The organism is Paenarthrobacter sp. FR1 (assembly GCF_051106045.1).
GTDB classification, from domain to species: Bacteria; Actinomycetota; Actinomycetes; order Actinomycetales; family Micrococcaceae; genus Arthrobacter; species Arthrobacter nitroguajacolicus_A.
In genome coordinates this window covers 970,965-1,018,001 of sequence record NZ_JBPFSF010000001.1, presented here as the reverse complement: position 1 = coordinate 1,018,001, position 47,037 = coordinate 970,965, and the positions used below count along the sequence as shown (strand labels likewise).

At 63.4% G+C, this 47,037-nt stretch carries 40 protein-coding genes and 1 tRNA gene (1 of these 41 cut by a window edge); 20 read left to right on the top strand and 21 right to left on the bottom strand.

Features of this window, described 5'->3' with window-relative positions; genetic code table 11:
• Nucleotides 1-407: 407 nt before the first annotated feature.
• The 5 genes from ACR30Z_RS04700 (at nt 408) to ACR30Z_RS04680 (ending at nt 6,361) form a co-directional block, all read left to right on the top strand.
• On the top strand, nt 408-1,973 hold the full coding sequence (locus tag ACR30Z_RS04700) for an NCS1 family nucleobase:cation symporter-1 (protein WP_144653266.1): 1,566 nt from the start codon (nt 408-410) through the stop codon (nt 1,971-1,973).
• A 32-nt stretch (nt 1,974-2,005) separates the two neighbouring features.
• The gene (locus tag ACR30Z_RS04695) at nt 2,006-2,752 is read left to right on the top strand and encodes an aspartate/glutamate racemase family protein (protein WP_434371369.1); all 747 of its coding nucleotides are present in this window, start codon (nt 2,006-2,008) and stop codon (nt 2,750-2,752) included.
• Nucleotides 2,753-2,788: 36 nt separating this feature from the next.
• Nucleotides 2,789-3,556 carry an SDR family oxidoreductase gene (locus tag ACR30Z_RS04690; RefSeq protein ID WP_434371368.1) on the top strand — a complete coding sequence of 256 codons (768 nt, stop codon included), beginning with the start codon at nt 2,789-2,791 and terminating at the stop codon, nt 3,554-3,556.
• A gap of 137 nt (nt 3,557-3,693) precedes the next feature.
• A complete protein-coding gene (locus ACR30Z_RS04685; protein ID WP_434371367.1) occupies nt 3,694-4,695 on the top strand; it encodes an endonuclease domain-containing protein in 1,002 nt (333 codons plus the stop codon).
• A 178-nt stretch (nt 4,696-4,873) separates the two neighbouring features.
• Nucleotides 4,874-6,361: a cation:dicarboxylate symporter family transporter gene (locus ACR30Z_RS04680; RefSeq protein WP_144653263.1), complete on the top strand. Its 1,488-nt coding sequence runs from the start codon at nt 4,874-4,876 to the stop codon at nt 6,359-6,361.
• Nucleotides 6,362-6,432: 71 nt separating this feature from the next.
• Here ACR30Z_RS04680 and ACR30Z_RS04675 read toward each other — a convergent pair whose 3' ends face one another.
• Nucleotides 6,433-6,843 carry a sterol carrier family protein gene (locus ACR30Z_RS04675; protein ID WP_144653262.1) on the bottom strand — a complete coding sequence of 137 codons (411 nt, stop codon included), beginning with the start codon at nt 6,841-6,843 and terminating at the stop codon, nt 6,433-6,435.
• 36 nt (nt 6,844-6,879) lie between these two features.
• Nucleotides 6,880-7,896, bottom strand: a complete 1,017-nt coding sequence (locus ACR30Z_RS04670) for an asparaginase (RefSeq protein ID WP_144653261.1) — start codon at nt 7,894-7,896, stop codon at nt 6,880-6,882.
• A gap of 105 nt (nt 7,897-8,001) precedes the next feature.
• Between ACR30Z_RS04670 and purD the strand changes: the two genes are divergently transcribed.
• The gene (purD, locus tag ACR30Z_RS04665) at nt 8,002-9,312 is read left to right on the top strand and encodes a phosphoribosylamine--glycine ligase (protein ID WP_434371394.1); all 1,311 of its coding nucleotides are present in this window, start codon (nt 8,002-8,004) and stop codon (nt 9,310-9,312) included.
• Nucleotides 9,313-9,314: 2 nt separating this feature from the next.
• Nucleotides 9,315-10,253: a phosphoribosylaminoimidazolesuccinocarboxamide synthase gene (locus ACR30Z_RS04660; protein ID WP_144653260.1), complete on the top strand. Its 939-nt coding sequence runs from the start codon at nt 9,315-9,317 to the stop codon at nt 10,251-10,253.
• 76 nt (nt 10,254-10,329) lie between these two features.
• On the opposite strand, the gene ACR30Z_RS04655 is transcribed toward ACR30Z_RS04660, so the two are convergent.
• Nucleotides 10,330-11,595: a helix-turn-helix domain-containing protein gene (locus ACR30Z_RS04655; RefSeq protein ID WP_144653259.1), complete on the bottom strand. Its 1,266-nt coding sequence runs from the start codon at nt 11,593-11,595 to the stop codon at nt 10,330-10,332.
• Nucleotides 11,596-11,721: 126 nt separating this feature from the next.
• On the opposite strand from ACR30Z_RS04655, the gene ACR30Z_RS04650 reads away from it, so the two are divergent.
• On the top strand, nt 11,722-11,946 hold the full coding sequence (locus ACR30Z_RS04650; protein ID WP_144653258.1) for a hypothetical protein: 225 nt from the start codon (nt 11,722-11,724) through the stop codon (nt 11,944-11,946).
• Nucleotides 11,947-12,162: 216 nt separating this feature from the next.
• On the opposite strand, the gene ACR30Z_RS04645 is transcribed toward ACR30Z_RS04650, so the two are convergent.
• The 5 genes from ACR30Z_RS04645 to ACR30Z_RS04625 all read right to left on the bottom strand — a co-directional run bounded on the left by ACR30Z_RS04645 (nt 12,163) and on the right by ACR30Z_RS04625 (nt 19,397).
• Nucleotides 12,163-12,239 (bottom strand) — tRNA-Pro (locus ACR30Z_RS04645).
• A 75-nt stretch (nt 12,240-12,314) separates the two neighbouring features.
• Nucleotides 12,315-14,147, bottom strand: a complete 1,833-nt coding sequence (locus tag ACR30Z_RS04640; protein ID WP_434371366.1) for an ABC transporter ATP-binding protein — start codon at nt 14,145-14,147, stop codon at nt 12,315-12,317.
• Nucleotides 14,144-15,943 carry an ABC transporter ATP-binding protein gene (locus tag ACR30Z_RS04635; RefSeq protein ID WP_144653256.1) on the bottom strand — a complete coding sequence of 600 codons (1,800 nt, stop codon included), beginning with the start codon at nt 15,941-15,943 and terminating at the stop codon, nt 14,144-14,146. Before ACR30Z_RS04635 ends, ACR30Z_RS04640 begins: the two co-directional genes overlap by 4 nt.
• Before the next feature lie 167 nt (nt 15,944-16,110).
• A complete protein-coding gene (locus tag ACR30Z_RS04630) occupies nt 16,111-17,058 on the bottom strand; it encodes a metallophosphoesterase (RefSeq protein ID WP_434371365.1) in 948 nt (315 codons plus the stop codon).
• Between the two features lie 2 nt (nt 17,059-17,060).
• Nucleotides 17,061-19,397 (bottom strand): transglycosylase domain-containing protein, encoded by a 2,337-nt coding sequence (locus ACR30Z_RS04625; protein ID WP_434371364.1) that lies wholly within the window; start codon nt 19,395-19,397, stop codon nt 17,061-17,063.
• Between ACR30Z_RS04625 and ACR30Z_RS04620 the strand changes: the two genes are divergently transcribed.
• From ACR30Z_RS04620 to ACR30Z_RS04610, 3 genes are read left to right on the top strand one after another with little or no spacing between them, the layout of a single operon-like run.
• Nucleotides 19,396-19,551 (top strand): DUF4177 domain-containing protein, encoded by a 156-nt coding sequence (locus tag ACR30Z_RS04620; RefSeq protein WP_011775990.1) that lies wholly within the window; start codon nt 19,396-19,398, stop codon nt 19,549-19,551. The genes ACR30Z_RS04625 and ACR30Z_RS04620 overlap by 2 nt on opposite strands.
• 2 nt (nt 19,552-19,553) lie before the next feature.
• On the top strand, nt 19,554-20,090 hold the full coding sequence (locus ACR30Z_RS04615) for a RidA family protein (protein ID WP_144653253.1): 537 nt from the start codon (nt 19,554-19,556) through the stop codon (nt 20,088-20,090).
• 17 nt (nt 20,091-20,107) lie between these two features.
• Nucleotides 20,108-21,019 (top strand): NUDIX hydrolase, encoded by a 912-nt coding sequence (locus ACR30Z_RS04610; protein ID WP_434371363.1) that lies wholly within the window; start codon nt 20,108-20,110, stop codon nt 21,017-21,019.
• A 57-nt stretch (nt 21,020-21,076) separates the two neighbouring features.
• On the opposite strand, the gene ACR30Z_RS04605 is transcribed toward ACR30Z_RS04610, so the two are convergent.
• On the bottom strand, nt 21,077-22,054 hold the full coding sequence (locus ACR30Z_RS04605; RefSeq protein ID WP_144653251.1) for a helix-turn-helix transcriptional regulator: 978 nt from the start codon (nt 22,052-22,054) through the stop codon (nt 21,077-21,079).
• 66 nt (nt 22,055-22,120) lie between these two features.
• Here ACR30Z_RS04605 and ACR30Z_RS04600 point away from each other — a divergent pair, with 66 nt between their 5' ends.
• On the top strand, nt 22,121-23,269 hold the full coding sequence (locus tag ACR30Z_RS04600) for an epoxide hydrolase family protein (protein ID WP_434371393.1): 1,149 nt from the start codon (nt 22,121-22,123) through the stop codon (nt 23,267-23,269).
• Nucleotides 23,270-23,354: 85 nt separating this feature from the next.
• Here ACR30Z_RS04600 and ACR30Z_RS04595 read toward each other — a convergent pair whose 3' ends face one another.
• Nucleotides 23,355-24,032 (bottom strand): Crp/Fnr family transcriptional regulator, encoded by a 678-nt coding sequence (locus ACR30Z_RS04595; protein ID WP_011775987.1) that lies wholly within the window; start codon nt 24,030-24,032, stop codon nt 23,355-23,357.
• Between the two features lie 234 nt (nt 24,033-24,266).
• Between ACR30Z_RS04595 and ACR30Z_RS04590 the strand changes: the two genes are divergently transcribed.
• Together ACR30Z_RS04590 and aroQ are read left to right on the top strand one after the other, a co-directional pair.
• Nucleotides 24,267-25,451, top strand: coding sequence for a MarP family serine protease (locus ACR30Z_RS04590; protein WP_434371362.1), 1,185 nt, complete (start codon nt 24,267-24,269; stop codon nt 25,449-25,451).
• Nucleotides 25,452-25,548: 97 nt separating this feature from the next.
• A complete protein-coding gene (gene aroQ / locus ACR30Z_RS04585; RefSeq protein ID WP_144653248.1) occupies nt 25,549-26,013 on the top strand; it encodes a type II 3-dehydroquinate dehydratase in 465 nt (154 codons plus the stop codon).
• 77 nt (nt 26,014-26,090) lie between these two features.
• On the opposite strand, the gene ACR30Z_RS04580 is transcribed toward aroQ, so the two are convergent.
• From ACR30Z_RS04580 to ACR30Z_RS04565, 4 genes are all read right to left on the bottom strand, one after another.
• Nucleotides 26,091-28,250, bottom strand: a complete 2,160-nt coding sequence (locus ACR30Z_RS04580) for an alpha-galactosidase (RefSeq protein ID WP_434371361.1) — start codon at nt 28,248-28,250, stop codon at nt 26,091-26,093.
• Between the two features lie 124 nt (nt 28,251-28,374).
• Nucleotides 28,375-29,739: an ABC transporter substrate-binding protein gene (locus ACR30Z_RS04575; RefSeq protein ID WP_434371360.1), complete on the bottom strand. Its 1,365-nt coding sequence runs from the start codon at nt 29,737-29,739 to the stop codon at nt 28,375-28,377.
• Nucleotides 29,740-29,812: 73 nt separating this feature from the next.
• Nucleotides 29,813-30,739, bottom strand: coding sequence for a carbohydrate ABC transporter permease (locus ACR30Z_RS04570; RefSeq protein WP_434371359.1), 927 nt, complete (start codon nt 30,737-30,739; stop codon nt 29,813-29,815).
• Nucleotides 30,740-30,748: 9 nt separating this feature from the next.
• A complete protein-coding gene (locus ACR30Z_RS04565) occupies nt 30,749-31,708 on the bottom strand; it encodes a carbohydrate ABC transporter permease (RefSeq protein WP_434371358.1) in 960 nt (319 codons plus the stop codon).
• A 212-nt stretch (nt 31,709-31,920) separates the two neighbouring features.
• On the opposite strand from ACR30Z_RS04565, the gene ACR30Z_RS04560 reads away from it, so the two are divergent.
• Both ACR30Z_RS04560 and ACR30Z_RS04555 read left to right on the top strand, forming a co-directional pair.
• Nucleotides 31,921-33,120, top strand: coding sequence for a Gfo/Idh/MocA family protein (locus tag ACR30Z_RS04560; RefSeq protein WP_434371357.1), 1,200 nt, complete (start codon nt 31,921-31,923; stop codon nt 33,118-33,120).
• A 14-nt stretch (nt 33,121-33,134) separates the two neighbouring features.
• Entirely contained in the window at nt 33,135-34,154 is a 1,020-nt protein-coding gene (locus tag ACR30Z_RS04555) for a LacI family DNA-binding transcriptional regulator (RefSeq protein ID WP_434371356.1), read from the top strand.
• Nucleotides 34,155-34,252: 98 nt separating this feature from the next.
• Here the strand turns inward: ACR30Z_RS04555 and ACR30Z_RS04550 are convergent, their stop codons facing one another.
• The 5 genes from ACR30Z_RS04550 to ACR30Z_RS04530 form a co-directional block, all read right to left on the bottom strand.
• Nucleotides 34,253-35,608, bottom strand: a complete 1,356-nt coding sequence (locus ACR30Z_RS04550; protein ID WP_434371392.1) for an FtsX-like permease family protein — start codon at nt 35,606-35,608, stop codon at nt 34,253-34,255.
• 7 nt (nt 35,609-35,615) lie between these two features.
• Nucleotides 35,616-36,365, bottom strand: a complete 750-nt coding sequence (locus tag ACR30Z_RS04545; protein ID WP_144653026.1) for an ABC transporter ATP-binding protein — start codon at nt 36,363-36,365, stop codon at nt 35,616-35,618.
• A gap of 87 nt (nt 36,366-36,452) precedes the next feature.
• Nucleotides 36,453-37,241, bottom strand: a complete 789-nt coding sequence (locus ACR30Z_RS04540; protein WP_144653025.1) for a DeoR/GlpR family DNA-binding transcription regulator — start codon at nt 37,239-37,241, stop codon at nt 36,453-36,455.
• 165 nt (nt 37,242-37,406) lie between these two features.
• On the bottom strand, nt 37,407-39,452 hold the full coding sequence (acs, locus tag ACR30Z_RS04535; RefSeq protein ID WP_434371391.1) for an acetate--CoA ligase: 2,046 nt from the start codon (nt 39,450-39,452) through the stop codon (nt 37,407-37,409).
• Between the two features lie 1,044 nt (nt 39,453-40,496).
• Nucleotides 40,497-40,835 (bottom strand): pentapeptide repeat-containing protein, encoded by a 339-nt coding sequence (locus tag ACR30Z_RS04530; RefSeq protein WP_434371390.1) that lies wholly within the window; start codon nt 40,833-40,835, stop codon nt 40,497-40,499.
• 568 nt (nt 40,836-41,403) lie between these two features.
• Between ACR30Z_RS04530 and nth the strand changes: the two genes are divergently transcribed.
• Together nth and ACR30Z_RS04520 are read left to right on the top strand one after the other, a co-directional pair.
• Nucleotides 41,404-42,198 carry an endonuclease III gene (nth, locus tag ACR30Z_RS04525; RefSeq protein WP_144653023.1) on the top strand — a complete coding sequence of 265 codons (795 nt, stop codon included), beginning with the start codon at nt 41,404-41,406 and terminating at the stop codon, nt 42,196-42,198.
• On the top strand, nt 42,195-42,872 hold the full coding sequence (locus tag ACR30Z_RS04520) for an NUDIX hydrolase (protein WP_144653022.1): 678 nt from the start codon (nt 42,195-42,197) through the stop codon (nt 42,870-42,872). The genes nth and ACR30Z_RS04520 overlap by 4 nt, the downstream gene beginning before the upstream one ends.
• A gap of 33 nt (nt 42,873-42,905) precedes the next feature.
• On the opposite strand, the gene ACR30Z_RS04515 is transcribed toward ACR30Z_RS04520, so the two are convergent.
• Nucleotides 42,906-43,106 (bottom strand): YegP family protein, encoded by a 201-nt coding sequence (locus ACR30Z_RS04515; RefSeq protein ID WP_144653021.1) that lies wholly within the window; start codon nt 43,104-43,106, stop codon nt 42,906-42,908.
• Nucleotides 43,107-43,283: 177 nt separating this feature from the next.
• Entirely contained in the window at nt 43,284-44,975 is a 1,692-nt protein-coding gene (locus ACR30Z_RS04510) for a bifunctional 3'-5' exonuclease/DNA polymerase (RefSeq protein ID WP_434371355.1), read from the bottom strand.
• A 275-nt stretch (nt 44,976-45,250) separates the two neighbouring features.
• Here ACR30Z_RS04510 and ssd point away from each other — a divergent pair, with 275 nt between their 5' ends.
• Entirely contained in the window at nt 45,251-46,297 is a 1,047-nt protein-coding gene (gene ssd, locus ACR30Z_RS04505) for a septum site-determining protein Ssd (protein ID WP_434371354.1), read from the top strand.
• Nucleotides 46,294-47,037 carry the 5' portion of a TadA family conjugal transfer-associated ATPase gene (locus ACR30Z_RS04500; RefSeq protein ID WP_434371353.1) on the top strand. Its footprint extends 519 nt past the window's final position, so only the first 744 of its 1,263 coding nucleotides appear in the window; the start codon lies at nt 46,294-46,296; its stop codon lies beyond the right edge, outside the window. The genes ssd and ACR30Z_RS04500 overlap by 4 nt, the downstream gene beginning before the upstream one ends.

The following is a 47,037-nucleotide window of genomic DNA, read 5'->3' as shown; positions in this document are numbered from 1 at the left end:
TCCGCGATCAACGCATCAAGGGACTCAATCCACTCCGCGGTCTCTTCCGGATCACGATCAGGCAGCTGGGCAGTCAACCCGCTGAGGATGTGTGAGGTCTCTTCTCCTGCAGCCACGTCCAACCTCTCTTCATTGAATGTCTGGGCGCTTGCTCTGTGGGGGCGCTCAAGGAATTTCGTATTGTGAGAATAAAATTCTGCAATTCGAGATTACGTCTGCAGGTCGGCATCGTCAACACGGATTGCGTAACCAAAACAGTCAACTGGGAAACCGCTGCCCAAGCAACCAAATGTGACCCTGCATACACCTATGAGGTCTTGACCGAGCGTGACCTGCGTCATAGAGTACTTTCACTATTCAATAACTTGATTCCGCAATGTGGAATCAGTACGAAGTGGAGATCCACGATGCAGACGACTTCATCAGTCGGCGTCAATGAGACTCCGGAAGACGCAAAGACGGGTGCCCCCAACCACCCGGTCGTGGGAAACACGGATCTTTGCGCGATTGCTTCCGAAGCCGCAGGCCGTACCATCAGTCCCAGTCTTTACAACATCGACCTCGCCCCCACCAAGGCCAAGGGCCGCAAGTGGACGAGCTACAGCATCTTTACCCTCTGGGCCAACGACGTCCACAGCCTGGGTAACTATGCGTTTGCCATCGGCCTGTTCTCCCTCGGGTTGGGTGGCTGGCAGATCCTGGTGGCACTCGGAATCGGCGCCATCCTTCTCTTCGCCCTGTTGAACTTCTCCGGGTTCATGGGCGAGAAGACCGGCGTGCCGTTCCCGGTGATGAGCCGTATCAGTTTCGGTATCCGCGGCGCCCAAATCGCCAGCCTGGTCCGCGGCGCCGTTGCCGTGGCGTGGTTCGGCATCCAGACATACCTGGCATCGGTGGTCCTCCGCGTCATGTTGGTTGCCATGGCTCCCGGCCTCAAGGACTTGGACAACAATTCCATCCTTGGTCTTTCAACCTTGGGCTGGCTGTCCTTCGTGGCTCTTTGGATCGTGCAGCTGGTCATCGTCAGCTTCGGCATGGAAATGATCCGTAAATACGAGGCCTTCGCCGGGCCGGTCATCCTGGTGACCATGGCCGCGATTGCCGTGTGGGTCTTCATTGAAGCCGGTGGCGCCATCCAGTGGAGCGGCATCAAGGGCCTTGAAGGTACCGAAATGTGGCTCACCATCTTTGCCGGCGGCGCGCTCTGGGTCTCCATTTACGGAACCTTCGTGCTGAACTTCTGCGACTTTACGCGGTCCTCCACCTCCAAGAAGTCCATCGTCAAGGGCAACTTCTGGGGCATTCCCATCAACATGCTGGTCTTTGGCGCCATCGTCGTCGTCATGGCCGGCGGCCAGTACAAGATCAACGGCACTGTCATTGAAAGCCCCTCCGACATTGTGGAGAGCATCCCCAACACGCTCTTGCTGGTCCTGGCTTGCCTTGCCTTGCTGATCCTGACCATCGCCGTGAACCTGATGGCCAACTTCGTGGCTCCTGTCTACGCACTGACCAACCTCTTCCCGCGGCACCTGAACTTCCGCAAAGCGGCGTGGGTCAGTGGCACCATCGGCCTGATCATCCTGCCGTGGAACCTTTACAACAACCCGATCGTCATCGTGTACTTCCTCGGTGGCCTGGGTGCCCTGCTCGGCCCGCTGTTCGGCGTTGTCATGGCCGACTACTGGCTGGTCCGTCGCGGCAAGGTCAACGTCCCTGAGCTCTACACCGAGGATCCCAAGGGTGCCTACTTCTACAAGCGCGGCGTGAATCCGAAGGCCATCATCGCGATGATCCCGGCAGCCGGCCTGGCGATCGCCATCGCCTTCATCCCAGGCCTGGCAGCAGCTGCGCCGTTCGCTTGGTTCATCGGCGCCGGCGTCGCAGCGCTCACGTACTTCGCCGTAGCGGACAAGAAGCAGGTCCACGAGGACGTCTCCGGCGAGCCAATCGCCGTCGCCAGTACCCACTAGGCGCCGTCAACCCAAGATATAAAGGACATTCCATGCGCATCCTTGTCGCAAACGTCAACACCACCCAGTCCATGACGGACTCCATTGCAGCCCAGGCACGTGCGGCGGCTGCACCGGGCACTGAAATCATCGGGATAACGCCCCGCTTTGGTGCCGATTCCTGCGAGGGCAACTTCGAAAGCTACCTCGCGGCCGTCGCCGTCATGGACGCCGTGGTCAATTACCCCGAGCCGTTCGACGCCGTCATCCAGGCCGGCTACGGCGAGCACGGCCGTGAAGGTCTCCAGGAGCTTTTGGACGTGCCCGTTGTGGACATCACCGAGGCTGCGGCCAGCACCGCGATGTTCCTGGGCCACAAGTATTCGGTGGTCACCACGCTTGACCGTGCAGTTCCGCTCATTGAGGACCGCCTGAAGCTCGCAGGGCTGGAAGCACGTTGCGCGTCCGTCCGTGCCAGTGGCATGGCTGTCCTTGAGCTCGAGGAGTACCCGGAGCGCGCAGTGGAGGCGATTGTGGGACAGGCTGAACAAGCTGTCAGCAATGACAAAGCCGAGGTCATTGTCCTTGGCTGCGGCGGCATGGCGGGACTCGACGAGCAGATCCGCCAGCGCACCGGGGTGCCCGTGGTGGATGGAGTTGCCGCTGCGGTCACCATCGCTGAGTCATTGGTCCGGCTCGGGCTGTCCACGTCCAAAGTCCGAACCTATGCCACGCCTCGCCCCAAGACTGTCATAGGCTGGCCGATAACTGCAGTCCAGCCGGCCGAAGCCGCCCGCTGACCCAAGCGCTGAACGCACCACCCGAAAGGCAACCACATGACTGACTCCAGCCCGCCCGCAGACGCAAGGGTCGCCGTCGTCACCGGTGCAGGTTCGGGTATTGGGCGGGCAGTTGCCCGGCTGATGCTCGCTGAGGGGTACCGCGTTGCCTTGGCGGGGCGCCGCGAGGCGCAGCTGCTCGAAACCGCGGACGGGCACCCGGACGCGCTGGCGGTTCCGTGCGATGTGACAGTGCCCGACGACGTCGCTCGCCTTTTCGCGGAGGTTCGCCAACGCTGGGGTCGGGTGGACGTGCTGTTCAACAACGCCGGCATCTTCGGTCCCGCCGGGGATGTGGGGGAGATCGGCGTTGACGAATGGGAAGCAACCCTGCGCGTCAACGTCACAGGGTCCATGGTGTGCGCGGCGGAGGCTGTCCGGACCATGAAGGACCAGCAACCGCAGGGTGGGCGCATTATCAACAATGGCTCCATCTCGGCCCATTCGCCCAGGCCCAGGTCTGTGGCGTACACGGTCACCAAGCATGCGATGACGGGCCTGACCAAGAGCATCGAGCTTGATGGCCGGGAGTTCGGGATTACGTGTGGGCAGATCGATATCGGCAATACCCGCACGGAGATCATGGACACCATCGGCGTGGGATCCGGAGCCCTCCAGGCCGACGGCAGCCGCAAAGTGGAACCCATGTTTCCGGTGGAAGATGCTGCCCGCGCCGTGCTGATGATGGCCAACATGCCGGCCACGGCCAGTGTTGGATCATTGGTAGTCACTGCTGCCGGCATGCCATTCGTGGGCCGCGGCTAGCGAGTTTTTGTACACTTACCGCCCTTAAATCGGGCCCTTAAGGCCATCTGCTGTACAAAAACTCGCGGCCAAGCGGGCGGGCCTGTGGATAACGTCCCGCCGGCTCCTTCGCTGTGACTCAATAGGGCATGCGTCCTTTGTCGCCTCTTCCCTCTGCCCTCTCGAATCGCGCCTTCACCATCAAGGAGGCCGCGGAATATGGCGTCGCTCCCAAGCGACTCCGGGCAACGGACCTGGTGGTGCCCAGCCGCGGACTCCGCATTCCTCAGAAGCCGCAGACGCTACTGGACGTCGCCCGGCCCCACCTTGAACTTCGTCAGGGCGATTTCCTCAGCCACATCAGTGCCGCTGAGGTACTGGGACTGCCGTTGCCTCCTTGGGCGCATTTCAAACCCGACGACGGCGGGCCGGTGACCGCAGTTGCGGAACCTGTTCCTTGGGGTCCCAAGAGCGGCCCCCACTTTCGCGAACCGGGGAGATTTATCCACCTGTCACGGTCACGGGGTGGTTCTTTGCCGCGGCGAAGAGGGGTGGCCGGTCACCGGCTGACGTTGCGGGACGGCGACCTCGCTGACCTGGACGGCGTTGTGCTCACGTCCGTGGCGCGTACATGGGTGGACCTGGCAACGATGCTGCCGATTGAAGACTTGGTCGTTGCCGGCGACGCCATTGTCAGCGAACATACCCGCACGTTCGGTCCGGCAAGGGTGGCGATGGTCTCCTTGTCCGAACTACGCGCGTTCGTTGCGCGGGCCAACGGTGTCCATGGTGTTCGCAAAGCCCGCCTGGCACTCGACGACTTGAGGGTGGGCGTCGACTCCCCGCCGGAAACCAAGCTGAGACTCATGCTGGAGGACGCCCGCTTGCCGACTTTTATCCCTAACTGTCCAGTGATGGATGCTTTGGGGCGGCCTGTGTGGACGGACTTGGGGTGCCCTGAGTATCGCACTTGCCTGGAGTATGAAGGCCTTCACCATCTGTCTCCCGAACAGCAGGCGCTGGACGCCTATCGGGACCAGCGGGTTGCAGACGCCGGTTGGCGACAGGTCAAGATCAACAGGATCGACATGCGGCAGGGGCAGAGGTGGGTGGTTGCCCGGGTGGCGCAGGCCCTCCGCAAGCAGGGCTGGGCAGCGTAGTTTTTGTACAGCTCCCGCCCCTAAACGCCCCTCATGCGGGCATCACCTGTACAAAAAACCAATTATGACTTCCACAATATGGAAAACGAATTTCCCCTTGCGGAATGGTGTGAGCAGGATTACATTTGAAAAATCCCCTCAAAATGTGGGGCTGTTCCCAAATGATTGGTTCAGATCAATGAAGATCCCAGACCCCGCGGCGCTGAAGGCGAGTTCGGCCCCGCAGAAGAAAAAGCGGCTGTACCAGTCGCTCTTTTTTCAAATCCTGATCGCCGTCGTCGCAGGTGTACTCATCGGTCATTTTTGGCCGACCATTGGGTCCGCCCTCCGGCCACTGGGTGATGGATTCATTCAACTCATCAAGATGATCATCGCCCCGCTGATCTTCCTGGTGATCGTCACAGGCATCTCAGCTGTTGGCGACGTCAAGGCAGTCGGAAGGGTTGGGGTCAAGGCACTCCTGTACTTCACCGGAGCCACCCTCTTCGCCCTCGTCTTCGGGCTCATCGTCGGAAATATCGTCCAGCCTGGTGCTGGCCTTAACATCGACCCCGCTTCGCTTTCGCAGGATGCACTCAACGCCAAGACCGGCAACGCGCCTCCCAAGGACGCCGCCGCGTTCATCCTGGATGTCATTCCCGTCAGCGTGATTGGTGCTTTCGCCAACAACAGCCTGCTTCAGGTGCTGTTCTTCTCGGTATTCTTCGGTGCCGCCATCGTGGTCATCGGCCGCGAGCGTTGCCTCCCTGTCATCAGCCTCATGGAGACTGTCCTGGAGCTGATCTTCAAGATCATGTCCTGGATCATGAAGGTGGCCCCCATTGGTGCATTCGGTGCCATGGCGTTCATCATCGGCCAGTACGGGCTTGGCACGCTGAGCACCTACGCACTCCTTATAGCCGCCTGCTACGGCGCGGCCATTGTCTTCATCGCCCTGTTGTTCCTGGTGGCATGGAGCTTCGCCCGGGTTCCGCTGTGGCAGTTCCTCAAGTACACCCGCGAAGAATTCCTGCTGGCACTCGGCACGGCCTCCACGGAAGCGGTCATGCCGCGCATCATGACCAAACTGACCAACGCCGGCTGCTCACGAGCCACCACCGGTTTGGTTGTTCCCACGGGCTACTCCTTCAACCTGGACGGCGCTGCGATTTACCTGTCCATCTCGCTGCTGTTCCTTGCGCAGGCCTTCGGCCACAACCTTGACCTCGGCCAGCAGTTGGCGGCCCTCGGCGTCCTGCTCCTGACCTCCAAGGGCATGGCCGGAGTGCCGGGTTCGTCCTTCCTGGCGCTCTCCGCCACGGCAGCAGCCCTGGGGATCTTCCCGGTAGCCGGCGTTGCACTCCTCCTCGGAGCCGACCGCCTCATGGACTCCATGCGCGTCGTGGTCAACCTGCTCGGTAACTGTGTAGCTACCTTCGTGGTGGCCAAGTGGGAAGGCCAGTTCGACCGCAGCGTCATGGTCCGCGCCTTCAACGGAGAGATCACCAATCACGACTCCGCCGTGATGCTCGGCAAGGAAGAAGTCTTTGAGGAACAGGAACTCCAGCGCATCAGTGAGGGCCAGGAGCCTTCACCCAAGTTCCGCGGTGGTCCAGCCGCGGACGACATTCCGCAGTTCGAGATGAGCAAACGGGGCCAGTCATCAGCCCCGGTCTGCCCGGACTGACCTGGCGAGTTTTTGTACAGCTGACGCCCCTGAGACGTGGTCTTAGGGGCATCAGCTGTACAAAAACTTGTTTACAGGGGCAGTAGTTCCGAGAGGTCGGCGCGCAACCCGGATGCGGTCACCTTGTGGGCTGAAACGGCGTCCGCCCACGAAATCCGGCCGGTGACCAGCGACAGCCAGGTGGCGGCGTCGCACTCAATCACATTCGGGGGAGTGCCGCGCGTGTGGCGGGGCCCCTCAACGCATTGCGTGACGCCGAACGGCGGCACCCGGACCTCCACCGAATTGCCGGGCGCGCGGGCGGTGACTTCCTCCAGCGAGTAGCGGACCGCCGTCGCAATCAAGGAGCGCGACGGCGGTGCCCCGGCAGAGGCGCCCGGCTCACCTGCGGCTTCGGTTTCGGCAGGCTCGACGGCGGCCTGCCACGCTGCCAGCGCAGCGCGCCCTTCGGAAACATCGACGCGGCGTCGGGCAACAGCCATGGTTCTTCCTTAAGTACGTGTTAGTCGAGCAACGTGTTAATCGAGCAAAGCGGAGACGGCGTGGCCAAGTCGGATCCGGCCCACGGCACGGCCGCCGCCCAGTACGGGTTCCACCACGCGTTCCAGGACGCTGGAGACAGCTGGGATGTCCACGGCGCCGCTGACGGCAAGGAGGGTCAGGCCCACCAGTGATGTTGCGCGGAGGTTGCCGTCGAGTACCTTGACTGCCACCGTGGCGCCGGTGGGAGTGGCCAGGACCAGGACACCCTCGGCACCGATCTTGGCCAGGACCTCCAGCTCTTCCATGACCACGGTGTTCGACTCACCTTTGCCCTGGACGGCCCACGGGTAATCCAGCATGGATGTGGCGATGGTGGCTGCGCGTGCGTTGGAAGATTTATCGCCCGGGGACTTGGCCAGGCGGGAGTACGCGCGGGCCAGTCCGGTCAGCGAGAGTGCGGCCACGGGAGCCCCGCAACCGTCGATCCCCAGGTGCGAGATGGTTTCGCCGCTGTACTCCTCGATCACGGATCGCACTCGTTGCTGGAGCGGGTGGTTCGGTTCAAGGTAGCTGCGGAGGTCCCAGCCATTCTCCGTGCAGGCCCACAGGAAGGCTGCGTGTTTGCCGGAGCAATTGAAGGCCAGCCTGGACTGGCCGCGCTCGGACCGGACCAGCCAGTTGCGGGCCGTTTCATCCTGCGGCCATGCCGTGGGGCACTGCAGGTCTTCTTCACGGACGCCGGCGGCTTTGAGCATGCCTTCCACCACGTCCATGTGGTCCAGGGAACCGGTGTGGCTTCCGCAGGCGACCGCTACCTGGGCGCCCCGAAGCGGCACGCCCGACTGCATGGAAGCCAGGGCCTGGAAGGGCTTGAGGGTGGAGCGGGCGTAAATGGGAGCGTCGATGTCACCAAGCCGGGTGACCACCGAGCCGTCACCGGCAAGAACGACGGCCGCGCCGATATGCCGGGACTCAATGAAGCCACTGCGTTCGATCACTGCCAGTTCGACGGCGGACTCTACGTTGAACGTTTCATGCGAACTCATGGGCATGAAGCAAGTCTATGGCGCGGCGGGGTGGTTCCCTGGCCAGGTGGTGTGGTCCGGTGCGTGACACAGCTTAGGCCGAGCGCGCTGCACAAAGTACCCTTGAAGACTGTGAAGGTACTCGTCATTGGCCCAGGCGGCCGCGAACACGCCATTGTCCGCTCTCTGCTTGAAGATCCCAACGTTTCCGAGGTCCACGCGGCTCCGGGCAACGCGGGCATCAGCAAACTCGTTCCCACCCACGCGATCGACGGGAACAACCCGGAGGCCGTGTCCGCCCTCGCCACCAAGCTGGGTGTGGACCTCGTCGTGGTCGGTCCCGAGGCGCCGCTGGCTGCCGGTGTGTCCGACGCCGTCCGTGAAGCCGGCATTCCGGTGTTCGGTCCCAGCAAGGAAGCAGCCCAGCTGGAGGCTTCCAAGGCCTTCGCCAAGCAGATCATGGCCGAAGCGGGCGTTCCCACGGCCATGTCCCGGGTTGCCACCAACGCCGAGGAAGCAGCCGATGCGCTGGATACCTTTGGCGCCCCGCACGTCGTCAAGGACGACGGACTGGCAGCCGGCAAGGGTGTCGTTGTCACCAAGGACCGCGAGGAGGCCCTGGCACACGCCCAGGCGTGCTTCGACGCCGGTGGAACCGTGGTCATCGAGGAATTCCTGGACGGCCCCGAGGTTTCCCTGTTTGTCCTGTGTGATGGCCGCACCACCGTCCCGCTGTCCCCGGCGCAGGACTTCAAGCGGATCTTCGACAACGACGAAGGCCCCAACACCGGCGGCATGGGCGCCTACACCCCTCTCGAGTGGGCTCCCGAGGGCCTGGTCCAGGAAGTCATCGACCGCGTGGCCCAGCCCACCGTGGACGAGATGGCTCGCCGCGGCACCCCCTTCATCGGCGTGCTGTACTGCGGACTGGCGCTCACGTCGCGCGGCACGCGCGTCATCGAATTCAACGTCCGCTTCGGAGATCCCGAGACCCAGGCTGTCCTGGCTCGTCTCAAGACCCCGCTCGGTGCTCTGCTGCTGGCAGCTGCCAAGGGCGAACTGGACACCGCGGAAGAGCTGCGCTGGTCCAAGGACACCGCAGTCGCCGTCGTGGTTGCAGCCGAAAACTACCCGGACGCGCCCCGCACCGGCGACCGCATCCGCGGCCTGAAGAAGGTCGACGAGCTGGACGGCGTCCACGTGGTCCACGCCGGCACCAAGCTGGACGACGAAGGCAAGGTTGTCTCCGCAGGCGGCCGCGTCCTGGCCGTTGTGGCGCTCGGCTCGGATCTGGTGGAGGCCCGTGAAAAAGCGTACGACGGCGTGGAGCTGGTTCAGCTTGAAGGCTCACAGTTCCGTACGGACATCGGTGGCAAGGCCGCCCGCGGCGAAATCCGCGTGCCGTACACAGGCACCGGAACCATCCCGAAAGTGCAGGCTTGAGCATGACTGATTCCCTTCCCGCAGGCGGTTTCGAGACCGAGACCCTGGATCTTCCGGGCTGGACCCACGTCTACTCCGGCAAGGTGCGCGACCTCTACGTTCCCGCCGATGAAGCCATCACGGAGAAGATCGGCCAGGAATGTGTCCTGGTTGTCGCCAGCGACCGGATCAGCGCTTACGATCACGTCCTGAGCAGCGAGATCCCGGACAAGGGCCGCGTCCTGACGCAGCTGAGCCTGTGGTGGTTCGATCAGTTGGATGTTGAGCACCACGTGCTGGCATCCACCGTTGATGGTGGCGTTCCGGCCGCCGTTGAGGGCCGGGCCATGATCTGCAAGAAGCTGGACATGTTCCCGGTGGAATGCATCGCCCGTGGTTACCTGACGGGTTCGGGCCTGGCCGAGTACAAGGAACACGGGACCGTCTGCGAGATCCCGCTGCCTGAGGGCCTGGTGGACGGCTCGCGCCTGGAGAAGGCGCTGTTCACTCCCTCCGCGAAGGCTGAGGTTGGTGAGCACGACGTCAACATCACGTACGACGACGTCGTAGCCATGGTGGGTGACGACATCGCTGCCCGCCTCAGCGAGCTCACGCTGAAGATCTACACCCGCGCCGAGGAGATCGCCCGCGAACGCGGCATCATCCTGGCCGACACCAAGGTGGAGTTTGGCATCGACGCCGCCACGGGGATCATCACGCTGGGCGACGAAGTCCTCACGCCGGATTCTTCGCGATTCTGGGACGCGTCCACCTACGCCCCGGGCAAGTCGCAGCCCTCGTATGACAAGCAATACGTCCGTGACTGGCTGACTTCCGCCGAATCCGGCTGGGACAAGTCCTCGGACACCCCGCCGCCGGCCCTGCCCGCCGATGTGGTGGAGCGCACCCGCGCCCGCTACGTCGAAGCGTATGAAAAGCTGACCGGCCGCACCTTCGCCTAGGTCTACCCAACTGGGGGACAGCACACGTTCCACTGAGCGCTCAGTGGAACGTCTGCTGTCCCCCAGATTGGTTTAATCAGGCTTCCGAGTGTTCCTTGGCAGCGCGTCGTTCGGCAAGGCGGATCTCCAGGACGGCGTCCATGGCTTGCTGGACCCTGTCCGATGCGCCGGCCGCGCTGAAATCGTGCTGCGCCTCTTCCAGGTAGTGCAACGCCTCCGAGGCCTCGCCGGCGGCCTTCAACGATTTGCCCAGCAACAGCGAAACCTCGCCGGCAGTGTGTCGGGCCAGAACCTTGCGGTCTTCGTAGATTTCGCGCAGCTTCTCCACTGCTGCAGGAATGTCCCCTGTCAGGTAGAGCCAGCGGGCGCGGATAAACGCAACCTCAAGCTGGTCAGTCTTGTTTCCGCCCACAATCGACAACGCGAGTTCGGCACGCTCAATGGCGGACAGCGTCTCGGGTTCCACAATTCCGGAGGAAAGGCGGACCGCTGCGGACGCCTTGTTGAAGCGGGCCCACAGTTCGATGTCGTTCGCGGGGGAGAGCAGCTTGGCCGCGCGCTCGTGGTGTTTGATGCCCTCAACATAGTCGTGGCGCATGAAAGCCACGTTGCCCACCACCCACGCGACCTCGCCGGCCAGCTGGGACATCGAGTGCTCGTCCATGTGCTCGATCATGGCCAGGCAGTAGGTCCACGCTTCGTCCAACTTGCCGCTCTCGGCCAGCGCACCGATCAGCGCGCGGTGCGCGCCAATGATGAGCGTGGATCCCTTGGGCAGCTGCTCGCACAGCTTCACTGCCTGCTTGGCATGCTCGACGGCGGTGGCCAACTGACCTTGTCCGTGGCACACAGCGGCAAGCATCTGCCAGGCACGCACTCCGAGGCCCGCGGACTCCGTGGCCATGGGGTGTTCCAACAGGTGCTCAACGATTTGCTGGCATTCCTTCAGTTGGCCTTGCTTCATCACGCACTCGGCCTGCATGTAGGTCATGTTCCACCAGGCGCTGTTGTTCTTCGCTTCAAGGGCGATCTGCGCGGCGGTGGCGGCGTGGCTGGCAGCGAGTGGGTAGTCGCGAAGGTCCCAGGCCTGCCGGGCGTACAGGCCGGCGAGGACGTATTCGGCGTCGCTCACGGAAACGGGTTGGCTCCACGCTTCCAAAGCTTTGGGTGCGAGCTCAAGCCGCCGGGCGAGCTCTTCGATGACCTCCGCAGTGGGCTCACGACGTCCGGTCTCAAGCAGCGAAATATAGCTTGGCGAGTACAAGTTCTTGCCGAGCTCGGCCTGCGTTAACCCACGTTCGAGCCGTTCGGCACGTAGCTTCTCGCCGAATCCGTTTCCCACGGGTTCCTCCTACAGGTGTCTTTTTGACCAAAACCTTGACAGTCTCTGTGGAAAACATTTTACAATGTATGTCAACAGGGACCGCGCAATTTCCGTAACGAATCCGACTCGCATTGGGGAAATACTATGTTCAAGAAAATCATCGCTTCAGTGGCCGTGGCGGGCGCACTGACCTTGGCGGTTGCGGCTCCCGCAGTCGTGTCTGCAGCTCCGGCTGCGGACTCCAGCACAGTTAGTGCCATTGGCAACTGGCCCGATCCTATGCGTATCGCGGCACCTACCAAGGACAAGGCTTCCACTCCGCCGACGTACACCACGTTGTCCATCGGCAACTGGCCTGATCCTATGTAAGCAGTAGTTCTGCAGGAAACCCCGGGGCGTGACGAGCGATGCCCCGGGGTTTCTTTTTGTCCTTTTGTGGGTGCGCTGGCGACACCCAAACCCGCAGGGGACGCGCATACGGATTGACGACGCCCGGATATGGGTGGCACGGGCGGGGATGCGTGGCGTGGAGGAATGTTCGGGAAAACAAAAATGGCGCCGATTTCTCGACGCCATTTTCGTATTTGGTCGGGATGACAGGATTTGAACCTGCGACCTCTTCGTCCCGAACGAAGCGCGCTACCAAGCTGCGCTACATCCCGATCCGCTGCGAAAGCAACTGTTCAAGGATAGCTGAATCGCTGCCTGATGCGAAATCGAGGAGCTGGTGTGCCTCGTCACACCAGGGAGTCCCGCCAGGCGCCGTGAAGCTGGGCGAACCGACCGCCTCCGCTGATCAGCTGGGCCGGCGTCCCGTCCTCAACGATTCGGCCGTCGTGGACCACCAGGACCCTGTCGGCCGTCTCCACCGTGGACAGGCGATGGGCGATGATGATCGCAGTCCGCGCAGCATCTCCGCCAACCACACCCTCCAGCAGATTCGCCAGCCCTTGCTGGACCATCCGTTCGGACGGGATGTCCAGCGATGACGTCGCTTCATCCAGGATCAGCACTGCCGGTGCCGCCAGGAAGGCTCGGGCGAAGCCAATGAGCTGCCGTTGGCCCGAGGAAACGCGTCCGCCGCGCTTGTTGACGTCGGTGTCGTAACCTTCGGGCAAGCTCATGATGAACTCGTGGGCCCCGACCGCCGTGGCGGCAGCTTCGATTTCAGCGCGCGAAGCCTCTGGGCGGCCCAGTGCGATGTTGTCCGCCACGGATCCGCTGAAGAGGAACGCTTCCTGGGTCACCATCACCACGGCCCGACGAAGGTCAGTGGTGGAGAGGTCCCGGAGATCGACACCGTCCAAGGTGATGGCCCCGGACGTGACGTCGTAGAAACGGGCCACGAGCTTGGCCAGCGTGGACTTGCCGGCACCTGTCTGGCCCACCAGCGCAATGGTCTGCCCGGCAGGAATGTGCAGGTCCAAGGTGGGAACAACCACTTTGCCGTCGCTGTAGCCGAATTCAACACCCTTGAAGTCGATCTCGCCCCGTGAGCTCTTCAGCGGTACGGGGTTCTTGGGCGGACGGACGGTGGGCACCTCCTCGAGGAGTCCGGACACCTTCTCCAATGCCGCCTGAGCGCTCTGGAACGAGTTGTAGAACATGGCCATCTGGTCCACAGGCTGGAAGAAGCGTTTGGTGGAGAGGATCAGGGCCAGCAGGACACCGACGGCGAGGTCGCCGCTGAGCACGCGGAAACCGCCGAAAAGCAGGACTACTGCCACGCACACGTTACCGATCAGCACCAGGCCAGGCTGGAAAATGCCGTTCAGGTTGATGGAGCGGACGGTGTTCTTGCGGTAGTCCTCAGCCAGCTGGCCATAGCGGTCGGCGTTCTCGCGCTCCTTACGGAACGCCTTCACAGCGCGGATTCCGGTCATGGTCTCCACGAAGTGCACGATCAACCGCGCAGACACTACGCGGGATTCCCGGAAGGCGATTTGCGAATGCTTCTGGTACCAACGCGCCAGGAAGAACATCGGGACGCCGGCCGCGAGCATGATCAGGCCGCTCCGCCAGTCCAAAGCAAAAACAGTCACAGCGGTGAACAGCATGAACAGCATGCCGGAAGCAAGCGAACTCACGCCGGAATCCAACAGCTCGCGCAGGGCCTCAAGGTCGGAAGTCTGCCGGGCGATGATGCGGCCCGAGGTGTACTTCTCGTGGAATTCCAGGCTGAGGCGCTGGGTGTGCCGGAAGACCCGAAGCCGCAGGTCCAGGAGCATGGCCTGGCTCAGCCGGGCCGTGGATGTCACGTAGAGCGCGGTCATCCCGGCCGTGGCAATTGCGGCCGCCAGGTACAAAGCACCAGCCAGCACCAATGGCCCGTTGTCGCCAGCCTGAAGTGCCGGCAGGGCGTTATCGATGCCAAAGGCGATTAATGCCGGCCCCGCTACGCGCGTGAGCTGCGAGATCACCACCATCACGATCGTCAACCAGAAACGCAACCGCACCGGCCGGATCAGCGAGGCAAGCAGGGTGAGCGACCGCCGTCGTACCGCTTTGCTGTCTGCTTTGGTGAGGAGCGTGTTGTCCTCGTTGGCGGTTCCAAACGTTGTGGCGCTCACCGGCGGGCCTCCTCAGCTTCTTCGAGCTCGTCCAGTTCGCTGTCGAGGTCCTTCGGACCGGCCTCCAGGCTGGCGATGACGTAACGGTAGTGGTCGTTGTCGGCCAACAGTTCCGTATGGGTTCCGACGGCGGTGATGGTTCCGTTTTCGAGCAACGCCACCCGGTCCGCCAAAGCCACAGTGGAGGGGCGGTGCGCGACGATCAGCGTGGTGGTCTCGCGCAGGACCTCACGCAAGCGGGCCTCAACGCGCTCTTCGGTGTTCACGTCGAGGGCAGAGAGGGGATCGTCCAGGACCAGGACCTTCGGTTTGGCGGCGATGGCACGGGCCAGGGCGATGCGCTGCCGTTGGCCGCCCGACAAGCTCAGCCCTTCCTCGCCGATCAGGGTGTCCACGCCGTCCGGCAGTGAGTAGGCGAATTGGGCCTGCGCCACATCCAACGCCTCATCAAGGGCAGCGTCGCTGGGTTCCGGGGCGCCGAGAAGGACGTTGTCCCGCACGGAGCTGGAGAACAACGTGGTGTCCTCGAAGGCGACTGCCACGATCCTTCGGAGCTCTTCGATGCTGTAATCTCGGACATCCACGCCGTCGATGGTCACCGCGCCCTCGGTGACGTCGTACAGGCGGGGGACCAGCTGGAGCAGTGCGCTCTTGCCGCTGCCGGTGATGCCCACCAGTGCCATCGTTTCGCCGGGGCGAATATCAAGGGTGATGTCGTGCAGGAGGGTGCCGCCGTCGTCGAACCCGAAGCCGGCGTGCTCAAAGCGCAAGGCGCCCTTGACGGTGCCCGGCACTGTCGGCTTGGCCGGGGAGGTGATGGAGTTCTCCGTGTCCATGACCTCGAAGTGACGGTCCAGTGCGGTCTTCGCCGTCAGGGCCATGGCCAGGAGCATTCCTGAGAATTCAACGGGAGTGGCCACCACTGCTGCGGTGGCAAAGAAGGCGACCAGCGAACCGATGCTCAGCTGCCCGCTGGCTGCCAGCATGATGCCCACCACCAGCCCGACGCCCAGGGCAAGTTCCGGCAGCAGCGTGACCACCAGGGTAAAGCCGGCCTGCTGCTTGGCTTTGGCGATTTCGGTTTGGCGAAGCTCTTCCGCTTGGCCGTTGAAATTCTCCAGCGCTTCGCGGCTCCGGCCGAAGGCCTTGAGGACGCGGATCCCGTGGACGGATTCCTCCACGGTGGTGGCGAGGTCGCCGGCCTGGTCCTGGCTGAGGCGGGTGACCAGGCTGAAGCGGCGGCGGAAGCGGAAGGAGTTGATCATGATCGGCACGGCTGCGGCGAGGAAGATCAGGGCCAGCTGCCAACTCATCGAAAACATGACCCCGACGCCGATGATCACCGTCAACGTGGTGACCACCAGCATGATCGCGCCGAACGCCATCCAGCGGCGCAGGAAGCTCAGGTCCGTCATGGCCCGGGAGAGCAACTGGCCGGAGCCCCAGCGATCATGGAAAGCTACCGTGAGTTGCTGCAGGTGGCCGTACAGCGTGACGCGCATGTTCGTCTCCACCGTGGTGGCGGGGTTGATGACGAACTGCCGGCGCAGGGCCACCAGCCCGGCTTCGGCCACGCCGAGGGCAAGAATTACGACGGCGGCAATCCACACTGCGTCCGTGGAACCGCCGGGCTGCAGCGAGTTGTTGACCAAAACCCGCAGCACCTGCGGAATGGTGAGCGCGACAATGCTGGCGAGCAAGGCGCAGATCAGGCCCATGAAAAGGCGGGGGAGGATGGGCCGCACATGAGGGTACAGGCGGCCGACGGAGGTGAAAAATGACGTTTGCTTGGACATGCCCGCTTCTCAACAGCTGGTTCTTCAGATGGTGCGGAGGTAGTTTCCCGTAGCAACTACCCTATGCCATGCCGTGATTCGTTTCACAGGACCACGCAACCAAGGTGAAATGTTTGACCCAGTTATTGGGAATCGTAATGGCGCCTCGCTGATTAGCTGCGGGTTGTTTAGCTGCGGGTCGTGAGGGTCAGCAGCACAGCTTCGGGACGGCAGGCAATGCGCACCGGCGCAAAGCGCGAGGTGCCGATGCCGCCTGAGACATTCACCGGCGTCGTGAATCCATCGCTTTCCCAATCGTGGAGGCCCTTGGCCCGCCACGTGGGGAGGTCGCAATTGGAGACGAGGGCGCCGTAACCCGGGATGCAGATCTGCCCGCCGTGCGTGTGGCCGGCAATGATCAGGTCTGCTCCAGCTTCGGTGAAGTGGTCCAGCACGCGCTGGTACGGAGCGTGGATGACAGCGACCTTGAGGTGGCGGCGGGCATCCTGGTTAACCGTCCCGCGGGGCCAGCCTGCGTAGCGTTCCCGCTTCAGATGCGGGTCATCGACGCCGGAGAAATCGAATCGAAGTCCGTTGAGTACCACGGACTGGGCGCGGTTGGTCAGATCGATCCAGCCACCCATCCCGAAAGCTGACCGAAGCTTGGGCCAGTCAAGCTTGACGGGTTCGGTTTTGAGCTTTGAGGGTCCACGGAAGTACCCGGCCGGATTCTTGATCCTGGGAGCGTAGTAATCGTTGGATCCCGGTACGAAGACACCCGGAAAGTCCAGCAGCGGACGCAGCGCCTCTATCAGGGGATCGACGGCCTTGGTGTGGCTCAGGTTATCGCCGGTGTTGACCACAAGATCTGGCTTCAGCCCTGCCAACGACTGGAGCCATTGAGCCTTCTTATCCTGACCCGGAACGAAGTGGATATCGCTCAGGTGCAGAACGCGGAACGGAGCCGAGCCCTCGGGGAGGATCGGCAGGGTCTCGTGGCGGACCTCGAACTGGTCCTTTTCCCACCAACCATAGGCAGCTGCTGCCGCGCCCGCCGTCGCGCCGATAGCCGTAGTGACGGCGAAACCGCGCCCGACAGTGCGGACGCGGTTTGCCAGTGAATCACGGAAGGACACGCTTAGTCCTTATCGTTGTTGCCGTTATTGCCATTGTTTCCATTGCCGTTGTTGCCGTTTCCGGTAGCCGGCGGGGGATTCTGCGTCGTCGGCGCAGGCGCGGTGTTCCGCTGCGGCGCAGCATTTCCGAGCAGGTTGGAAGGCGGCTGCTGGAACGGGTTGGTTCCGTAGGCGGGCGCCACCGACAACATGTAATTGGTGAACTGGGGGCCGGCAATCATGTAACCGTCGATGGCCGGGTAGAACTTGCCGTTGACGGTCAGGTTGCGGCCCGGGCGGAGCTGGTCACCGAGCGGGTCACCGAACCAGGATGCCGTGGCAAGGCCGGTGGTGTAACCGACCACCCAGGTGGAGCCGTTGGAATCGTTGGTACCGGTCTTGGCAGCTACCGGGAAGTTGTTGCGTGTGGAAAGCGCCGGCCGGATCAGCGAACCCGAACCCGCATTCAACACTTCCTGCATTGCGTAGGCGACACCCCGGGCAACTTCCGGTTTGACCGCATCCTTGCAGTTGGAGGACTGTGCGGGCAGGTCAGCGCCAGACTGGTCCTTCACAGAGGTTATGGCAATCGGCTCGCAGTACTTGCCATCGGCAGCGAACGTCGCGAAAGCAGCTGCCATGGTCAGCGGCGCGGTCTGTGTGGCACCAATCAGGTTGGACAGCGTGGTCATGGGGACCTGCGGGTTCGGATCGGTGATCTTGCCGGAGTCGTCACGTGCAGGCAATCCGCCGTGGATTCCGGTGGCGTCCACAATTCCTTGGATGCCACAGAGATCAACCTGGGCTGCGGAGGCAAACGTTGCGGTGTTGATGGAGTTCATGAGGCCGTACAGGACGGTCATGTTCCGGTAGTAGCCCTCATCAGAGTTCTGAAGGTCGAAGCTACCGGCCACGTTCCTGTCGTAGAAGCCATTGACGGGCGTGGGACAGGTGTTCCGCCACGGGAAGTTGACGCCATACTTTCGGACGCTGGCGTTGATGTTCTGGTTCATCGACTTGCCCTCGTTCAGCCACTGGGCGAACGTGAAGGGCTTCATCGTGGAGCCGGGCTGGAAGCCGCCAATACCGTTGAGGTCGTTGCCGTTGGCATCGAGGACGTCCACGTTGAAGTTCTGGGTCTGGTCGAACTTGCCTTCTTGCGGCAACCAGACGGTGTTCTGGGCCATGCTGACGATCTGGCCCGTGCCCGGCTGGACGGAGGTGATGGACGCGCCCCACTTGTCCGGGTTGGCGCCCGCCGTCGCATCCACTTGCTGTTGGGCTACGGTCTGGGCCGTCGGATCCAAGGTGGTCCGAATGGTGAGGCCGCCGCGCATGATCCGCTTCTCGCGCTCTTCCTGCGTGTCGCCGTAAGCCGGGTTGTTGAAGAGCAGGTGCAGCACGTAGTCACAGAAGTACGGCGCCATGGTGGCGTAAGCACAGCCCTGGCGGGCCGGCGTGACCTTGGTGGTGACAGGGGTGGCAATGGCTTCGTCGTACTGGGCCTGCGTGATCTTGCCCTGATTAACCATGGAGGCGAGTACCAGGTCGCGACGTTTCTTCGCGTTGTCCGGGTTCGCGATCGGATCGAAGGCCGACGGGCTGTTCACCAGACCGGCCAGCAGTGCAGCCTGGGGAAGTGTCAGGTCCTTGGCGGAGGTGCTGAAGAAGAACTTTGATGCAGCCTCAATGCCGTAGGCGTCACGGTTGAAGAAGACGATGTTGAGGTAGCCCTCAAGGATCTGTTCCTTGGAGAACTTCTTCTCCAAGGCGATAGCCAGCTTCATTTCGCGGAGCTTGTCGCCCACGCCCTTGTTGACGCCGTTAAGCAGGACGTCTTCACTCTTGCCGGACGCCACCAGGGACTCATTGATGACGTTGTTGACGTATTGCTGGGTGATGGTGGAAGCGCCCTGCTTGTTGCCGCGGGCGGTGCTCACCAGTGCTCGCATGATGCCGGTGGTGTCGATGCCGCCGTGCTCATAAAAACGGCTGTCCTCGATGGCGATGACAGCGTCCTTGATGAACGGGCTCATTTGGTCCAGCGGAACCTTGGTGCGGTTCTCCGCGTAGATCGAGGCGATCGGCGAACCGTCTTTCGCCAGGATCGTCGTGTTCTGGCTGGGCGGATCCACCTGGAGTTCCGCCGGCAGAGTGTCAAAGAACTGAATTGAACCACTTGCGGCACTGCCCGAAACGGCCGCGGCGGGGACCAGAAGGCCCGCTACCAGGACGCCACAGATCGCACTCACGCCAAGGAAACCTAGAATCTTTCCGAGGGTGGTGGCAGTGTCGAATATGGGGTTCTTGCGAGTCACCATGTTTTCCACTTTACCGGCAAGGGCTAGGCTTTCTGTCATGACCAAATGGGAGTACGCCACGATTCCGCTCATTATTCACGCCACGAAGCAGATCCTGGACCAGTGGGGCGAGGACGGCTGGGAGCTTGTCCAGGTCGTCGGTGGACCCGATGGCAAAGGCCTTGTCGCATACCTGAAGAGGGAGAAGCAGTAACCATGACAACCCCCGCAGAAACCACGTCTGCCGCGGAATCCGGCGCCCCCACGTCTGCTGTTGAGCAGCGTCTGGCGGAGCTCGGACTGACCCTCCCCGAGGTCGCCGCTCCGGTTGCTGACTACGTGCCAGCCATCGTCTCCGGCAACTACGTTTACACGTCCGGTCAGCTGCCCTTTATTAATGGCAAACTCGAAGCTACGGGCAAGGTATCGCTCGGTGAGTTGGGCGCTTCCGACGAACCCACGGTCGATCCCGCCGACGCCAAGCGCTACGCCGCCTTGTGCGCCATCAACGCCCTGGCAGCAGTCAAGAGCGTCATCGGCGATCTTGACCGTGTCACCCGCATTGTCAAGGTAGTCGGCTTTGTCTCCTCGGAGCCCACGTTCACCGGCCAGCCCGGTGTCATCAACGGTGCGTCCGAACTCCTCGGCCAGGTCTTTGGCGACGCCGGCAAGCACGCACGCTCCGCCGTCGGCGTTTCTGTCCTGCCGCTCGACTCTCCCGTAGAGGTCGAGCTCATTGCTGAATTCAGCTAAGGAACCGGTTCACCCAATTGCCGCAGCTTGCCCGCCGCCTGTTTGTACTGCCTCCCGAACTCGAAGGGGCAGCACAGAACTGGCTTGAGCTCGGCGAGCGGACCCCACGGACCGCCCGCTACGCATCCTCAGTCGTGCTGTTGCGCGATTCGCCCACCGGCTTGGAGACCTGGCTTGGTTACAGGCCAGGCTCCTCGCCGTTGGGCGTCGTCGCGTTCCCGGGCGGCTCCCTGGACCCTTCCGACGACGACCCCGTCGGTTGGTTGGGCCCCTCACCCCAGTATTGGGCTGAGCAGATGGGAACGGACGACGTCGGACTCGCCCGCCGTCACGTGGTGGGCGCCATCCGCGAACTCTTCGAAGAAACCGGCGTCCTGCTCGCAGGGCCCGACGCTTCCTCCACGGTTGAGGCAAACTCCACGGTGGATTGGATGCGGGCCCGCGAAGCCGTCGCAGCCCAGGAAAAGTCCTTCACGGAGATGCTGGCCAAGCGTGGACTGTCCCTCCGCACCGACCTCCTGAAACCCTTGGTCAACTGGCTCAGCCCGGACTTCGCACACACCCGTTTCAATACCCGTTACTTCGCCGCCACCGTCCCCGTGAACCAGCAGCCCTCCATTCTGGGAAGCAAGGGAGTCTGGGGCCGCTGGGTGTGCGCCGCCGAGGCGATAGCCCTCCGTGATACCCCTGCGCTGGGGGACGAAATAGGCCAGGCGAATACGGCAGGCCTCACCCTGGGCCAACTCTTGGTGCCTGGCTCCGAGATCATGCTCGAAAAAATGTCTGCCGCGAACGGCTGCATCGCTTACCTGAGCTACAAGCGCAAAGCACACGTGTACCAAGCGAAGCTCGTTGACGAAGGCGGAATCCTGATGCTCGAGGTCGAAGCCGCCCGAACCGTCGCCGGCGAACCCCAGCGGGAGCGCTAAGCCGCGGAACAATCCCGACGCTCTCTCACGTCCCGTCGGGTTTTACGGGTCGCTCTCTCACATCCCGTCGGGATGCTGAACCCTATCGCCGTTCGCCGCCCGGAGATAGACGTGCGCCAGATGCCGCAGGTGAGGTACCAAAGCCGCCGGCGACTCCACGGTGAAATCCATGCCCAGCATGCCGATGTACGCGGCGATGGTTTCCAAACTGTCGGCACCGGTGACCAGCACTGACTCAGTATCCGAAATCGACTCAACTACCCCAACCGCGTGGTTGATTCGTGCGAGTACCGCCTCAGCGGGTGCGGCGATCCGGAGACGCGCGTGGACCTTCCAGCCGCTCGCCGCGATGGAGCGCATCGCGAAGGCGGTGTAGTCGCCTCCAGGGAGGGGGACCGGGGAGAACCGTCGCCAGGTCCGCATTCGCGGCTCAATCCAATCCGCGCGGAAAACTTCCCACTCACCCGATGTTGGATCACGCCCAACCAAGTACCATCGCCGTTCCCAACTCAGCAGGCGATACGGTTCCACCAGCCTGGAGGTTCCGCGATCGTCGAACCGGAACCACTCGACGTCGTTGATAGCTGCTGCGATTGCGGCCAGGACCGAGTGGGCTACTTCGGGATCGGGTGCATCGGTCCCGTTGTTCTCGGGAGCACGGTCTACGTTGGAGAGCGCCGCCAGGGTTGGTCGCAGACGCGACGGCAGCACTTGCTCGAGTTTGGCCAGGGCACGGGCGCTGGATTCGGCGACGCCCGCAATGCCTGCTGCGGTCCGCAGGCCGATTGCGACGGCCACCGCCTCCTCATCGTCGAGCAGGAGCGGAGGGAGTTTCCCGCCGGCACCCAGTCGATAGCCGCCGGCGGCCCCGCGCGTCGCGTCCACCGGATAGCCGAGCTCCCGCAGCCGGTCCACATCCTTGCGCACAGTGCGTGTGGACACGTCGAGGCGGGCGGCGAGTTCGGCACCTGTCCAATCTGGTCTTGCCTGCAGAACGGACAGGAGGGCCAAGAGGCGTTCAGCTGTGGAAGACATAGTTATGGATTCCTGCTTCCATTAGGAAGGAATGGTTCCTATATCAACAATATCGTCGTTGGCATGATGAACATCACGAAAACGAACATCGATATCCGCCCCTTCCGCATCGACGTTGCCCAGGCCGAACTTGACGACCTGATGGAACGCCTGTCCCGGACCCGCCTGCCCCAAACAGCGCCTGTTGACGATTGGGATGCAGGGACCCCCAACTCCTATCTTCGCGAGGCGGTGGACGCATGGACTACCAGCTTTGACTGGCGTGCCCACGAAGCGCGCATCAACGCCGTACCCCACTTCACCACTGAAATCGATGGACAGCGGTTCCACTTCATCCACGTGCGATCACCACATCCGGGAGCCACGCCGCTTCTCCTGGCCCACACCTACCCCGGCTCATCCGTCGACTACCTGGACATGATCGACGAACTCACCGACCCCGTGCCCTACGGTGGCCGGGCCGAAGACGCTTTTGACGTGGTGATCCCGGATGCCCCCGGTTTCGGATTTTCTCAGCCGGTGAATGAGACGGGGTGGACCACAGCACGCGTGGCGCGCGCCTATGACGCCCTGATGCGCGGCCTTGGCTACACCCACTACGGAATTCATGGCTCCGATAACGGAGCAATGGTGGCCCGGGAGCTCGGACTCCTGAACCCGGACGGATTCCTCGGCCTCCACGTCTTGCAGCTCTTCTCCTTCCCGTCGGGCGACCCTGGCGAGTTTGAACGGCTGGAACCGCAGGACTATGCAGGGCTGGCGCACATGGAGTGGTTCCAATCCGTCGGGGGCTACAACACCATGAACGCGAGTCGGCCGCAGACGGTATCCGTGGGACTGAGTGACTCGCCTGTGGGGCTGCTGGCCTACAGCGAGCTGTTCAACTCTTTCGGAAACGGCACCTCGCTGGTGCCGCTGGAGACGATCCTCACCGAAGTCAGCGTGAACTGGTTCGCAAACGCGGCGGCGGGGATGAGCCGGAGTTATTTCGACAACGCACGCACGCAGGCCGAGCCGCAAGTAAATACTGCGCCCACGGGGGTCGCAGTCTTCAAGGACGACTTCCAGACGATCCGAGTCTTCGCCGAGCGCGACAATTCAAACATCGTGCACTGGAGTCGGTTCGAGAAAGGCGGACACTTCGCTGCCTTGGAAGTGCCATCGCTTGTTGCCGGCGACATTCGAGCATTCTTCGCAACGCTGCGCGCTGAGTAGGAACGCGCCGCGGAGGAACTTCCGGCAAGCTACCCACAAAAAAGCCGCCCCGGTGAATACCGGGGCGGCTTTTTTACAAAGCGACTTAGCGGGAGCGCTGGCGGAGGCGCTGCATGTCGAGGATCACCACGGCGCGGGCTTCCAGGCGCAGCCAACCGCGCTGCACGAACTCGGCCAGTGCCTTGTTCACGGTCTCGCGGGAAGCGCCGACCAGCTGGGCCAGCTCTTCCTGGGTGAGCTCGTGGGCAACCAGCACGCCGTCGGTGGCGGGGCGGCCGAAGCGGTCTGCCAGGTCCAGGAGGGCCTTGGCCACGCGGCCGGGGACATCCGAGAAGACGAGGTCGGACAGGGAGTCGTTGGTGCGGCGCAGGCGGCGGGCAAGTGCCTGCAGCAGCTGCGCGGAAACCTCGGGACGCGTGCGGAGCAGTGCGTTGAGGCTTTCGTTCTTGAGGCCGGCCAGGCGGGTTTCCGATACGGCCGTGGCCGTGGCGGTGCGCGGGCTGGGGTCGAACAATGCCATCTCGCCGAAGAGCTCACCCGGGCCGAGGATAGCCAGCAGGGACTCGCGGCCATCGGGGGAGGTGCGGCCGAGCTTCACCTTGCCGGAAACGATGAAGTAGAGCTGGTCACCCTGGTCGCCTTCGCGGAAAACCGAAGCTCCACGTGAAAGATCCACCTCGGTGAGTTCGTCCGTCAGCAGGCGGAATGCGTCGTCGTCAAGGGTGGCGAAGAGGGGTGCGCGGCGCAATACCTCGATGTCCATGAAATCTCCTGAATATAAGTTTCGGTCGTGGCGCTCCAGCCATTGTTTCAGAATTTTTGAGCTTCTGTGACGTACTTGGCACGTGAAACGCTGAAACGGCGCGGGTTTGGGGCGTTCCAGGCCCCTTATTGGCCTCGAATCGGCGGGAACGGGGTGTTTCGGCGTGATGGGACTAACGGTTCGCTGTCAGGGTCCACAACTACAATTGGCGCTACCCGGCTATGAGGAGCATTGGTGTTTGGCTTGACGATATTGGATTTGGCATTGATCTTGATGCTGCTGTCCTACCTGATCTATGGCCTGCGCAACGGCTTTATGGTCACCTTGGGTGGAATTGCAGGATTCGTGGTCGGAGCCATTGCGGCGTTCATGGCCGTACCGCTCGTCAGCGGTTGGGTGACCGACAGCGGCTGGAGGCTGACCGCCACGGTGGGGGCCGCCGTCGTGCTTATTGCCGTTGGTCATGGGCTGGGAACCATGATTGGCCGCAAAATCCGCCACGCTGTGCGGATCAAGCCACTGCACGCAGTTGATCGGTTGATCGGTGGCGTGGTGAGTGTGGTTGTGGCAGCGCTGGTGATGTCCATGCTGGCATTCAGCGTCAGTTCGCTGGGTGTGCCGTTCGTTTCACAGCAACTGGCGGAGTCGCGCGTTATTCGCTCCATCGATAACCTGACGCCCACGCCGGTCAAGAGCACCATGGCGCAACTGCGCTCCACAGTCATTGGCGACGGGATTCCCAAGCTCATTGAAGGCATCGGGCCCGTGACTCCAGTGCCGGTCCCCAATGAGTCAACCGACACTCCTGCGTTGAACCAGGCGGCCGATTCGGTCCTTAAGATCGCAGGCACTGCGTTTGAATGCGGCCAAAACCAGACGGGTTCCGGATTTGTGGTTTCGCCCGGGCGCGTCGTGACCAATGCGCACGTCGTGGCGGGGGTGTCGCAGCCTGTTGTGGAGGTTCCCGACGGCGGTGCGTTGCCGGGTCGCGTGGTTTACTTCGACTCCCAGCGGGACATCGCAGTCCTGGCGGTGGACGGACTGCAGTCCAACCCGCTGCCGTTGAGCGCAGACCTGCCCGCGGGCAGCTCCGCGGCTTTCGCCGGCTATCCGCACGGCGGCCCGTTCCAGTCAAAGCCGGCAACTGTCCAGGGGATTTCCACCATCCTGGTGCCGGATATCTATGGCAACAACCCTTCGCCGGAGCTGGTCTACAAGCTGGCCGGTGATGTTCAGCCGGGCAACTCCGGCGGACCGCTGCTGACCATGCAGGGCCAAGTGGCTGGCCTGATCTTCGCCAAGACCACCACCGATGCCGCACTGGGTTTCGCGCTCACCATGGCGGACCTGGAACCGGTAGCCGCGCAGGCTCCGGGCCTTAGCGCCTCCGTCTCCGCAGGCCAGTGCACCCGTAAGTAGCCATCGCTCTCTCACATCGTGACTGTTTTCGGGGCACCCTCTCTCACTTTATGGGCGCAATTCCCGGACGCTCTCTCACAGCTATAGATTGGGAGCCATGACTGAAGCCTCTCCCGCCACCGAAGCCGGTCGCGGCACCATCCTTGTGATCAACGGCCCCAACTTGAATCTGTTGGGCACCCGCGAACCTGAGAAGTACGGGACATCCACGTTGGCTGACGTGGAGCAACTCGCCATGACCGCGGCCGCAGCCCACGGCTTCACCGTTGACTGCGTGCAGTCGAACCACGAAGGCGACCTGCTCGACGCCATCCACGCGGCGCGCGGCACCGCCGTCGGAATAGTGATCAACGCCGGCGCCTACACGCATACATCAGTGGCACTTCGTGACGCCCTCGCAGCCGTGCAGTTGCCCGCCGTCGAGGTTCACATCACCAACGTCCACCAGCGCGAAGAATTCCGTCACCACTCTTACCTGTCGGGCGTTTGCAACGCGATCATCGTGGGCGCTGGCGTGCTCGGCTACAAGCTGGCCATCGATTACCTGGCTGACGCGGTCTAGAAGTGCCGGAGCGTTCTCGGGGAACCGTCGGAATGTGAGAGACGGTTCCCCGGAAACGCTCGGGATGTGAGAGACGGTCAGAGGGCGGTGAGCCGCAGCAGGATGGCGTGCTCGGGGTGCAGGACGGGCATGGGAAGCCCCACTTCGCCCAGGAAACGTCCGGTAGCCTCTGCCCCGGAAGCCAACCACGGTGCCGGCTTGGCCTCAATGAACGCGTGCCCGTAGTCGGCGTCGCCCGGCGAGGGGAAGATCGCCTCCACACGGTACAAACATGCGGGATCGAGCCCCGGAATGGCCACCCGCCCCACGTGTTCGGCGAAGCCTGTGCGGGTCTTCACCACGGCGAAAAGTGCAGCTGTTTCACCGGGCGCCGAAGTCTCCGCAACTACGCCGTGCACCATCAGCGACTCGTCCGGTACATCGGAGCGCACCATCCGTCCACTGTGGATCAGCCCGCGGTGCTCCTTGTACAAAACGATGAAGCGCTTGAGTTCCTCGCGCTCGGCGCCCTGGACCTCGCGGACATCCCACTCCAAGCCGAAGTGACCGAACAAGGCCGTGATGGCGCGGAATGACAGATCGTGCGTGCGGGCCGTGGTGTGTGAGGTGGTGGGGCCGATGTGGCCGCCCACCAGCTCCGGGGGGACCACCATTCCGGTCCAGCGTTGGATGGTTTGGCGCTCCAGGGCATCGTTGCAATCCGAAGCCCACACCCGGTCGGTCCGTTCCAGGATTCCGAGGTCCACGCGCGCGCCACCGGAGGAGCAGCTCTCGATCTCGACACCCGGGTGGGCCGCGCGGAGGGCATCGAACAATCGGTAGGCGGCCAAGGTCTGCTCATGGACCGAGGCGCGCCCGGCATGACCATGCTCCAGAAGGTCGCGGTTCTGGTCCCATTTAAGGTAGCTGATGGTGTTTTCACGCAGAAGGGTGTCGATCCGGTCGTAGATGTATTGCCACGCTTCCGGGTTGACCAGGTCTATGACGTGCTGCTGCCGCCACTCCAACGGAAGCCGGCCGCCGTCCTTGTACGAAGCAGCGGAAGGGCCAACGATCCACTCGGGATGCGCTCTGGCAACGTCCGAATCAACGTTCACCATTTCCGGTTCCACCCACAGGCCGAACTCCATGCCGCGGGACGTTACGGCGTCGATGAGTGGAGTCAGGCCGTCGGGCCAGATGGTCTCGTCCACGTACCAGTCGCCCAGACCGGCGTTGTCGGATCGACGCCCCCGGAACCAGCCGTCGTCGAGCACGAAACGTTCGACCCCAAGGTCCGCAGCCGACTCGGCCAGTTCGATCAGCGTGTCCAGATCGTGGTCGAAGTAGACCGCTTCCCAGGTGTTGAGGACCACTGGGCGCGGCTTGACCAGATGGTTCGGCCGCGAGCGGAACCAGCTGTAGAACGCCTCCGTGATCCCATCCAAGCCCCGATCTGAATAGGCAGCAAACAGTGCAGGAGTGGTGTAGCTTTCACCCGGCTGCAGCACCACTTCGGCCGGTCCCAGCAACTCCGAGCCACCCACCATCGTGCGGCCGTCGGCTACGTTGTCCGCGAACTGCTCATGATTGCCGCTCCACGCCAGGTGCGTGGCCCAGACCTTGCCGTGACGGTTGCCAAAGCCCGCGGTCCCGGCCGCAAGAAGCAACGACGAATCATGGCCTGTGCGGCCGTGGCGGCCGGTGCGGACCCAGGTTCCTTGCTGGATCGCCCGTCGCTGCGGGTGCCGCTCACGGCACCAGCGCCCCGTCAGGTCCAAAAGTTCGACGGCGTCCGGCGCCACCGGGAGCATGGTGGCCAATTCGTCCACCTGGAACGGCGACGTGCCATCGTTGGTGGCCGTATGCCTGAGTTCCAGAAGCCCGCCCGGATGCAAGGTGAGGTTGCTGGTCACCGTGATGCCGGCGTCGGGGTCCGATTGAAGCACGACGGCGGTGGTGCCGTCCGTCGTCGCACTCACCACGCGAAGGCGTGCTGAGAAATCAAAGCCGGGTACACCGTCGGTGATGCGGTGCCCACGCAGACCGCGGCGGCCCTGCCATGACGAAGATGCCTGAGGGAGGAGCCCGGCAGGAACGTTGGCGTCGATGGAGGACGGCGGGATGGGCTCGTTAAGGATGGACAGGTCCGGCAGGGTCTCGCCCAGGTCTGCTCCCCAGTGGGTTATCTCAGCCTCTCCGCGATGGGTGCTGATCACCAGGCTGGTACCTGCGGAACGGAGATGGAGCGGGTGCATGTTGTTGAGTCACTTTCAGCTGGGGTGGGCTTCGGGCCCTGGACGAAAGAGTTGTGAGGCCCGTTCTGCGCGCCTGAGGGGCGTCAGAGTGCGCAGAGCGGGCCCCACAACGGGAGGGTGGTTATTACTTCGCGAAGAGCGCGTTGACTTGCTCGTTGGCGGCTGTCAGCGAACTGGCCGGGGCCTTGCCGGCGATCACCGCGTCCACAGCTGGTTTCATGATTCCAGCAACCTTGGAGGCGTTGTCCGTGATCGGGAGCATGAAGGTGGTCTTGTCCTTCACATGCTGGGTGAAGGCGCTGACGTCTACGTTCTTGGCCTTGAAGGCGTCTGCGGCCTTCTCGGAGGAAGTGGTGATGGCCGGGAACACGACGGCCTTTGAGGCCACGACGTCCTGGCAAGCGGCGGAGCCAAGGTATTCCACCCACTTGATGGCGGCGTCCTTCTTCTTGGTACCGGCCCACACGGAATCGGCCAGGCCATTGAACATGGAGGCGCGCTTGCCTTCGGGGCCCTGGGGTGTGGGGGCGATGCCGAGGTCGATGCCCTTGTAGCTGGTGTACTGGCCGATCATCCATGAGCCATTGCTGTTGATGGCGGCCTTGCCTGCGCCGAAGCTGTCGGCGGCGTTGGCGCCAACGGTGGTTTCAAGCTTGGGCATGTAGCCCTTCGCGGCGAGCGAGGCCCACCAGTCGATGGTGTCCTGGAGCTTCTTGTCGTCGTAGTTGAAGTGGGTGCCCCACGGGTTCTTGTCTGTGGTGGTCCAGCCAGTGGTGGCGGACAGGTAGCTCCACTGCGTCTGGCCGGCGTTCTCGGCATCGGAGCCCGGCAGGCCCAAGCCGTAAACGGCAACATTGTCCTTGTCGAAGCCGGCTTCGTCGCCGCGTTTGCCGTTCTTATCGACCGTGAGGTGGGCAATTGCCTTCTCGTATGTACCGCCGTCCTGCGCGTTCCAGGTCAGGGAGCCCATCTGTTCCGGGGTGATGCCGGCGTCGGCGGCCATCTTCTGGTTGTAGAACAGTGCCACGGTGTCCCAGTCTTTGGGCAGGCCGTAGCGCTTGCCGTCCTGGCCCACCCAGAGGTCCGCCAGACCCTCGTTGTACTGGGAAAGGTCCACGTTGTCCTTCGTGATGGCGTCATCCAAGGCCACCAGCTGCTTGGTCTTGAGGAAGTCCGGGTACTTGGACAGGTGGTCCGTAAAGACGTCCGGTGCAGTGCCGGAGGCCATGCCGTTGGTGAGCTTGGACCAATAGTCGTCCCAACCGGTCTGGGTGATCTTGACGGTGATGTCCGGGTTGGCTTTGGTGAAGTCGGTGGCGCACTGCTGGTAGGCGGGGAGCTGGTTGGCGTCCCAGAGCCAGTAGTTGATCTCACCCTTGGCAGAGTCTCCGCCAGAGCTGCCTCCGGAGTTTCCGCCCGAGCAGGAGGACAGTGCGAGGACGGCGGCAGCTGCGACGGCGACGGCGCCGATTGCCTTCTTGTTCATCATGGTTGGTCCTTTCAGGACGGGATGGGTGCGTGCCGACATATGCCGGTTTCCGCGTGAGGGGAGGTGGAGAAAGTTATTTGGTGCCGTTAAAGCCGATGGAGTTGACGATCCGTTTGCCGAAGATGGCGAAGAGGATCAGAACGGGCGTGGCGGACACGAGCGTTGCGGCCATAAGCCCGGACCAGTCCGGCGCGCCTTGCGGGGACTGGGATTTGAAGACTCCCAGTCCCACAGTGAGCACCCGGGATTCCTCGGAAGTGCCTACGAGCAGGGGCCAGAAGTATTCGTTCCACTGACCCATGAAGGTCAGCAGCGCCAAGGTCGCGATCGGGGCTGCGGCGTTGGGCATGATGATTTGGAAGAAGATCCGCCAGTGCTTGGCGCCGTCGAGCATTGCAGCTTCTTCAACTTCCCTGGACATGTTCAGGAAGAACTGGCGCATGAAGAAGATCGCGAACGGGGTCATGAAGAGGTATGGCAGCACGAGGCCGAGCATGGAATTCAGCAGGCCCAGGTTCTTGATGAGCAGGAAATTGGGCAAGGCGGTGAAGATCGGCGGAACCAGCATGGTGGCAAGGAACAGGGAGAAGACCGCGTCGCGCCCCTTCCACCGCAGGCGGGAGAAAGCATAGGCGGCCATTGAGCTGAAGAACACCGCACAGGCTGTGGTGATGCCGGAGAAGAGCAGCGAGTTCCACAGGTACTGCCAGAAGCTGATCGAAGCGCCCGAGCCTCCTTCTGCGATGGCTTCGGAGGCACTCTGGAGGCCGAAGACCCGCTTGAACGCGCCCAGGTTGAAGTCGGCCGGGAGCAGGTTGGCGGAGTTCGCGGCGAGGGAGCCGTTGGAGGACAGGGCCGTGCGCAGCACCCAGTAGAAGGGCAGGATGCTGACGGCGATCGCAAGAGTGAGGAGGGTCAGGGCGATGGCGCGGCGCCAGTTGAAGGGGCGGCTGAACGGGCGACGGCGGCCGGTGTTCGTGGGTGAGGTGAAAGTGGTCATGGCGTGTCCTTAGTCCAGGTCCGACTGGTTGCCGCGGAGGAATTTCATCTGGATAAAAGCGACGATGGCGAGGATGAGGAAGAGGATGACGGCCAGGGCGGATCCGTAACCGAAGTCCTGTTCGTTGAAGGCGCGCTGGTAGATGTAGAACTGCAGCACGCGGGTGGCGTTGACGGGACCGCCGGCCGTGGTGACCGCAACGGTGTCGAAAACCTGGAAGGAACCGATCACGGTTACTACCAGGACCAGTACCAGAACGGGTCGCAGCAGCGGGAGGGTGATCCGCCAGAAAGTGTTCATGGCCTTGGAACCGTCGATGCTGGCGGCCTCGTAGACGCTGTTCGGGATGGCCTGGAGTCCGGCGAAGATCAGGAGGGCTGTGTAGCCCATGTGGCGCCAAGTGTTGATGAGTGCTTGGGTGGGGATGGCCCATTGCTCACTGCCGAAGAAGGCTACGCGAGGCAGTCCGGTCCATTCGATGATCTGGTTGATGATGCCGATCTGGTAGTCCAGCATCCAGAACCACAGCAGCGCCGCGATGACGTTAGCCATCAGGTACGGCATCAGGAGCGCGCCGCGGATAAGGGTCGACTTTGCGACGCGGTGCATCAGGATTGCAAGGCCCAGGGCCAACGCCGTCTGAAGGACAATGTTGATCACCACGTATTCCGCCGTGACGCCCAGGGCGTTCCAGAAAAGCGGATCCTTGGCTATGCGTTCGTAGTTCCGTGCGCCGATCCATTCCGGGTCGCCCAGGATGCTGTATTCGGTGAAGCTGAGGTAGATGCCCCTGATGGTGGGGACGAGGTAGAAGAGGATCAATCCGACCATCGCTGGAGCGATGAAGAAGAGCGCGACCTTCAGGTCTCCGATGCCGCGGAATCCGTCGGATGGTTTTCCCCGCTTCCGGGACTTCCGCGGTGCCCTGGCGGAGAGCCCCGGGTCCGGTTGCTTGGTAAGCGTGGTCATCGTCGACCCTTTCGTGGGAGTGATGCTGGTAACAACTGGAGGCGAATCTACACGAGTAGATTTTGACTTGGCAAGAGCTGGCGCAAGATTTTGATGAAAAATGTTCAGAAATGTTGTTTCTGTTGACTCGTGTAGATCGTGATGCGAAACTCGTCCGTACGTGTCATGCGACAAACAAACGGCTGCACCCGTGGCCCCAGGAAAGGTAAACAATGACGTTTTCGATAGGTGTTGTGGGCGCCGGACAGTTCGGCAGCCAGTTCGCCCACCTGTTCAAGCTCCACCCCGGTGTCAGCGAGGTCTACGCAGTGGACGAGCTCCCTGAACGGGCCGCCGCAGTGCGGGAGCGCTGGGGCTTGGATGGCGTCCTCGGCAGCTTTGAGGAACTGCTGGAGTCCGACGTCGATGCTGTCGCCATCTTCACGCAGCGGTGGACTCATGGCCCCTTGGTTGAGCAGGCCCTTCGGGCCGGAAAGCACGTCTACTCAGCGGTTCCCATGGCCATCTCCGAAGAAGAGATCGAGCGCATCATCGAGGCCGTCCGCGAGACGAAACTGGTCTACGCCATGGGCGAGACCAGCTACTACAACCCCGCCACCGTCTTCGCCCGGCAGCAGCACCAGGCCGGCAAATTCGGTCGGATCTTTTACACCGAGGGCGACTACGTCCATGACATGGACCTCGGTTTCTACGAGGCCTACCAGTACAGCGGCGGGGAACGGTGGAAGGAGACCGCCAGCTACCCGCCCATGCTCTATCCGACGCACGCCATCGGCGGCGTCCTGGGTGCTGTTCCGGGCCACGCGGTCAGCGTCAGCTGCATTGGCGTCAAGGATCACCGCGGCGACGGCGTCTTCGACAAAGACGTCAGCATGTTCTCCAATGACTTCTCCAACGCGACGGCACTGTTCGAAATGAACGACGGCGGTGCGATGCGGACCAACGAGATGCGCCGCGTGGGCTACCCCTCGCACATCCGGGAGTCGCGCTTCCGTTTCTTCGGCACCGAAGCCAGCTTTGAGCAACTGGCAACCACCACGGTGTGGCAGGACAAGTCCTCCGTGGAGGACGTATCCGAGCAGGTGGAAACCAAGCCGACCATGTCCGCTGATGATCCATCCCTTGCCGACGTGGCCCCGGAACTGCGCGATGCCTTCATCTCAGGACTGGCACCTGTGCACGACCAGTCACGGCTCCCACAGGAATTCCTGGGAGCGCCCAATGGACACGAGGGCAGCCACCAATTCCTGGTGGACGACTTCGTGACGGCCGTGAACAACCGCAGCCTCCCGCCGGTCAACGCTTGGGTGGCCGCCCGCTTCACCCTTCCCGGAATCATCGCCCACGAGTCTGCCCTCCGCGGCGGTGAGCGTCTTCCCATCCGCGACTTCGGTGATGCTCCTGCCGACTAGCTAGCATTTACCTCATGACGACAACAGCAGTACAAACTCCGCGCGGCCCGGTAACACGCAAAGACGTGGCCCGGTACGCCGGGGTGAGTACCGCCGTCGTGAGCTATGTAGTGAACGGTGGACCCAAGAACGTTGCGCCGGCAACGGAAGCCAAAGTGCGCGATGCCATCCGGATCCTCGGCTACCGCCCCAACGCCGCAGCACGTGCCTTGAAACTGGGCTCCAGCGAAACCATCGGGGTAGTGGTGCCGGACAACACCAACCCCTTCTTCACCCACTTGGCCCATGCCGTGGAGGAGGCTGCATCGGAACTGGGTTACGGGATGGTGCTGACCAACTCGGACGGGAGCCTGACCCGTGAACGCAAGAACATCCGCACGCTGGCCGCACGCCAAGTGGATGGCGTGTTCCTTGCCAGTTGCGTGTTCGACCCCGATGTCACCGAGTTGGAAGCCTCCGAGATCCCCGCTGTTCTGCTGAACAACGCAGGATCGCCGCCGGGTTTCGCCAGCGTCGGTGTGGATCTGGAAGCCGGGGCGCGGGCCGCCGTGGAGCACCTGATCGGGCACGGACACACCAACATTGGCCTGGCGATCGGCACCAACACCGGGAACCAGTTGGACGGCCGCGAGGTGGGGTGGCTGGCCACCCTGCGTGACGCCGGATTGCCTGATGGCCCCATGCTGCACGGCCCCTTCACCCGGCCAGGCGGTTACGAGGTTGGCAAGCGCTTCCTCGCCATGGCCAATCGGCCCACCGCGATCTTTGCCAGCAACGACATGCAGGCCATTGGAATTCTGCGAGCCTTCCATGAAGCAGGGGTCCGGGTGCCTGACGATATGGCATTGGTGTCCTTTGACGGCTCGCTCGATGCCGAATACAGCTGGCCTGCCCTGACCACTGTGGCGCAGCCGGTCCAAGCCATGGCCGAGGCGGCGGTGCGAGCCCTGGTGGGCAAGGACCGCGGAGAGGAACTCCAGCACCACATCCTCCCCACCGAGCTGATCATCCGGCAGTCGTGCGGCTGTAAGTAGCTCCGCCGAGGTGGCATTTGATGACAATGTTTGATGCAAACACTGTCATCAAATGCCACCTCGGCGCGGGCAGTGTGGGGCTGCGCGGGCAGTGGGGGCTACGAGTCCATGCTGGCGTAGCGCTCCGGGCGGGCCAGCACCTGGCCGATCTGCGCGGTGCCGGCCGCAACCGCCAGCCGGACCAGCAGGAAACCGGCCGCGAACACCCCGCCAATGGTCAGGAACACCACAGGCTGGGTCAACAGCACGGCGCCCGTCAGCGGCAGGACGAGGACGGCGGCAGCGGCCGCAGAGACTCCGGCCACCAGGAACAGCGGCGACATCACCGCCTTCACCCGTGCCGCCACCATCAGTTTCCGCGGCATTCCCACCCGGTCCAGGGCCACCAGCGTCGAGGCCCGGTCAAGGACTGCCGCAGCTTGGTTCACTCCGGCTGAGCATGCCACCATCAGGAACGAACCCAGCAGCGTGATCATCACGCCGGTATTGATGTCCCGGACCAGCAAGGCGGTTTCGTCCCCGGCACTGCCTCCCATGGTGTCGGCCACGGCCATGCCCACCCCGACGAAGACACCCACAAAGCTGGTCATCGCGACGCCCCCAACTTGCCGCCACGATTCCTTGGGACTCTCCAACACGGTCCTTGCAGCCAGCAGGTGCTCGGGTTTCTTGGCGCGTTTGAGCTGTGAAGACGCACGCAGCTTCAGGATCCAAGGGCCCATGAGGTTCAGCGCGAGCAGTGCCAAACCGAAGCAGCCACCCATCACCGCGATGATCACAATGAACGCGCCAAAGCTGCTCAGCATCCCCATCGCCACCACTCCGATCACCACCACCACAGCCGCGATGAGTCCACGAACCCAATGCACGCCGTCGGCCGTTTGCCTGGTCCGGACGCCCAAAGGCGTCACCACAACCTTCCGCAGGCCCAACGCCGCGCTCGCCGCGGCAAGGACGCAGACCGCCAGGATGCAGCCCAGGATGGAGGGCACGGACAACCATGCGTGGCTCCCGATCGCCTGGCCACGGAACTGGATCAGCCCCAGGAACGGAGCCATGCAGGCGTACAGTCCCGCCCCCGCCACCGCGCCTACAGCTGCCAGGACGGTGGACTCAATGACGGTCATCCAGACCACTGTTGCGCTGTTCGCGCCCAACAGGCGCAAGGATGCCAAGCGGTCATCACGACGGCGGGCGGCCAGTCGTGCGGCCGAGGCGCCGAGCGTCAGCAGCGGGATGACGAGAAGGACCATCGCGACGACGGCCAGGGCTTGGTAGGTGCCGGCGATGTCGTCTGACCAGGACCAGAAAACCTGTGATCCACCGGCCACGGTGAGGAGCAGCGCGGTGACCGTTCCGAAAGCCAGGATGGGCAGCCCGGCGTCGCGAAGGCCGGTTTCGCGGAGGCTGCTGCCACTACTTCGCGCAAGGTACGGGGTGAGGCGCAGGGCCATGCTGAGGCTAGACATTGAAGGCACCCTTGAAGCTGGTGGTTGCAGGAGCTGGCTGGGCGGGAGCGGCAACCGCGCTGCCGCTGTCGGCCACGATCCGACCATCACGCAGCTCCACCACACGCTGGCATCGGGCCGCCACATTGGGGTCGTGCGTCACCACCAGCAAGGTACGCCCGTTGGCTGCAACGGAGCGAAGCAGCACATCCAACACTTCGTTGGACGTTGCCGAATCCAAGGCGCCCGTGGGCTCATCGGCAAACACAACCCTGGCGCCGGTGACCTGGGCGCGGGCAATGGCAACACGCTGGACCTGCCCGCCGGAGAGCTCGCCCAGCCTGCGCTGTTCCATACCCGCCAGGCCCAGGGCCCCCAGCCACTCGGCTGCGCGGGACTCGGACGTAGCGCGATCGGTGCCGTTCAGCATGAGCGCCAAGGCCACGTTCTCCACGGCCGTCAGCTCCGGCAGGAGCATGCCCTGCTGGAAGACGAAACCGAACTCCTCGCGGCGCAGGCGGGACAGCGCAGCGTCGCCCAAGGTGTCCAAACGCAAAGGCGCCGTGGGAGTGCTGAGGGTGATGGTGCCGGCGTCGGGCCTCAAAATCCCGGCGAGGCAATGCAGAAGGGTGGTCTTGCCGGAACCTGACGGCCCGATGATCGCAATGGATTCACCGGCGTTCGCAATGAAGTCGACGTGGTCCAGGGCGATGCTGCCTGGGTAATGCTTGGTGAGCTGCTGAGCGTGGAGGATGGCGTTCATAGATCCAGCATCCCGAACCGCCCTATCCGGCCGCGTCAGTCCACTGGCTGAACTCCGCGAGCCGGGGTCCACCCAAGGTATGAGAAGTTACGCCCCTGCGATCCTCAGCCTTGCTACGTTCTCGGCCAGCACCCGGCGCGCATCGTCGCCAAGGAGCGAGTCCGTGATGAGCTCGTCGGCCTCTTCCAACTGCGCGATCGAGGCAATGCCCACCACGCCCCACTTGCTGTGATCGGCAAGGACTACGGTGCTCCGCGCAGATGCCATGAAAGCGCGGTCGGTCTCGGCTTCGAGCAGGTTCGGCGTGGTGAAACCAGCCTGCGCGTCCATGCCGTGAACACCCAGGAAGAGGACGTCCAGGTGGAGCTGCTTGAGGGAAGCCGTGGCGATGGGACCCACCAACGCATCCGACGGCGTGCGCTCGCCGCCGATCAGGATCACGGTGGAGCCGAAGCGGGCCGGGCCCGATGAAGCGCCGTGGTGGAACAGGTCCGCGATCCGCACCGAGTTGGTCACCACGGTGATGCGCGGCCCGTTGACGAGTTCCTTGGCCAAGGCCCACGTGGTGGTGCCGGCGCTGAGGCCGATCGCCATGCCTTCCTGGACCATCGTGGCTGCTTCGACGGCGATCGCGTGCTTTTCGTCCGTGAGCTGCGTGGACTTGAGTTCGAAGCCGGGTTCATGGGTGCTCGCATCGCCGGGCAGCTTGGCGCCGCCGTGGATGCGCTCCACACGTCCGGTTTCCTCGAGCGCTTCGATATCGCGGCGCACGGTCATGGGGGAGACGCCCAGCAGTTGCGCGAGGTCCGAGACCCGTACGACGCGTTCGCGCTGGACGGCATCGATGATGGCGGAGTGGCGTGCTGCCTGAAGCATCAGGGCCTTTCTGGGAACCTCGTCAAACGTGGGGCTGAGTCTGGGTCCAGTCTAGGACGCGTGGCTCCCGCAGCGCGGAAGGCAGACGCGGCGGCATCGCCCAAGTGGCTGAACGCACGACGGCGCCGCTCACCCCGGGAGGTGGGCGGCGCCGTTGTGAATTGCCTACTTACGGAGCGATTCGGCGATCTGCTGCATGATGCCGGGGTCTGCCAGGGTGGTGGCGTCGCCGGTGTCGCGGCCTTCTGCGATGTCTTTGAGGAGGCGGCGGACGATCTTGCCGGAACGGGTTTTGGGAAGTTCCGGCACGATCAGCAGCTGCTTGGGCTTGGCGATGGGGCCGATTTCCTTGCCCACGTGGTTCCGCAGTGCCAGGACGGTTTCGTCGCCGTTGTTCACGGCGTCACCGCGGAGGATGACGAACGCGACGACGGCCTGGCCGGTGGTTTCGTCAGCGGCGCCTACGACGGCTGCTTCGGCGACGGACGGGTGGCTGACGAGGGCGGATTCGATTTCGGTGGTGGAGAGGCGGTGGCCGGAGACGTTCATGACGTCGTCCACGCGGCCCAGGAGCCAGACGTCGCCGTCTTCGTCCTTTTTGGCGCCGTCGCCGGCGAAGTACATGGCCTCGAAGCGGGACCAGTAGGTGTCCTTGAACCGTTCCGGGTCGCCCCAAATGCCGCGCAGCATGGAGGGCCACGGTTCGCGGACCACCAGGTAGCCGCCTTCGCCGTTGGCCACGGACTGGCCGTTTTCGTCCACCACGTCCACGGCGATGCCGGGCAGCGGGACCTGGGCCGAGCCGGGCTTGGTGGCGGTCACGCCGGGCAGCGGGGCGATCATCTGCGCACCGGTTTCGGTCTGCCACCAGGTGTCAACGATCGGTGCGGGGTTGTCCTTCTTCTCGCCATTCTTGCCGGCGTTGCCGCCGATGACGTCCCGATACCACATCCATGCTTCGGGGTTGATGGATTCGCCCACGGAGCCGAGGACGCGGATGGAGGAGAGGTCGTACTTGTCCGGGATGTCCCGGCCCCACTTCATGAACGTCCGGATCGCGGTGGGGGCGGTGTAGAGGATGGAGACCTTGTACTTTTCCACGATTTCCCACCAGCGGCCCTGGTGCGGGGAGTCCGGGGTGCCTTCGTACATGACCTGGGTGGCGCCGTTGATGAGCGGTGCGTAGGTGACGTAGGAGTGGCCGGTGACCCATCCGACGTCGGCGGTGCACCAGTACACGTCCGTTTCCGGGTGGAGGTCGAACACGGCCTTGTGGGTGTAGGCGCCCTGGGTGAGGTAGCCGCCGGTGGTGTGCAGGATGCCCTTGGGCTTGCCGGTGGTGCCGGAGGTGTAGAGGATGAACAGCGGGTGCTCGGAGTCATGCCCGACGGCGGTGTGCTCGTTGGATGCCTTGTCGACGGTGTCGGACCACCAGAGATCTCGGCCTTCCACCCAGTTGACGTCCTCGCCGTTGCGCTTGACCACCACGACGTTCTGGACCGTATGACCGGGCTTGGAGAGGGCTTCGTCAACGGCCGGCTTCAATGCACTGGGCTTGCCGCGGCGGTACGTGCCATCGGCGGTGACCACGAGCTTGGCTTCGGCGTCCTCGATGCGGGAACGAAGGGCATCCGCGGAGAAACCACCGAACACCACCGAGTGCACGGCCCCGATCCTGGCGCAAGCAAGGAGCGTGATGACGGCCTCAGGGATCATGGGCAGGTAGACGGCCACGCGGTCGCCCTTGGCCACGCCGAGGGTCTCGAAGGCGTTGGCGGCCTTCTTCACCTCTTCGGTCAGCTGTGCATAGGTGTAGGTGCGGGTATCGCCGGGCTCACCTTCGAAGTAGATGGCAACACGGTCGCCCAAGCCGTTCTCCACGTGCCGGTCCAGTGCGTTGTACGCAGCGTTGATCTCGCCACCGACGAACCACTTGGCGAACGGCGGGTTGGACCAATCCAAGGCTTCCGTAAAGTCCTTGTCCCAGGTCAGCAGCTCCCGCGCCTGCTTGGCCCAGAACGCGGGGCGGTCCGCCTCCGCTTCTCCATAGGCGTCAGCGCTTGTTACCGAGTTCGCGGCGAAGTCTGCCGATGGAGCGAACTTGCGGTTCTCGTGCAGGAGGTTTTCAAGGGCCTCTACGTGCGGGGCCTGTCCGTTGTGAGCCGTTGAAGCTGCAGCGGTGGCCGTGGATCCGGTGGTGTCCTGGGACATGGTGAACCTCATCATTCATCGATCTTTGCTGCGCGGATCCTGCCATCAGGTCCACCCTCGAGCCGTCTTCGAGCGTCGAGCGGGACCAGCCGAAGGTCCGCAGAGTGCTGTCCGCCATCAACACTATCGCTTCGAGAGGTCCTACGTGTGCGTGGTCACAAATGCGGCAGCGAGCGGCGCAGTTTTAGCGCCGAATGGCGGCTGGTGCGCTGGGGAACCGTTTACATGACGACGACGGCGGCACGTGCTGCACCGCTGTTCGCGCTGATGCCCGTGGGCATTCCTGTAAGCGACCTTGGAGTTTGCTGTGGGCGAAGCTGGATGACCGTTTTCAGCTAGAACCCTGTCAGTGGGGTGGCATAGGCTGAAGAAGTCTTGGGACGCATCTTCTGGCGTGTCCGGTTTGGCCGCGGAATCCCGCGGACATCACCGGGCCGGACTGTCCAAGGCGCCGCCGTACGAAGGAGAAATAGATGAACCAGCTGAGCCCAGGCCCGCACGACTCACAACCGACGGGACCGGACACCACGGCTGGAACGGCCGCCGCTCCTGGCGGCAACGCTGCTGGGAATCCTGCGCCGGAAAACATCGCACCCCCCGCCAAGAATGGATCGGTTACCGGTGACACGGCCAGGAACGGTATTGCCAAGTACGACACCGTAGCCGGGCCATTCACTATCCGGGACCTTACTGTCTTCGGCTCCACGCTCCTGATGTTCGTCGCGTCCCTGCTCCCCATGTTCGGAGCGCGCTACAACCTCTGGAACCTTGGAAACCTGTTTTTCCTGTTGCTGGGCATCATCCTCCCGTTGGTGGTGGTGGCGCTCTTCGTCGCCCGCAGATTGCAGCCTGGCACCATCGTCCGCGTCGGGTCACTGTCCGTTGACCAGTTCGCGTCCGTCACGGCTTCCTTCGCTTTCCCACTGTTCTTCCTCACCATTGCCAACTCGTTCAACGGCAGCGTTCTGCTGGGCCTGGTGGGTTCAGTAGGCCTGCTGGCCGCCACGGTCCTGGCGCCGCATCTGCCGTGGCTCTCAGCCGACTTCAAGGGGCGTGCTGAAACGCCGGCCCACGTTGTTGCCCGCGAAGCAGCAGTACCCAGCCGCAAACCGGCTGCTCCCAAAGCCCCCAAAGCTCCCAAACCGACGGGCGGCAGCACGTCTGGTTCGACGTCCGGATACCAGCCACCCGCTGCGGCGGCCGTCCCTGCTTCCTCCAACGCCCCGGGCGGGGGCACACCCGCCGGGCCGAGCCCCTTCGCGCCGCCAGCCACCTATGGAACCGGCACCCCTGGAACTGGCACCCCTGGAACTGGCACCCCCGACAGTGGCACCCCTGGAACTGGCAACACTGGAACTTGGCCGTCGACGGGACCGGAAGCACCCGCCGTCGTGCATTCAGCAGACGCGAAGGCAGCGGGGGAGTCTGTACCTGCAGCTGCTGCCCCTTCCAGGGCCGGTGCCTCGCCCGCGACCCCCACGCCTCAGCGCGAGGAACCAACCAGCGAATCGGACGCAAAGGACCACTCTGCGAAGGCCCCGGCTACGGCTCCTGAGACTGCCACCACGCAGCACGCCACGCAGGCTCCCGCAGCGCAACAGCCGGCAGCGCAACAGCCGACAGCGCAACAACCGTGGGCTGCCACCATGGCGACGCCGATTGTCTCGGGCGACACCCGCAAGGTGAGCGACACCATCGGTGCCACCGTGGACCCCGCAAGCCGTCCGGAGGAATCGGACTCGCCTGCCTATGAGGCCTTCTGGTTCGCCGTCGCCCAGCCGCGGACTGCGTACGACGAACACACGGGCCTCCCCTCCTTCACCATTGAACCCGGCGGTTGGGTGCTGGCACTCGAGGACCGCGGCCATGAATTCCTGGTCCAGGACACCGACGGCAAGGTTGGGGTTCTTCGGGAGCTCAGCAACATCGAACGCGGCTAGGCAGGGACACCGTGGCCATCGCTGAAGCTGGTTCGCTGCTCGCACTCAAACGACGGGCACGCAAGATCAACAGGGTTCTTGCCGACAAGTATCCGTATGCGCATGCGGAGCTCGACTTCAGGAATCCATTTGAACTGGTGGTGGCTACGGTCCTCTCGGCGCAGACAACCGACGTGGCGGTCAACCAAGTCACCAAGATCCTGTTTGCCCGCTATCCGGACGCAAAAGCGTTGGCTGAAGCAGACCCGGCGGAATTGGAGACGATCCTCCAACCCACAGGCTTCTTCAGGGCCAAAGCGCGCAATGTGTTGGCGCTCAGCACCCGGCTGGTGGACGAATTCGACGGCGAGGTCCCGGGACGGCTTGAAGATCTGGTCACGCTGCCCGGCGTCGGACGCAAGACCGCCAACGTGGTCCTGGGAAATGCCTTCGGTGTCCCTGGGATCACGGTGGACACCCACTTCGGACGATTGGCCCGCCGCTTTGGGTGGACGGCATCCGATGACCCGGTGAAAATCGAGTTCGACGTCGCTGAGCTCTTCGAGCCAAGGGACTGGACCATGCTTTCGCACCGTGTAGTGTTCCACGGACGCAGGATCTGCCACTCCAGGAAGCCCGCTTGTGGAGCTTGCCCGGTGGCCAGCCTGTGCCCGAGCTACGGCGATGGCGAGACGGATCCGGTCAAGGCGGCCAAGCTGTTGAAATACGAGCTCGCCCCGGGCAACGAGGCCTTGCTTGAGCAACTCCTGGCGGAGACGCACCGGGCCGCAGAGATCCGCATGGAATCGCAAAGGAGGCCCGGGTGACCGCGCTCGAGGAACTGTCCGCCTTGGTGAGCCGCTTTGAAGCAGGCCAGCAGCAGCACTCGGCCCTGTGGGAGCGGCTTCCAGTCAGCCCGGAAACCAACCGCCCGGCCGCAGTCCTGATGCTGTTCGGCGTGCTGGATAACGTTCCTGCCGAGTCGGGTCGACCCATCGCCCCCGCCGACCTCGACGTTCTCCTCCTTGAGCGGGCCCACACCCTGGACGATCATCCAGGGCAGGTGGCGTTCCCTGGTGGCAGCGTCGACCCCGAAGACGATTCAGTGGTGGCCGCGGCACTTCGTGAAGCGGTGGAAGAAACCGGCCTGGACGCGGAGGGTGTACGGGTGCTGGGAGTGATTCCGGAACTCGGACTTATCCGCAGCAATTTCCGTGTGACACCCGTGCTGGCGTGGTGGGATGCGCCGTCGCCTGTTCGGGTAGTGGACTATGCAGAGTCGGCGCAGGTCTTCAGGGTCCCGGTCCGCGACCTCCTTGATCCTGTCAACCGGGTCACCGCCACCATCACGCGCTTTGGGCGCACGTACACCAGCCCGGGCTTCACTGTTAACGGCGTGCTGGTCTGGGGCTTCACCGGCATGGTCCTGAGCGGTCTCTTCGACGAGCTGGGATGGACGGTCCCCTGGGATCAAGACAAATTGCGGGACATCGACCTCTAGGTGCCGCGCGGCCCGGCCCCCGGACGTTCCCTGTCAGGCGGCCTTACGGCCCGTCGCCGAACGGTCCACGATCAGTCCTGTGGCAGCGTTCTCCCGCACGGCGTTGATGCCGGCAATGACGCCTTCGAGGTGCGTGAACGTGGGTGATTCGGCCACGACAGTGCCATCGGCCGCGGTGAGGCGGAACCGGAACCCTTCGTCGTTGTCCTTGAGAATTTCAAACCTGCCAGCCATCGCTTCTTCCCCCTATGGATGCTTCCTTGCATACAGACATGGAACGGCGAACCGCGTCCACATAGTGAAAGTATCCAGAACCTCGGATCAACCACCAGTTACTGGGCGGTACCCGTCACAGGAGGTTCATTCCGGCTCATATGGCGAGATATGACTGGATAGTCGTCCGTGTTGGTGCTATTTCGCCTTGTCGTAGGAATCGACGACGGCCACGCTCACCGGAAACTCCACCGGTATCCTCCCGAACATCAGTTCCTTCGCGGCAGTCGCCGCCTCCTCGATGGCACGGATGCAGGCATCCACGGCGACGTCAGGCGCATGAACCATCACTTCGTCGTGCAGGAAGAAGACGAGTTCCCCGGACGGTGCGCCCTCGGCACGCAAGGCCCGCAGGCGCCGTCGTAATTCTGCCAACCAGCATGCTGCCCACTCAGCTGCCGAGCCCTGGACCACGAAGTTTCGGGTGAAGCGGCCCCGTGAGCGGGCCAGGTTGTCCGCCCGGCGCTGCTCCTCCGCGGTGGTGGATTGCTGGCCGCGCAACCAGCCAGCTGACGGAGGCGGGCTGCTTCGACCGAGGCGCGTAGTTACTGTTCGCCCGGCCTCGCCCTCGCGGGCTGCCTGCTCAACGAACCCCACGGCGCGCGGATAGGTACGCGTGAGCTGCGGCATGAGCCTGCCCGATTCGCCAGTGGTAGCGCCGTAGATGGCACCGAGCAGGGCAATCTTCGCCTTCGCCCGGTCGCCACCGAATCCCTGTGCCGCGATGCCTGCGTAGAGGTCCTTGTCCCGTGCGGCCTCGGCCATCTTGGTGTCTTGGGCCAATGCCACCAGGACCCGCGGTTCCAGTTGGGAGGCGTCGGCGACGATGAGCTTGTGGCCCGGGTTGGCATGGACCGCGGCCCGGATGTTGCGTGGAATCTGCAGGGCACCACCGCCCCTCGACGCCCACCTCCCGGACACCACGCCGCCCACGACGTACTCAGGGTGGAACCGCCCGTCCCTGACCCACGCATCCAGCCAGGCCCAGCCGTTGGCGGTGTGCAGCCGGGAGAGCTTCTTGTACGCCAGCAGTGGCTGGATGGCCGGGTGTTTGGATTCCTGGAGCTCCCATTGGCGGGTGCTCTTGACCTCGATCCCATTGCGGTGCAGGGCACGCATGAGGTCTTGGGGCGAGTCCGGGTTCAGGCTGGGGGAGTTGAGGATGCTCCTGAGTTCGGCGCACAGAACCTCAAGGGCCGGGGGCCTGTGCCCCAGGGGTGGCCGGGTACCCAAGACCTCGGCGAGGATCTGCTGATGCAGTTCCTCGCGCCACGGGACACCAGCATGCTGCATCTCAACGGCAATGATGGCGCACGCTGATTCAGCGGCCAGCAGCAATTGAAGGCGTTGTTTTTGCTGCTGGTCCGTGGCGACCTGTGAGACCGCGTGTTGCTGGGCCGCGAACTCCTCTTTGAGCTCAGCCAGCCCTGCTTTGGGATTCTTCGGCGCGATGTCCTCGAAGAGGGCACCTTGATCGGCCGGCGGCGGTGGGGGCTGAAGGGCACGGGGCGGTGATGCGTCATCGTCCTGGGTGAGCTTGACCGCGTGCCTGGCGTAGTCGGTGTGCGCCGTGAATTCAGAATGAGCCAGGATGGCTCCGCACAGTGCGAGGTCATGGCAGCGTTCCAGTTCGATGCCTTGCGCGAGCAGTTCGGGGTACCAGTCCTGGGCACGATGCCACACCCAGCGGGGCCGCTGGGCTTCGAATTCACGCACGACGCCGGCCAGCTCGCCCCGGGTGACAACGCGTGCGTCAGCCGTAGCTTTTCCGGTGGGGGAGATCCTCTGTATGGCTGCGCCTTCCGGGTGGGCGGCGAGCAGCAAGTACATGGTCTCCATTCTGCCTTGTGTGCTGGGGTGGCGTGGTTCGCTGGGGTGTGTGGTTCGCTGGGGTGGCGTGGTTCTCAAACCCGCCGCGGCCGGACAACTTGTCCTCCACACAGCTGGCTATCGACTGCTTGTCCACATAGCCCTCTTGCTTCCTTACGCGGGTCCACTGTTCGAACCATTCTGGGTGGATGGGCAAGCGAGATCGTCGAGACAGACAAAGTCGACACAGACAAACCAGCAGCGAAGCAGCCGAGGTGGGGACGGATGGATCATGGGTGCCGCACAATGCCGCGGAGATCCTTCTCGTCTCCGGCGACGCCTATTTTCAGGAGGAAGCCAAACGGATAGTCGCGGCCGCAGGGGGAACGTTGCGGACGGCCACGGACGTGACAGGGGCCTCCCCCGGATGGGACAGCGCGGACGTCGTTTTGGTGGGCAGCGATGTCCGCGAATTGCCGCCGAGGAGAAGGGTCCCCTCTGTGCTGCTGGGAAAAGCCACAGAAGGGGACGGCTTATGGCGGTTGGCGGCGACACTTGGAGCCGAGCGGGTCGCAGTCCTGCCCGAGGCTGCCGCATGGTTGGCGGAACACCTCAGCATGTCCGGCTCTCCCGACCTCGGGGGGACCGTTCTGGGAATCATCGGGGGTTCGGGCGGAGCAGGAGCCACCACCGCCTCAATTTGGCTCGCCCAGGCTGCGGCCGGCCACGGCATCAGCACCATGCTCATCGATGGTGATCCTTGGGGCGGCGGATTGGAACTGGCCGTTACGGCCGACGACGTCCCAGGCCTACGGTGGCCCGACTTCTCCGAGACACGGGGCAGCATTGATCCCACCCAATTCCGGGATTCCCTGCCCATGGCCGGGGGCTTCGCCTACCTGTCATGGCCCGGGACGCGGGAACCGGTTCATGTCCCTGATGCGGGCGCCCACGCCGCGGTCATGGATGCCGCACGCCGGAGCTTCGAACTCATCGTGGTCGACATTGGGCGCTGTGGTGAGGGACTGAGGACTTTCGCATGGGACTGCGACAGGATAGTGCTGCTCGCTACGCCCAACCTCAAATCCGCCGTGGCGGCAGCGCACCTCCTGAACGAACTCCCACCGGTAGACGCCGGGCTGCTGGTCCGTGGGGGCGGTGCTTCCTCCGTGGATGCTCCGTTCATCGCGGAGTCCCTCGGATTGCCGTTGTTGGGCATTATCCCGGAGTTACGGGGTGTGGCAGCTGGCACCGAGGCTGGCCGGTTGCTGGAACTCGGCCGCCGAAAGCCCGTGATCCGTTTTGCGGATGACGTGCTGGAGTTGAACGGAGCCTTCCAGTGAACAGATTTGCCGAAGGAGATCGGCGCCGGCAGGGCCGCCGGTTGGACTCCGTTCTCCTTGAGACTGTACGGGAGTCGGTGCTCGCGGGCAGCGGTCCTGTGACACCGTCCACAGTCGCAGCCGCCGTCCAAGCCAGCGGCCGGTTGCTGGGCACGGCCGGGGCGTTGGAGGCAGTGGAATCCATCAATGCCGAGTTGAATGGGCTGGGACCCCTGCAGCAACTGGCCCACGATCCCGCTGTGACTGACATCTTCGTCAACGGTCCGGATTCTGTCTGGTTGGATCGCGGGAACGGGTTGGAACGCTCGGCCGTTTACTTCGACTCTGAACAACACATCAGGTCGCTTGCTGGTCGGCTGGTTTCAGCCGGCGGCCGTCGATTGGACGACGGCTCTCCCTGCGTGGACGTCCGACTGAACGGTGGCTATCGCGTACACGCTGTCCTCGCACCGATATCCACCGCAGGCACTTTGCTGTCCATCCGCATCCGACGTGAAGCAGTGTTCACTCTGGCTGAGCTGAGGGAGAGCGCCATGTTTTCAGAGCCTGTCGAGGTGGTACTCCGGGCCATCATGGCGCGGAAGCTCAGTTTCCTGATCAGCGGGGCCACTGGTTCCGGCAAGACAACCCTGTTGTCCACCATGCTCGGCCTGAGCCACCCGAAGGAGCGGCTTGTCCTGATCGAGGACGCTGCCGAGCTCAACCCCGTCCACCCACACGTGGTGACTCTTGAATCGCGG

What these genes read in the sequence shown, in the direction of transcription:
- ACR30Z_RS04700 (WP_144653266.1), top strand. Translation starts at nt 408, where the DNA reads ATGCAGACGACTTCATCAGTCGGCGTCAATGAGACTCCGGAAGACGCA.
- ACR30Z_RS04695 (WP_434371369.1), top strand. Translation starts at nt 2,006, where the DNA reads ATGCGCATCCTTGTCGCAAACGTCAACACCACCCAGTCCATGACGGAC.
- ACR30Z_RS04690 (WP_434371368.1), top strand. Translation starts at nt 2,789, where the DNA reads ATGACTGACTCCAGCCCGCCCGCAGACGCAAGGGTCGCCGTCGTCACC.
- ACR30Z_RS04680 (WP_144653263.1), top strand. Translation starts at nt 4,874, where the DNA reads ATGAAGATCCCAGACCCCGCGGCGCTGAAGGCGAGTTCGGCCCCGCAG.
- ACR30Z_RS04675 (WP_144653262.1), bottom strand. Translation starts at nt 6,843, where the DNA reads ATGGCTGTTGCCCGACGCCGCGTCGATGTTTCCGAAGGGCGCGCTGCG.
- ACR30Z_RS04670 (WP_144653261.1), bottom strand. Translation starts at nt 7,896, where the DNA reads ATGCCCATGAGTTCGCATGAAACGTTCAACGTAGAGTCCGCCGTCGAA.
- ACR30Z_RS04660 (WP_144653260.1), top strand. Translation starts at nt 9,315, where the DNA reads ATGACTGATTCCCTTCCCGCAGGCGGTTTCGAGACCGAGACCCTGGAT.
- ACR30Z_RS04650 (WP_144653258.1), top strand. Translation starts at nt 11,722, where the DNA reads ATGTTCAAGAAAATCATCGCTTCAGTGGCCGTGGCGGGCGCACTGACC.
- ACR30Z_RS04635 (WP_144653256.1), bottom strand. Translation starts at nt 15,943, where the DNA reads ATGTCCAAGCAAACGTCATTTTTCACCTCCGTCGGCCGCCTGTACCCT.
- ACR30Z_RS04620 (WP_011775990.1), top strand. Translation starts at nt 19,396, where the DNA reads ATGACCAAATGGGAGTACGCCACGATTCCGCTCATTATTCACGCCACG.
- ACR30Z_RS04625 (WP_434371364.1), bottom strand. Translation starts at nt 19,397, where the DNA reads ATGACAGAAAGCCTAGCCCTTGCCGGTAAAGTGGAAAACATGGTGACT.
- ACR30Z_RS04615 (WP_144653253.1), top strand. Translation starts at nt 19,554, where the DNA reads ATGACAACCCCCGCAGAAACCACGTCTGCCGCGGAATCCGGCGCCCCC.
- ACR30Z_RS04605 (WP_144653251.1), bottom strand. Translation starts at nt 22,054, where the DNA reads ATGTCTTCCACAGCTGAACGCCTCTTGGCCCTCCTGTCCGTTCTGCAG.
- ACR30Z_RS04600 (WP_434371393.1), top strand. Translation starts at nt 22,121, where the DNA reads ATGAACATCACGAAAACGAACATCGATATCCGCCCCTTCCGCATCGAC.
- ACR30Z_RS04595 (WP_011775987.1), bottom strand. Translation starts at nt 24,032, where the DNA reads ATGGACATCGAGGTATTGCGCCGCGCACCCCTCTTCGCCACCCTTGAC.
- aroQ (WP_144653248.1), top strand. Translation starts at nt 25,549, where the DNA reads ATGACTGAAGCCTCTCCCGCCACCGAAGCCGGTCGCGGCACCATCCTT.
- ACR30Z_RS04580 (WP_434371361.1), bottom strand. Translation starts at nt 28,250, where the DNA reads ATGCACCCGCTCCATCTCCGTTCCGCAGGTACCAGCCTGGTGATCAGC.
- ACR30Z_RS04575 (WP_434371360.1), bottom strand. Translation starts at nt 29,739, where the DNA reads ATGATGAACAAGAAGGCAATCGGCGCCGTCGCCGTCGCAGCTGCCGCC.
- ACR30Z_RS04570 (WP_434371359.1), bottom strand. Translation starts at nt 30,739, where the DNA reads ATGACCACTTTCACCTCACCCACGAACACCGGCCGCCGTCGCCCGTTC.
- ACR30Z_RS04565 (WP_434371358.1), bottom strand. Translation starts at nt 31,708, where the DNA reads ATGACCACGCTTACCAAGCAACCGGACCCGGGGCTCTCCGCCAGGGCA.
- ACR30Z_RS04560 (WP_434371357.1), top strand. Translation starts at nt 31,921, where the DNA reads ATGACGTTTTCGATAGGTGTTGTGGGCGCCGGACAGTTCGGCAGCCAG.
- ACR30Z_RS04555 (WP_434371356.1), top strand. Translation starts at nt 33,135, where the DNA reads ATGACGACAACAGCAGTACAAACTCCGCGCGGCCCGGTAACACGCAAA.
- ACR30Z_RS04550 (WP_434371392.1), bottom strand. Translation starts at nt 35,608, where the DNA reads ATGGCCCTGCGCCTCACCCCGTACCTTGCGCGAAGTAGTGGCAGCAGC.
- ACR30Z_RS04545 (WP_144653026.1), bottom strand. Translation starts at nt 36,365, where the DNA reads ATGAACGCCATCCTCCACGCTCAGCAGCTCACCAAGCATTACCCAGGC.
- ACR30Z_RS04540 (WP_144653025.1), bottom strand. Translation starts at nt 37,241, where the DNA reads ATGCTTCAGGCAGCACGCCACTCCGCCATCATCGATGCCGTCCAGCGC.
- acs (WP_434371391.1), bottom strand. Translation starts at nt 39,452, where the DNA reads ATGTCCCAGGACACCACCGGATCCACGGCCACCGCTGCAGCTTCAACG.
- ACR30Z_RS04515 (WP_144653021.1), bottom strand. Translation starts at nt 43,106, where the DNA reads ATGGCTGGCAGGTTTGAAATTCTCAAGGACAACGACGAAGGGTTCCGG.
- ACR30Z_RS04510 (WP_434371355.1), bottom strand. Translation starts at nt 44,975, where the DNA reads ATGTACTTGCTGCTCGCCGCCCACCCGGAAGGCGCAGCCATACAGAGG.